Below are 55,942 nucleotides of genomic sequence, written 5' to 3'. Positions count from 1 at the left end.
AACTGGCGGCACGGAGCCGGCGAGCGGAAACTCGGTGGTATGATATGCCCTGTTGTTGGGCAGCCTGGGGCTGATTTGAAAGAGTTTGACAGTTATGGGGAAAAAACAATCAGTGTTCAAGTCCGCGGCAGCCGCCGAGTCCGTGGAACGAAAGAATCGCGAACTACTCCGCCACTGGCCGGTGGAGAAAGAAGAGCGGCAGGTGGAAACCCGGCACGGCACCACCCAGGTGATTATCTCGGGAAGCCCGGAGAACCCTCCCCTCCTCCTGCTGCATCCGGCCTGCGCTACCTCTGTTTACTGGCTTCGCCAGGTCCAGACCTACATGAAAAGCCATCGGGTGTACGCGATTGACATCGTTGGCGAGGCGGGGGGCAGCGAACCCACTCGCTTGCCCGCCAAGGGACCGGCCTATGTGGAATGGATGGAGGACCTGCTCGCGCAGCTGAAGCTGGACCGGGTCTCAGTGGCCGGTGCTTCCCTGGGTGCCTGGATCGGGCTGAAGTTCGCCTGTGCCCAACCCGAGCGCGTTGACCGCCTGGCCCTGATCTCCCCGCCCGGGCTGGTGCCCGCGCGCCGCTCTGCTTCAATTGTGGTGTCCTTCCTTAGCCTGCTGCTGGGGCCGATCGGGCGCCGCATGATCTTTCGCTCGCAATTGAAAAAGAGCGACATGGACCCGCACCTCGCGGAGTTGATTGCACTGGTGCAGCGCTCCACGAAGCGCCGCTCCCTGCAACTACCCCGCTTTTCGGACAAGGAGTTGGGCCAGCTCTATTGCCCGCTGTTTCTGCTGGTGGGAGCAAAGGATGCCTGGTTCGATGCCGAAGCGCAGGTTCTCAGAATGGTGAAGGCGGTCCCGCAACTGGAGGTAAGCTACCGCCCCCGGGACGGTCACTACCTGAGCGAGTTTGCGCGCGAGCTGGATCGTTTTCTGGTGAGCAACTACGCCCCGGACTGAGGGCCGGCTGCCGCAAGCGCCCCCACGGCGATCTGCGCGTTGCGATACTCCCGGCACTTGCGCTCGCCCTCGGCCGGAAAAAGAATTTCGCACAACTCCGCAAATCCGGGATGTTCAACAATTTCTTCCGCGCGTAGGACCTGTGCGACCTTGCTGCGTCGCCGCAGGAAATCATCAACAGTGGTGATCATTTCCGTGCGCGCCATCAGGGCAAGCTCACATCGACTGTAGTCGATTGTGTCAATGGGCTTGTGAAGCGCCTCCTCGGGGTTCTCGGCTATTTCATCGAGCAGTTCAAAAGCCAGCTCACCATAACGGCGCCAGAGGCGCTGGGAAAGGCCCTCGCCGGACAGAGTTTGAAACTTGTGGTTGATGTCCAGAGCTGCGGCCCTGTCCATGAACCGATCCTGCTGTCTGGTATCCGGCTCGCCATACCATCCTCGCCATGGATGAGGCGGGTGCAACCCAAAGCCCTTTACCAGATCGACCACCTCCTCGCCCACGTTGAGGCAGTCCGTAAGCTTGCCGCCGAAGATACTGATGAAGTTTTTCACCTCATCGGTGTCGATGGCGTGGCGACGGGACAGTTTCAGCCAATCCCTGCTTTCGTCCTGATCAATTCTTTTCACCGCCAGTGGCCGCACCCCGCAGCGCTCGGCGATGATGTCCTTTGTCGTCAGCGGGCGCGGCAGGTTGAGAAGCATGTTGGCGTTGTCCAGAACGAACTGCCGGTCCTCCTCGGTCACCTGCACATAAGGATCTTCTACCGGTGTATCGGTGGTGCCGATGCAGGTTTTCAAGCCCATGGGTATCACAAAAAACAGGCGACCGTCGCTGGCAAAAAAAGTGAGTACCCGGTCGTGGGGGGTGATCTGGTCGACGATGAGGTGGATGCCCTTCGAGAAAAGATGGTGATGCGCGGTTTCCTGGGCGATGCGGCGATTGTACTCGTCCACGTACGGACCGCAGGCGTTAATCAGAACCCGCGAGCGAATCTCGAACGATTCGCCTTTCATCAGATCCCTCGCCCGGGTTCGCCAGCTGCCATCGGAAAACTCCGAGCCCATGGCCTCCACGTAATTGGCAGCGGCGCACCCCGAGGCCAGGCCGCTGCGCACAAAGCGAAAGACAAAGCGGGCATCGTTGTCGGGCAGGTAACAATCGGAATATTCAAAACCACCCACCACGTCCTTCATGGACACGACCGGCTCCTCCCGCACGATGGTGCGGCGGCGCAGATAACGAGGTGGCCGGGTGCGGAACGCGCCGATAAACCAATAGAACAGCGCGCCCAGATAGACCAGAAAAACCGGCAGGCGAAAGCCTTTGCGGATGGTGGTAAAGAAGCGGATTTCCCTGACGCTGGCCGGATAGTGGCGCATGAGGTGGTTGCGACTGCGACACAGTTTGCTGACCAGCAGCAACTCGCCGCTTTCGAGATACTTGATGCCACCCCAGGCCAGGTTGGAAGAGTTGGAACTGCAGGCTCCGGCGAAATCGCCGCGATCGATGAGTGCAACGCGCAAACCCTTGGCGGACAGGGCCGCGGCGGAGACCGCACCGTTGATGCCGCCCCCAAGGATGAGCACATCGAATTGCTCGTGCTGTAACCGTTCGAGATTCTCGCTGCGTAAGCTCATTCCACCTCTGAACGATGAAGGCGTACGAACCAGGGTTCCATCCTGTTGGGTTACGGCCTGCGGCCTAACCCAACCTACACGGAATGTGACATACGCGAAATAAATGCGACCGGGTAGGTTGGGTTAGCGAAGCGTAACCCAACAGGAACGTTCCGTTCGTCAGTCCAGCGCCCGAACGGTTATCACATGATCCACACCGCGGATCGCGTTCAGAACTGCCTCGGACGGCTCCTGCTCCACATCGATGATGTTGTAGGCCACTTCGCCGCGGCTTTTGTTCATCATGTCGATTACGTTCACATCGTTATCGGCGAGGACACCCAGCACGTGGCCCAGTACGCCGGAAACGTTTTCGTTGGCCAGGGTGATCCGATAGCCACCGGAACGCGCCATGTTGACCATGGGGAAGTTCACGGAGTTCAGGATGTTGCCGTTCTCCAGAAAATCCATCAGCTGGTTGGCGGCCATCACGGCGCAGTTTTCTTCCGCTTCCGCGGTGCTGGCGCCGATATGCGGCATGGCGATCACGTCCTTGCGTCCAATCAGGCAAGGCTCGGGGAAGTCGCACACATAGCGCGCCAGGTCTCCGCTCTCCAGGCTCCCTACAATCGCTTCCGCGTCGACGATGGCATCCCGGGCGAAGTTGAGAAGCACGGAGCCCTTCTTCACGGATTTGAGGGTCTCCGCGTTGATCAGGTTCCGGGTCGCTTCCAGGGCGGGCACGTGCAGGGTCACGTAATCGGCGTGGGACAACAGCGATTGCAGGTTTTCCTTGCGGATCACCTGGGAGGGCAGCCGCCAGGCCGCCTCCACTGACAGCGCCGGGTCGTAGCCCGCCACATCCATACCCAGGGCCAGGCCCATTTCGGCGACCATCGACCCGATGGCACCAAGGCCGACCACACCGAGCTTTTTGCCGTACAGCTCGTTGCCGGCAAAACGTTTTTTCTCCGCTTCCAGCAGCTTGCTCATTTCGCCCGCGTCGGTCATGTCACCGAGACCGGCGACGAAGTCGAGGCCCTCGAGAATCCCGCGTGAACTCAATAGCAGCCCCGCCAGCACCAGCTCCTTCACCGCGTTGGCATTTGCGCCGGGGGTATTGAAGACAACGATGCCCTTTTTGGTGTATTCCTCAACCGGGATGTTATTCACCCCCGCCCCAGCGCGGGCCACTGCTTTTACCGTTGCCGGCACTTCTTCCCCGTGCAGCTTGTGACTGCGCAGCATGTAGCCATCCGGGTGGCCGAGCTCACTGGCGACTTCGTACTTCTCGCGGCTGAAACGATCCAGCCCCTTGGTTGAAATTGCGTTGTAGGTCTTGATCTTGTACATAGCTGCCGTTCCCAAAAATTAAGAATTTTTTACCGATTCGTACGCCCAGGTCAGCCAGGGGCACAGCTTGCGCAGGTCTTCCGCCTCCACGGTTGCCCCGCACCAGATGCGCAGCCCGGGAGGGGCATCGCGGTAAGCGCCAATGTCGTACGCCACGCCTTCCTGATCCAGGAGCGAGGCCATCTTCTTGATCTGCTCGGGACTTGCGTCCACCTTCAGGCAAACGCTGGTATTGGACAGGGTCGCCGGATCTTCAGCGAGAAAGTCGACCCACTGATTCTGGGCAACGAAGTCCTTGAGTACAGCCAGGTTCTCTTCGGACTTCCTGATGCTGCCCGCGAGGCCGCCAAGGCTCTTCACCCAGGCCAGCGCATCGAGGTAGTCCACAACACAGAGCATGGAGGGCGTGTTGATGGTGGAGCCAACGAAAACATCTTCCATCAGCTTGCCGCCTTTGGTGAGGCGGAAAATCTTGGGCAAGGGCCATGCTGGGGTGTAGCTTTCAAGGCGCTCGACGGCGCGCGGGCTCAGGATGAGCATGCCGTGGGCGCCTTCACCACCCATCACCTTCTGCCAGGAGAAGGTCACCACGTCCAGTTTTTCCCAGGGCATGTCCATGGCGAAAACCGCCGAGGTGGCGTCGCAGATCGTCAGTCCCGCGCGGTCTGACTTGATCCAGTCCCCATTGGGAACCTTGACTCCCGAGGTGGTGCCATTCCAGGTAAAAACCACGTCGCGATCGAAATTCACAGCGTTCAGATCCGGCAATTTGCCGTAGTCCGCCTCCATCACCCGCGCGTCCAGTTTCAATTGTTTGGTGATGTCGGTGACCCAGCCCTTGCCGAATGACTCCCAGGCCAGCACGTCCACACCACGCTCCCCGAGAAGGGACCAGAGCGCCATCTCGACGGCACCGGTGTCGGAAGCCGGTACCACCCCGACCTTGTAGCCTTCGGGCAAGCCCAGGACTTCAGCGGTTTCCTCGCACACCTGACGCAGGAGCTTTTTCCCCAGGGAGGAGCGATGGGAGCGCCCCAGGCTGCTGGTATCCAGTTTGCTGAGGTCGTAGCCCGGACGCTTGGCGCAGGGGCCGGAGGAAAAATTGGGACAATTGGGCTTAACCGATGGTTGCATAGCTATCCTCAAAGGCTGAGTGACGGGTTGCGAAAGGCAGTTCAAACCCCAGGGAAGGCGCAGCTCGCGCGCGCCGTCAGAAGAGTGGCATTGGCAGCCAGCCGATTGCAGGGCTATTCGACCGCGCCGGTGGGACGAGTCGTTTGAGTTTCGGCAACTTTTGGTCACCTGGAACCAGGATGAGCCCGGATCGTGAAATATCTGCTCGCTTTCCCACCTTGCTCACTGCGGACACCCGGTCCGAAGGGGCTGCTGGGGCGCGCTATTATGCCAGCAAATTCGCCGCGAACCCAGCGAGCCCGGGAAATTTGTCAAGGTCGACGGTCACGCTCCAGCTGAGCAAATGACGCTGCTGGCGCAAAGTCGTATGATGGCCCGCTCCGATCTTTCACATCCACGGGTAGTCAATTGGCCCATTCTCAACCCTTGCCCGGCAACAACGGCGGCAATGATGGCGGCATCGATGACGGCGGCGGCCCTGTCCGCCAGTTCCTGGGCGTATTCCGCTACAGCCGCCGAGCCCTGGAGCTGGTCTGGAGCACGTCCCGCGGGCTGACGATCGGGCTGGCCGTATTCACCGTGGCGGCCGGCGCCCTTCCGGCTCTGGCCGCCTACCTGGGGCAACTCATTGTGGATGGGGTGGTCCAGGCCATCGCCGTTTACCAGGACACGCAACAGGTCGAAGCCGCCGGGGTAATGCGGTTCGTGGTGTACGAGGCTCTGGTCATCACTTTGCTGGCCGCAAGCCAGCGCGGGATTTCCGTCATACAGTCGCTGCTGCGGGCTCAACTGGGGCAGCGGGTCAACGTGATGATTCTGGAAAAGGCCCTGCAACTGCAGATGGCCCACTTCGAGGATTCGGAGTTCTACGACAAGCTCACCCGGGCCCGGCGCGAGGCCTCGTCACGGCCCCTCAGTCTCGTGAACCGTACCTTCGGGCTGATTCAAAACGGCATTTCCCTGTTCAGCTACGGGGTTCTGCTGGTTCAGTTCTCCCCCTGGGTCCTGCTGATCCTGGTGGTCGGCGCCCTTCCGGTATTTCTGGCGGAAACCAAATTCTCCGGCGACGCCTTCCGCCTGTTCCGCTGGCGCTCTCCCGAGCGTCGCATGCAGATCTATCTCGAAACCGTTCTGGCCCGGGAAGACAGCGCCAAAGAGGTGAAGCTGTTCCAGCTTGGTCCCCTCCTGCTGCAGCGTTACCGGGACATCTTCGCCCAGCTCTACAGCGCCGACCGGGATCTGACCCTGCGCCGGGATATCTGGGGTTTTGTTCTGGGGCTTCTGGGTACGGCGGCTTTTTATGCGGCCTATGGGTGGATCGTTCTGGCCACGATCTCCACCCGGATCACGCTCGGCCAGATGACCATGTATCTGGCGGTCTTCAAGCAGGCGCAGACAGCGGTCAGCGCCAGCCTCACTGCCATCAGCGGCATGTACGAGGACAATCTCTACCTCTCCAACCTCTACGAGTACCTGGAACAGGAAACGCCGCCCGATCTGGGAACGGCGACCAGGGGCCCCCTCCCCCAGGACGGAATCCGCTTCGAGGGCGTCTGGTTCATGTACCCCGGCGCGGACGAACCGGCACTGAAAAACATCAACCTGCATCTGCGCCCCGGCAGCAGCCTGGCTCTGGTGGGAGAAAACGGTTCCGGCAAGACCACACTCATCAAATTGCTGGCCCGGCTCTATGAGCCGAGCCGGGGCCGGGTTCTGCTGGACGGACTGGATCTGCGCGAGTGGGATGCCGAAGCTCTGCGCCGCCGTATCGGTGTCATATTTCAGGATTTCATGCGCTATCAGATGCTGCTGGGCGAAAACGTGGGGGCCGGCGACGTGGAACATTTCACCGACGAGGACCGATGGCGGCGTGCAGCGAGCAAGGGTATGGCCGACGGGTTTATCGAAACGCTGCCGGCCAATTACAACACGCAACTGGGACGCTGGTTCAAGGGTGGCCGGGAACTGTCGGGCGGGCAGTGGCAGAAGATCGCCCTTTCACGTGCCTTCATGCGTGAAAGCGCCGACATTCTCGTTCTGGATGAACCCACAGCAGCCATGGACGCTCAGGCGGAAGCTGACATTTTCGAACACTTTCGCCAGCACGCGTCCGACAAGATCAGCATCCTTATCTCCCACCGATTCTCCACGGTACGCATGGCCGACACCATTGTGGTGATGGAGAAAGGAGAAATCATCGAACAGGGCAGCCACGATCAACTGTTACGCCTGGCCGGGCGCTATGCCCATCTGTTTAATTTGCAGGCCATGGGGTATCGCTGAGCGGGCCAGTGACCGAAGTGAAGCGACGGAACTGAACGGGATGCCTGTCAGGTGACCAGTTCAAAGCAGGGCTGGTAGTCCTCTTCCTTCAACTTCATTCGGCCCTGCTGGACGAATTCTTTCAGCAGGCAATCCAGCTCTCCCATGATCCGGTGCTCACCGCGAAGCTGGTAGGGCCCCCGTTCCCGGACTTGCTGAATCCCAAAGGCCTTCACGTTGCCAGCCACAATGCCCGAGAACGCACGGCGCAGTTGCGCGGCCAATACGTGCGTGGGCAGGCTGGAATCCAGTTGCAGGGCCGCCATGTTCTCGTGGGTGGGATGGAAGGGGTACTGCATCTCCTCCGGCACGAAACAGTTCCAGTTGAACGCATAGGACTCCTGGGTTTGGCGCCGGTGGCGAACGACTCTTTCGATGCTCGCCCTGGCAAGCCGTGCAACCCGTTCAGGATCTCCGATGACGATCTGGTAGTAGTCTGCAGCACGTTCGCCAAGAGTGCTGCGAATGAACTGGTCGAGGGTCTGGAAGTATTCTTCGCGCCCTTCCGGAGCAGCAAAGATGACCGGCAGCGGAATGTCCTGATTGTCCGGATGCATCAGAATGCCGAGCAGGTACAGGACCTCCTCCGCCGTGCCCGCGCCACCGGGAAAAACAATGATGCAGTGGGCGAGTCGCACGAACGCTTCCAGACGCTTTTCGATGTCCGGCAGGATAACCAGCTCGTTCACAGTTGGATTGGGCGATTCTGACGCGATAATCCCCGGTTCCGTGAGGCCCACGTACCGACCGTCGCGAATCTGCTGCTTGGAATGGCCGATGAGCGCGCCCTTCATCGGCCCCTTCATGGCACCGATGCCACAGCCAGTCGCCACGTCCAGGGCGCGCAGCCCCAATTGATAACCTACTTCTTTTGAGTAGTCGTATTCCAGGCGATCAATGGAGTGGCCGCCCCAGCACACAACAAGATTGGGAGACCGATTGGCCTGGACCACACCGGCGTTGCGCAGAATACGAAAGACCGCATCCGTGAGACCGCCGCTGGTAGAGAAGTCGAAGCGCCCTCCCCGGTTGATCTTGTGCTCGGTGTACACAATGTCGCGCAAGGCGGCGAACAGGTGCTCCTGGATTCCGCGGATCATTCGGCCGTCGACAAAAGCGCTCGCCGGGGCATTGTAGACTTCGAGCTTGATGCCTCGGGACTCAGAAACCACACGGACTTCGAAGTCCGCATACTCTTCGAGGATCTGGGCCACCTCGTCGCTTTCGCTGCCCGTATTGAGAACCGCCAGCGCACAGTCGCGGAAGATTCGAAACACGGATTCGTCCGTTTCCATCACTCCCGCCACCTCTCGGTGCGACAGCAGATTCAGACTGCGGGTGGGACGAACGGTGGCTTTGGTGATCTTCTTCATAAATTCACGGAATCAGGAGCGGACGCAAAAAGATTTGCGCCACGTAATAAGGCAGGGAACGGCGGCGCACGAAAGAGATGACAGGAGCGAACCCAAATTGCCGACCTCAATACAGCAGCGTATAGACCTTGCGCTGATACTCCACCGCCAAGGGATCGCCCTTGCCGAGGCTGGCGATCATATCCATCATGGATTTCTTTGCGGCGCCGTCCTGAAAATTCAGGTTCTTTTGCAAAATGGCGTAGAGTAGTTCCAGGGCCTCCCTGTGGTGGCCGTCCTGATTGTAAAGCACAGCCAACTGATACGCCGCGTCCAGATTCTCGGGCTCCGCCTGGAGCTTTTTCTCCAGCGCTTCCAGTTCCGGACTTTTTGCAGCCTGACGCTTGAGCTCGAGTTGGGCTTTCACCTGCTCGTAGGCTGCATCCTGGTCGACCATGGGGATCTTCCCGATGATGGCCTCGGCCTCATTGGTGCGATTCAGCTCCAGATAGACCTGGGCGAGCAGGATGCCGATGTCGCTGCGCTCACCGGACTGCTGATGGGCCTGGCGCAGCACTCCCAACGCTTCGGTGTGATTCCCCTCGGCAAGCAGTGCGCGGCCCTGCTCCAGCATGGAGTCCCAGGGCTTGGGCAGGTGTTTTTCGAGGAATTCGCGCACGGCGGTTTCAGGTTGAGCGCCCATGAAGCCGTCGACGGGCTGTCCATCCTTCATGAGGACCACTGTAGGCAGGCTGCGCACGCCGAACTGGGAGGCGATCATCTGCTGCTCATCCGCATTCACACGCGCCAGAAGAAATTGACCGGCATACTCCTGGGCCAGTTTTTCGAGCACGGGCATCAGTGACTTGCAGGGGCCACACCAGTCCGCCCAGAAGTCCACCAGCACGGGGCGCTGCTGAGACTCCTCGATGAGCATCTGCTGGGCATTACTCTGATCAATGTCGACGATGCTGTCACTCATCCTGCTGCTCCCTTCCTGTATTTCAGTGCGGACCGCGAGTATACCGCCGCGGACTGCCAGTGCCCAGACAAGCGGGAGACCGGCTGCTCCGAAGGGGAAGCCATGCGCCATAGTGGCGGTACTGATTAGCCGGTATACTGAGCTGAACCCTGTTTGGCCGCCCGTTCACAACCTCATGATTCGACCGACCACCATCCCGCTGAAGCTCACAACCGGCTGTCATCACGCCGCCTGTCGATTCGACATCCAGCGCTTTGACGAAGACCAGTGGCAGGGCCTGGGCATTGCCCTGCCCGCGCGTCTGGCCACGGCCGTCACCAAGCGCAAGGCGGAGTTTCTGGCGGGGCGCTACTGTGCTCATATTGCGCTGCAGGAAATGGGCTGGAGGGAGCCCCCGGAGATCGATATCGGCGCGGACAGGGCCCCTGCGTGGCCCCCCGGTGTAGTCGGATCCATCACCCACTCAAAGGGGTTTGCCGCCGCCGCGCTGGCGACGGAGGATACCCTGCGTGGAATCGGAATCGACAGCGAAGCCTTGATCGCGGAGAAGACAGCTCGCAATGTTTATTCGCACATTCTGGTTCCGTCGGAACGGTTCGAGGACAATCGGGCCCAGGTGGACAGCCAACGCCAGTATCTCACCCTGGTGTTCTCAGCGAAGGAAAGTATCTTTAAATGCCTGCACCCCCAGGTGAAACAGTACTTCGATTTCAGGGATGCGGAGGTGAGCCTTGACCCCGGGGCGCCGGGGCGTTTTTACTACCGTTTACTGAAGGATCTGAACGACGAATTCCGCAGGGGTTATTCTGGAGCGGGCGAGTTCGTGATTGAAGGCGATTTCGTGCACACGGCAGTACTTCTGGGTGGAGCGACTGCACCCTGAGCTCACAATCCGAACCAACCCCCCGGTAATGGACCATCCCCCAACTTTGAGGTAAACATGCCCGTATACCGAAAAGCCCTGTTCTGGGTCAGCGCTGCGTGGCTTTGTGCGGCCCTGGTTTCTCCCGCTTACAGCGGCGACACACTCAACACTGCCGAGCCCGGCGCGGCCATGGCCGCGAGCAAAAAAGCCATGCAGGCCGAGGAGTACATCAAGGCGGCCAACATTCTCGAACAGGCGGTCCTTGCCAGCCCGCAGGAGCCGGCACTCCATCGACAACTGGGAATCGCGTATCACAAGACGGGGCGCAACAGGCAGGCCATTGCACGGCTGGAAAAAACCGTGGAGCTGAGCCCCAACGACGTGGAAGCCCACTATGCCCTGGGCGTAGTCCATCTGGCGCGGGCATCGGAATTGAGCCTGATGAAGGTGCGTGGCGCTCTCAAACGTTCGATCAACTACCTGCAAGCGACCATCGAGTTGGACCGGCAACACACCGCCGCTCACTATTATCTTATTCAGGTTCTGATCAATGCGCCCGCGATTGTCGGCGGCGACCTCGACAAGGCCCGCAGCCTGAGCGCACATCTGGCCGAATTGTCGCCCATGCACTACCAGGTGGTTCGCAGTGCGCTGGCCGCCAGGGAGGGTCGTCACGACGAAGCCGAAGAGTTGCTGCTCGAAAGCTACGCGGATTACGAGCAAACGCCATTGCTGAACTTTTCCCTGCTCGCACACTATCACGCGCGCGACCAGCATTCCGATGCGATCGAGTATGGCGAACGTTACCTGCGTCTGCCGAAGAGTTGGGATGATACGGACATCGCCAGCGCCCACTACCTGCTGGCCCAGTCCTACCGGGCACTGGGCCAGCAGCAGAAAAGTCTGCAGCACTATGGCTTGACCCTGGCCAGCACCGAGAACAAGAAACTGCAAAAAAAAGTTCGGGAGGAAATTGGGGAACTGCAACCCGAGCCAGCGGACTCCTGATTGCTCTCGCCGGCGGGCCGGCTAGCGGCCCGCGTATATCGCCGCCTGCTCCCTGGCCATTCGTGCGTTCACATCACGCCACTTGTCGAGTCGCTTCTGGCTCGGCACATCCAGCGCTTGGTCCGGATTTCCCGCGAGCCACAAGTTCTCTTCATTGAAACTGTAGACAGCTTCCAGGTCGGGGCGCTCGTTGCGGGGAAGGACCTGCGGATTCAGGTTGTCCAGCACCAGCGGCTCGCCACCCTGTTCAGGTAAATAGGTCAGCACCATGTGGGCCTCCTTCTCCGCGCCCTGCCAGTGCCACACATAGGTGAGGCGCAGGCGCTCCGGATCGATGCCGATGTCCCGCAAGGTGAAGTACTTGGCGATTGCGAAATCCTCGCAGTCTCCACCTTCGGTGGTCAAGGTCTCCATGGGGGTCGCCCAGTAGTCTTCCTGCTCCCAGTGATCCTCATCGGCACGATACGCAATGGTGTTAACGAAATCGTTGGTGCGGACGACCTTTTCCAATTCGGACAGAGCTTGCGCTTGCTCCATTTGCCGGCGGAAGAAGAACCATTCATCGACCCGCTGGTGAACCTGGGAAGCGACACCGGACAGCTCAGGCTCAGGCGATGAACTCAGATGACTGCAGCCGGCCGACATGGAAATCAACGCGACGACGATACAACTGACGCGCGAGACCACGCCAAACGACTTCTGCATACCAACCTCTTACTCGTTATTGGCAGCAAGTATAGTCAAGCTCCGGATAAGTGCCGGGAGATTGGGGGGATTTTTTCGGCTGCGGTGTTTTTCCGGTACAATGCGCGGCGGCAGCGCAGGCGATGCTCAACAGCAGGAGAGGACTTTGACAGAGCAGCAGTTCACGCCCGGACAGCGATGGATCAGCAATACCGAGCCCGAGCTGGGGCTTGGAATTATTTCCGACAACGAAAATCGCCGGGTCACCATCAGTTTTCCCGCTGCGGCAGAGCGTCGCACCTATGCGCTCGATAATGCCCCGATCAGCCGGGTGCAGTATCAGGTCGGGGACGAAGTCAAACACGTGGACGGCAAACATTTCACCGTCACGGCTGTGGATGAGTCCGGCAATTGTCTGATGTATACGGGGGTCGACAGCGAGGGCGCGGAAGTGACCTTCGCCGAACTGGAGCTGGACAGTTTCGTACAGTTCAGCCGCCCGCAGGATCGGCTCTTTTCCGGCCAGGTGGACAAGCTCAGCCATTATCGGCTGCGGTATCAGACTCTGCGCCACCGGGAAGCACAGAATCACAGCGCAGTACGCGGCTTGCTCGGTGCACGGGTTCAGCTCCTCCCCCATCAGTTGCACATCGCCAATGAGGTGGCCCGGCGCCATGCGCCAAGAGTTCTGCTCGCCGACGAGGTGGGGCTGGGCAAGACCATCGAGGCGGGCCTGATCATCCATCAGCAGCTTTTTACCGGCAAGGCGCAGCGGGTTCTGATTGCGCCACCGGAAAGCCTCGTCCACCAGTGGCTGGTGGAAATGCTGCGCCGCTTCAACCTGCAGTTCACTGTGCTGGACGAGGAACGCTGCCAGGCTCTGGAGGCCAGCGCCGACAATCCCTTTGAAAGCACTCAGCTGGTGCTCTGCAGTATCGATTTTCTCACGGGCAGCGAGCAACGTCTCGAGCAGGCCCGCAGTGCCGGCTGGGATCTGCTGGTGGTGGATGAAGCCCACCACCTGGAATGGACCTTCGACGCGGAATCCCTGGCGGGTCAGCGTTACCGAAGCGTGGAGGCCCTCGCCCGGCACACCCGCGGCCTCCTGCTGCTGACGGCCACTCCCGAGCAACTGGGCGTGGAAAGTCATTTCGCCCGTCTGCGTCTGCTGGACCCGGACCGCTATTTCGACCTCGACAAATATCGCGAGGAGGAACAGGGTTATCAGCCGGCCAACGATCTGGTTCAGGCCCTCCTGGCAGACGACGCCGCACAGCGGCTGAGCCAGGATCCGGCGATTGGGAAGCGCCTGAGCACCTACCTGCCGGCGGACAAGACCGACCATCTGCTGCGGGCTGCCAAAGCGGGCGACCAGGCCGCGCTCGAAGCGGCCATTGCCGAGGCCACCCAGCACCTGCTGGATCATCACGGTACCGGGCGGGTGCTGTTCCGCAACACCCGGGCCGCTGTGCGCGGCTTTCCTGCCCGGCATTTGCAGGCCCACCCCCTTCCCGCCCCCGAAAACTTCGGCGAGCTCATTCGCGACCGTTCTCTGGACGAACAGCTGAAGGTAGAAAACTGCCTGGGCAGTAACTGGCTGAACGAAGATCCGCGGGTGGCCTGGCTGGTGGACTGGTTGAAGCAGAACCGGCGCGAGAAAGTGCTGCTCATTTGCAATCAGCAGGACACCACCATCGCCCTGGAAGAATTCCTGCGCTTGCGCAAGGGCGTGCCCTCCACCGCCTTTCACGAGGAGATGACTCTGCTGGAGCGGGACCGGGCCGCAGCCTACTTCGCCGACGACATCGACGGAGCGCAGCTAATGGTGTGCTCGGAGATTGGCAGCGAGGGACGAAATTTTCAGTTTGCCCGCAACCTGGTGCTGTTTGACCTGCCCCTCAACCCGGACCTGCTTGAACAGCGAATTGGCCGGCTCGCCCGCATCGGGCAGCAGAGCGATGTACAGATTCACGTGCCGCACTACACCACCGGAAACGGCAAGACTGTGCAGGAAAAACTTCTGGAGTGGTACCACCAGGGCCTCAACGCGATTGAAATGTCCTGCTCGGCCGCGCCCCAGGTGTTCCGTGAATTCCGGGAGCGGCTGCATGATGAGCTGATGCGCCAGGACGAAACCGCCTGGAGCAAACTGCTGAGCGAAACCCGACAACGCACCGGCGAGCTGATCGAAGCACTGGCGCAGGGTCGCGACCGCTTGCTGGAACTGAATTCCTGCAACCCGGCCAAAGCCGAAGCACTCATCAGCGCCATCACGGAGCAGGACCAGAGCCCCGTGATCGCCAACTACATGCGCGAAGTGTTCGAAGTCTATGGGGTGGACGAGGACCATCACAGTACCGGCGCCATTGTGCTCCACCCGACCGACCACATGCCTCAGCACCACTTCCCCGGTCTGCCCGATAGCGGCCTGACCGCCACCTACAACCGCGACATCGCTCTCAGCCGGGAGGACATGGAGTTTTTCACCTGGGAGCATCCCCTGGTGCGTGGCGCCATGGACATGATCCTCAGTAATGAGAACGGCAACACGGCGCTGGGCACCATCAAGCTGCCTCCGTTGAAGCCGGGCACCCTGCTGCTGGAAGCCATTTTTGCGGTTCACTGTCCGGCGCCGCGCGAGCTGCAACTGGAAAGTTATTTCCCCGACAACATCAGTCGCATTCTGATCGACAGCAAGGGCACCGATCTGAGTGGCGCAGTGGGATTCGAGCAACTGAACAAGCTGCACACCCCGGTGCCCAACCGCAAAACCGCCAGCGGCCTGATCCGGCACGCGAAGGCGGACATCACGCGCCTGATCGGCGTCTGCCAGGACAAGGCAGAGGTGCGTCGCGACCAGCTCATCGAAAGTGCGCTGACGACCATGTCCGGGCAACTCGGCGCCGAACTCGAACGACTGCGCACCCTCGCCAAGGTCAATCCCAACATCCGTCAGGAAGAGATCGAACACCTGGAGCAAACCATCGACGAGCGCGAGCACCATATCCGCCTCGCTCAGATCGGTCTTGATGCGGTGCGCGTGATCGTCTGCACCTGACAGGCTCCGGCAAGTCCCTTCCCCGAGCGGCCCAACGCCTTTACAAAACTTACGGCCTGGCGGTTGACTCACTTTTGCAAGCTCGCTTGAATGCCTGAGCACCAGAGGACCTGCGAGTCGCGTCCGCCCTGCCCCGGCAAGGTCATACCGATTGCCTGAAGACTCCATCGAATCGTCGCATGGGAGTTCGATGGCACAGGTTTGCGGGCGCTCTCAAGAAAGAATTTCAGATCAGGAGTCACTCAATGTTCAAACGCCGCTTTACTCTCGCCATTGCCAGCGCCTGTCTGGCCGGCAGCGCCCTGGCTCAGGACGCCGGCAAGGCTGCCTACGATCAATTTTGCGCGGCTTGCCACAACAACCCTTCGGAAACCAGAGCGCCCTCAATCGACAACCTGAAACAGATGAGCGCCCAGAGTCTGCGCTTCGCATTGACCGAAGGGGTGATGCGGGCCCAGGGCAGCGCCGTGCCGGCGGAGAAGCTTAACGAGCTGATTGACTGGCTCGCGGTCCCTGTGTCCGAAGACGACTGGGTGGCCGGCATGATGTGCGGCCCTGACAACCGTGAGGTAAACCTGAACTCCGAGCCGTCCCTCACCCAGTTTGGGGTTGATCTGGAAAGCAGCCGGTTCATGAGTGCCGGGCGAGCGGGGCTCTCGAGCCCTGACCTGAAGAACCTCGAGCTGGCCTGGGCAGTGGCCTTCCCCAATGTGAGCTCACTGCGCGGCATTGCGCCCATCGTGGGCACCACCATGTTCTACGGCGCCAACGCCACCGGCAAACTGCTGGCCCTGGACACCCAAAGCGCCTGCGTGAAGTGGGCGTACGACGCCGGTACGGAAATCAGCAACTCCGTGGCCTATGGCGAGTTGGGAGACAGCGGCAAAAAAGCCTTGATCTTTGCCGTGGGGCGCGGCCTGGTGCAGGCGGTGGACGCGAAGACCGGTAAAAAACTGTGGGAGAGCCAGGCCGGCCACTCACCCCGGGCGGGAATTACCGGCGCTCCGGTTCTCTACAAGGACCGGGTCATTGTTCCGCTGTCTGCCTCCGGGGTGGGCACCGGTGCGAACCCCAAGTTCGAGTGCTGTGATGAACATGGAGCGGTGGCGGCACTGGACGCGGAGACCGGTGAGAAGCTGTGGACCTACCACACCATGAAGAATGCCGAGTACACCGGCCGGGTGAGCAGCACCGGCGTGAAGCAGCGCGGCCCTTCCGGTGCCCCCATCTGGTCCACGCCCTCCATCGACGTGGAGCGTGGGCTGGTGTATGCCACCACGGGGCAGAACACCTCCCTGCCCGCGACCAAGACCAGCGATGCGGTATTGGCGATCGATATCCGCACCGGCAAACTCAAATGGGGTTTCCAGGCGCTGGAAAACGATGTCTGGCATATCGGTTGCCGAGTGCCCTGGGAGAAATCCAACCCCAACTGCCCCTCGCCGGAAGAGAGCGTCCTGAAGGATTATGACTTCGGCGGCGCTGCCATTATCGCCAAGACGAAGGACGGCAAGGACATCATCCTGGCCGGCCAGAAATCCGGTGATGTGTGGGCTCTCGACCCGGAAAAGGATGGCAAGCTCGTGTGGCACAACCGCTTCGGCCAGGGCACAGCCCTGGGCGGGGTACATTGGGGCATGGCCATGGACGGAGAGCGTTTGTACGTTCCCATCAGCGACCCCCACATCAACACCAGTGAAGAGGGATGGGTGCCGGAGCCGGGCATGAATGCCGTGGACATTACCACCGGCAAGGTGCTCTGGCGCACCCCGGTGGAAGCCGACTGCGACAATGGGCGCAAGGAACGCTACCAGCTCTGCGAAGGCCGTTACGGGCTCTCCGCGACGCCTCTGGCCATCGATCAGTCCGTGGTGGCAGGCTCGCTCGACGGCAAGCTCTACGTCTTTGATGGCAAAAGCGGCGAGATCGTCTGGGAGTACGACACCCTGCGCGACTTTGAAACCCTGAACGGCATCGAAGGCAAGGGCGGCAGCATCGACAGCCACTCCATTTTTGCCGGAAACGGCATGGTCTTTGTCAGCTCAGGTTATGGGCGCTTCGGTCAGCCGGCCGGGAACGTGCTTCTGGCCTTCCGGCCCAGGAAGTGAAGAAGACCCGCGATTTGAAAGGGCCTTCGCGGGCCCTTTTTTGTGTCGCGCATTCACCCATCGCACTTTGAAACAGTGTGGCCCGTCCCAATATTCAGGTCGGCCGGATCGAGGCCTTTTCGCAGCATCGGACCGACCGCAAGACCGAGGGGCCAACCAGACATCGGGCTCCAGCCGGACCGTGATGACACGGCCCGAACAAGTGCTTTACGCTTCAGGAGAGGCACATGGCAAAGCTCTTCATCATTCTGGGAGCCACTTTGCTCGGGCTCGGCGTGCTCCTCTACTACTTCCCAAAAGCACTGAGCTGGTTCGGCCGCCTGCCGGGAGACATCCGCGTCGAGGGAGAGCATGGCGGCTTCTACTTCCCCATCACCAGCATGATCATTATCAGCATTATTCTGAGCTTGATCAGCTTCCTTTTTCGCCGCTGAAATTTTCAAAAAACCCCCAGTAAATCATCAACTTATGTGGCCTTATTACAGATACAAAGGAAAATAAAAATTAACCTAAATTAACAGCCTTAAAAACTAGACTAGCCGTTCCAAAGCGGGACCGGTCCCATGACCTCATGAAACGACGGCCCGTCTAGCCGACCCAGCCCGGTTCGTGTGTACTCACGTCGGGAAAGGTCCGCAGCGTCCGTTTGCGCGGCGCAATTCATCTGAGGGAGTTCACCCCTCGACCAAAGGAGATTGTATGAAGCACCTGAACACCTGGCTGCGCAGCGCCGTGCTCGGACTCGCCCTGATCGTCGCCGGCACGGGCGCAGCCGAGGCCAAGGACTATGAGCCTCCGAGAATGCCCGACGGCACGCCGGACCTGCAAGGCGTGTGGTCCAATGCCTCCCTGACCACCATGACCCGCTCCAACGAGTTCGAGGACCTGGTGATCCCCCAGGAAAAGATCGACGAGATTACCTACAACTCCTACTACAACCGCCGCCTGCGGGAAGACAACAAGCCCACGGACCCCAACGAGGGCGCACCCAGTGATGGCAACACCCAGAAGGGCTACAACAACTTCTGGATTGATCCCGGCAGCACCTACGCGAAAATCAAGGGCGAATACCGCTCCTCCTGGATCATCGAACCCTCGGATGGCCGCATTCCCTATACCAAGGAAGGTCGCATGGTTCGCGCCCGCGCCTTCCGTCAGGGGGGCGACGAAGCCAGCGGCCGCGCGGGCATGTACGACGGCCCGGAGGTGCGGCCTGTGGGTGATCGCTGCCTGATCAGCTTCGGAAGTTCCGCAGGGCCGCCCATGAACAACGTGATGTACAACAATCACTATCAGTTCGTGCAGACGCCTGCAAATGTGATGATCAATGTGGAAATGAACCACGATGTACGCATCATCGATATCAACGGCAAACACGACCATTCCAACATCCGCGAATGGTTCGGAAGCTCCATCGGTCACTGGGACGGCGACACGCTGGTGGTGGAAACCCGCAACGTGCATCCAATCCAGGAAAGCCGCGGCGCCTTCCCGCTGTCCACCCAGGGTCGCGTGATCGAGCGGTTCACCCGCGTGTCCGATGAGGAGATGCTTTACGAGTTCACGGTTGAAGATGAGCTCTACTACGAAGAGCCCTGGAAAGGAGAAATGCTCTTCACCAAGGACGACGAGCAGATTTTTGAATACGCATGCCACGAAGGCAACTATGCACTGCCCGGTATCCTGGCGGGAGCTCGCGCAGAGGAGCGTGAGAACGCCAAAACCAAAAACTGATCCGAAATCAGTATTCGTTTGAAGAAAAAGGGCGCTGCATAGGCAGCGCCCTTTTTGTTGGCGGAGATCACAGGCTCCTTTCGTTGTCTGACTGGCAAAGCTCAATTACGATACCAGACTCATTCACACGGCATTCACCCTGAGGGAACCCTGACAAAAGGAGGTCTTATGATTTCGATGAGCGAGTGGTTGGGCGGAGCCCTGCTCGCGCTGGGAGTGATCGTCAGCACTCCGGGCGTCGCCGCACAAGCGGACTACGAACCGCCCCGAAGGCCCGACGGCACGCCGGACCTGCAAGGAGTCTGGACCAACGCTTCCCTGACCCGAATGACCCGTCCGCCCGAATTCGATGATTTGATCATCCCCCAGGAGAAGATCGACGAGATAACCTACAACTCCTACTACAACCGCCGTCTTCGGGAAGACAACAAGCCCACGGATCCGACCGAAGGGGCACCCACGGACGGCAACACCCGCAAAGGCTACAACAACTTTTGGATTGACCCGGGTAGCGCCTACGGCAAGATCGATGGCGAGTACCGCTCCTCCTGGATCATCGAGCCGGAAGACGGACAAGTTCCACTGTCCTCAGAGGGTCGGCTGCTTCGCGCCCGGGCTTTCCGCCAGGGCGGTGGCGATGAAGGAAGTGGCGGCCGCGGCGGGATGTACGACCACGTGGAAATGCGTCCCCTGGGCGAGCGCTGCCTGATCAGCTTTGGCAGCTCGGCGGGGCCACCCATGAACAACGTGATGTACAACAATCACTACCAGTTCGTGCAGACTCCGGACCACGTCATGATCAATGTGGAGATGAATCACGATGTGCGTATCATTGACCTGAACGGCAAACACGATCACGACAACATTCGCGAATGGTTTGGCAGCTCGGTAGGACACTGGGAAGGCGACACGCTGGTGGTGGAAACCCGTAACGTACACCCCTTGCAGGAAACCCGGGGTCGCTTCCCTCTCTCACCCGAAGGGAAAGTGATCGAGCGCTTCACCCGTGTTTCCGATACGGAGATGCTCTACGAATTCACCGTAAACGACCCGCTCTATTACACCCAGACCTGGAAGGGCGAGATGATCTTTACCAGGGACGACGAACGCATCTTCGAATACGCCTGTCACGAAGGCAATTATGCGCTTCCCGGCATCCTCGCGGGAGCGCGCGCGGAAGAGCGGGAAAAGGGCAAATCCAGGTAATAGAGACCCTCGACGCTCAACCCCGGGGAGCCTTTCCCCGGGCGCCATGCGTGTGCAGTTCCCTCGCAGCTGATCAACCCGTCAGGCTATCGTCACCGGCGCCAGCTCTCGTCGCGGTCCGGAAAGGGAGCGACCGATACCAATGGCGGGGGCTTCAACACCTCGGTACACAAGCCAGGCCAGCGGAAACGTCAGTGCAGCACTCAGGGCAATGTAGACCCCGAGTGGCCGCCCTGCCAGAAACGTCCCCCAGCCATGCTCAATCAGCCACCCCAGAAAACCGATAACGACCGGATGAAACAGGTACAGGGAATAGCTGACTGTCCCCAGCAATATCAAAAAGGCCGGCGGCTGCCGTCCAATTCGTAAAACTGCAACGAATACAGCCAGTGCGATGATATGGGCAGCACCGAACCTAACGGGGTCGCTTCCGATGTCAATCGACACAACATGCAACACCAGAACGGTCAAAGGTAGAGAGAAGACGCCCCCAACCGCCAATAGGGCATACACAAAACCCCGATCTCTCTCGTAGCAATAACGAATGAGAGCACCGCAGAACATCACTGCTATGCAGTAGGGCATATAGCTGACAGTCGGCGACACGTCGCCCAGCGCCGGGAAAACTCTGCCAATCAACTGCCATCCCACAAAAGCGCCCAATCCCGACCAGGCGATCAGCAACAGGGCCAATGGTCGTTCCAGCATCCCGCACGAGAAGACCAGGGCGCACAGAACATAGAACACGAGTTCCACCGTCAGCGTCCAGTACAGCCCCTGGATGCTGGTAAACCCCAGCAGGTCCTGCACCATCGTGACATTGGCAGCCATGGTGCCGATCGAAAAATCGGGGCCACCGAATGCAATGGTTCCGAGCAGCGCTGCCAGCAGCGACACCCAGTAAGCGGGATAGAGGCGGAAGAATCTTCGAATCGCAAACCGCCTGATCCCCGCCCCGGTCCCGGACAAGCTGTACGGTATAACAAAGCCGGAAATCAGAAAAAAGCAGATGACCCCGATGCGCCCAAAGTCTACCGTGTTCGCCATGTCCGCCAGGAACGTCCCATGGCGGGCAATCTCCGGGTTGCGAACGAATATTTCCGAGCTGTGCTGCCAAACGACCAACAATGCTGCAACACCTCTGAGCGCGTCGAGGCTCCCCAGGCGTGTTGATGTACGGGCTCTCATTGGTTTTCCTTTTCCATGATCTTTGGTGAGTTCAGTGATATACGAGCTGCCTGCTAGATTCTGCCGCTTCGCTTCAGGGTCCAGTACTCCTTCACCAGTTGCGTGTGCAGGGACTGGGGCGTTGCATCGGTGACCAGAACACCCTGATTGCGCAAGGTTCGCAGCAGGCTTTGGCGAGCGGCCAGGATGGCGGTGGACCCGCAATAAACGAGGGCGCTTTCCAGATTCGGGAGCGGGTCGTCCAGCGCCTGATCCAGAAAGTTTTCCCTGAGGCTGGCAACCAGGACCAGATGCTTGTGAGCGAGCAGTTGAGTTGCGGCCAGGACCTCATCCCGGTCTTCGTCACGGAGGTTGCTCAGCAGGATCACCAGGGACCGTTTGCGGTGGCGACCCATGAGCTCGCTGGCGGCCTCGAGGAGATCGCTGGTTTCGGTGCTTGAATGCAGGTCGTAAACCGTATTCAGGACGGTGTTGATGTTGTTCTTGCCCTTGATCGGCGCAAGCCAGCGCTGCTCCCCCGCGAAGCTGAGCAGCCCCACCCGGTCGCCCTGCCGAAGCGCCACGTAGGAGAGCAGTAGCAGGCTGTTGAGGCAGTGGTCGAAGTGGCTGAGAGCATCGTCCCTGGTTCGCATGCGTCGGCCGCAATCCAGCAGAAAGATGATCTCCTGGTCCCGCTCGTCCTGATAGTCCCTGGAGATCAGTTTGTGGCGGCGCGAGCTGGCCTTCCAGTCGATCTGCCGGGAAACGTCGCCGTCCCGATACTCGCGAAGTTGCTGGAAGTCCATGCCCTGCCCACGCCGCTGCAGAACATGCAGACCCAGGTGCGACATCTGTTGTTCGTGGCCCAACTGATCAAAGTGAGCCACAGCCATGAAATTGGGATAGACCTTGACCACCGCCGGCTGAGCAAAACGATGGCGATACTGCCAGAGCCCCAGCGGGGAATTGACTCGAACATCCACGTCGCCGAAATGAGCATCGCCCCGTTTCACAGGCCGGGCCCGGTAGACCAGGTCAGCCGCTTCTCCCGCGGGAAGTGGCACAGCGAAGGGCAGGGATTGTGCTTCAATGCCGGTTGGGCAGTGGTCACTGACTACAAGCTGCAAGTCGCGAGGGCTGACGTTTTCGAGTCGAATCGCGACCTTGTTGTCCACTCCCACGGCGAAGCTGCCCGGCAGAGTTCGGCTAACAGTCAACACAGGGCGACGAAAGCCCACAGCATCACCCGCGCAGATCAGCAGGAACAGCCCCAGGGCACTCCACCAGCCGAGTTCGATGGCAGGGTCAAACGCGGTCACCCGGAGTCGCGCGAGCGCCAGCATCAGCGCCGCGAATCCGAAAACGCCGAGTATCTTCAGGGTTAGTGAGCTGGGCCTCATTGGCGGGGAGCTTCCACCGTTTCCAGGAGGTGACGAAGAACGGTGTCTGGCTTCTGGCCGTCGATCTCCACGTCTGCGGACAAAATGATGCGGTGGCGCATCACCGGAGTCGCCATGGTTTTCACATCGTCCGGCAGGACGTAATCCGCACCGCGCAGCAGCGCTTTTGCCCGCGCAGCACGTACCAGGGCAATACTCGCCCGGGGGCCGGCCCCTTTAAGAATGGCAGTGCTTTCCCGCGTCGCACGCACCAGACGAACCGCATAATCCAAAACCTGTTCGTCCACCGCGATGGAGCTGGCAATCTTCTGGAGTTTGAGCACGTCCTCGGCAGCAAGAATCGGTGAACTCTCATCGCCTGCCAGGAGATCGTCGCCCGGCGCTTTGCTCACGGCGCGCGTCAGACTCAACTCGTCTTCGTGACTCGGATAGTCGATCAGAACCTTGAGCATGAAGCGATCCAGCTCCGCCTCGGGCAAGGGATAAGTTCCTTCCTGCTCGATGGGGTTCTGGGTTGCAAGCACCATGAACGGCGCAGCCAGCTTCAGGGCCTCCCCTTCAATGGTGATCTGTTTTTCCTGCATGGCTTCCAGAAGGGCTGCCTGGGTTTTGGCGGGCGAGCGATTGATCTCATCGGCCAGCAGCAGGTTGGTAAAGACCGGTCCGCGACGAATGCGGAATTTTCCGTCCGCCATGTTGTACATGGCATGGCCGGTGATGTCGGCAGGCATCAGGTCCGGTGTGAATTGAATGCGTTTGAACTGCCCGCCAAAGCAGTTGGCCAGTGCCCGGACCAGCAGCGTTTTACCCAGACCGGGAATACCCTCCAGGAGGACATGGCCGCTGGAGAGCAGAGCGACCAACACCTGTTCCACCACCTCTTCCTGCCCCACCAGCACACTGTTGATCCGCGAGCGGATCCGGGACAACTTTGCGCTGGCAACTGCCACGGCATCGGTCTGACCGCCAGCATCGCTCTGCGCGGTTCCGCTCTGTTCGTCAATATCGATCATAGGGCCTTCCTGATTCTTTGTAGTCGTTTTACGGTCTCGATGAACTGAATTTCGTCGGCCGGCGCCGGCGCCTGCATGAGTTGGCGAATCGTTGCCGGTTCCATGCCGGTCAACGACGCCAGCTTTTGGAGCCGTCCGTGGTCGCCGGGTCCGGCACCAGGCAGGTGACGCTGCAATGCCGCCCAAATCTGTTCGCGAAGGGGTTCCAGAAGCAACTCCCCCTCGCCCTGCCGCCAGAGAAAGCTGCCCGTTGCCTGAACGTGCTCCTGGAAGGACCGGCGGCTCGAATCTTCGCTGGCCACAAGCGGGCCGAAGCGACGCAGGCGATGCATCATCCAGGCTGCGCACAACAGCGCGATAATCACCACGAACTCTCGAAAATGACGCCAGACAATCTCCACGAGATTGGGAACCAGCGCACCGTATAAGAAGATTACCTTGTCCGATCCGGCGGTCAGCAGGTCCAGCAGGTAGGCATGATCGAAAAGGCTGATACGGTCGGACGTCCAGATGTCGATATCCGTCATCACCGTCAGCAACCCGTCGCCCACGTCGAATTGCATGAACTCCACCGCGTACTCATTGCCTGTCCAGTAGAATGGCTGGGGGCCGGAGTAGATTTCCTCTTCATCCAGATACAGGACCGGGTGACTGAGGCTTGCGTCACTGCCAAAGTGGACGCGCGGTGAGTGATCAACCGCTTCGAACTTCATCTGGACGACCTCATCCTGTTCTGCCCGGGCTTCACGGGCTCGGACCCGGGCGGGGATATCGGATTGCAATGGAGTCGAAGTCTGATTCTCAGCCCCCGATGGCTCGACAGGTGATGCATCAGCCTCGGTCGTATCGTCGACCTCATCCATGATCTCGCCGATAATCCCTCCCGCCTCTTCCTCGTCCTCGGATTCAAATTCGTCCAGAGGATGTTTGCTCACCTGGAAGCGGGACAGGAGAACATCCGGTCGGTCTTCATCATGGAGTTGCGCCCCCACGATCACGTGTCCGCCCTGTTCCAGCCAGGCCAGCAAATCGTTCGCCCGCTGCTCGTTAAGCACGTGGTTGGCGTTGCGGATAAGCAGCGTGCTGCCGACCGTGAGCTCGTCAAGTGCGTCCAGGCGATCGCTGCTTTCGCTGCCGCGACCCATCGCCGCGAGATATTGCTCAGCGGCCAGAAACGGGTTGCGCAACGCCTCGAGACTCCAGCCCTGGTTCACGACTTCTTCGTAACGCTCGAGTTGAGAGACCAGCAGGTAAATGAGAGCACAGGTCAGGAGCACCAGAGCGATGTGCCAGACCTGCACTCGCCCGGACATGGCGGCGGCGTTTTGCAGCGACCTATGCTTCATGACCCTGCTCCCCGAACAGTTGCGTCCATTCATCGCACAACCTGCGCACCTGGCGCCCATCGGGAACCCGATGGGCGTAGGCCAGTTGCTGCCAAAGCACGGTGAGTCGCCCGAGGTATGAGCTCAGAGTGTGGTCCTCTGTCCGGGCCACAATGGCGACGCACTCCTGCTCGGTATGGCCGGGCCGGAAGTTGCAGGAACACTGATGGATCAGGTGGGACAAGGTCGCGCGGTACAGCAGCCCGAGTGCCTCCCGATGGCGCCCCAGGTTCCAGTGTTCAAGCACCTGCTCGCAGACGTTCTTTGGCAGACTTTCCTTGCGCACGTCCAGTCCGAACAACACCTCCGGCATCTGCCGGTTTTTTGCAGAACTCCGGCCCCTCCCCAGCGCCGCCATCAGTCCTCGACGGTAACGATAGACCAACCACCCGACGATCGCCGCCAGGAGGACCCAAACGAGCCATTCAAAACCCGTCGCGAAAGTGTTGCGCGCGGTGGAGGAAACTTCCAGAAAATCTGCCAGTGCCTCGATCCAGTCCGGAGCTTCCGCCTGCTCTTCGGGTTCCCGATCTCTGAAGCGCCAGCCGCTCTCTGTTTCAAAGTTGTGAAAATCCCTGCCGCCATAGATCTCGAGAATCTGCTGCTTTGATTCCTGCGCCTGCGACGAGCTCTCAAGCTCGTCATAATAGACCTCCATGGGATCGGCAGAGGCGGCCGATGCATGCTGAATGTCGCCAACACTCATCAGACCGAAGACCAGTGGCAGTACCGCCGCAGCCTTGTACCCGCTGGAAGAAGGGGGCCTCCGGTAGCGTTCCGCCAGATGTCGGAAGCGGAGCTCAATGTCCCAACCTTCGAGCGCGACGCGACGGCAGATGTACAGCGCGAATCCGCCGATGGCATAGAACGGCGCCACCAGGGACATGGCAAAAATTGTGATGGCGTTCGACAAGTGCGTCGCCAGTGCGCCCTCCCCCAGCATCAATGCGAGCCAGTCCACCGCGAACTGTTCGGGGATCAGGAGGGCAAGGGCGGCCCAGAGCCCAAAGGCAAGAAAGAACTCCACATGCACCAGCAACAGCGTCAGCCAGAATGCCGCATTGCCGTAGCGCTGGTGGAGCACGGTCAGGCGCCTGGAGCGCGTCTCTCCCCTCAATCCCTCCAATACCGTGACGGGCAGATCGAAGGAACGACTGGGACTGAATCGTCGCCAGGTCAGTGCCGGCAGCCAGTCCGTCTTGAACAGGCCGAACAGGCGTCGCCAGGCACTCCGCGCCTGGGGCTCTTCGCCGAACAGGGCTCGACTCGCGATAAACAGCGGCAGACGATCCAGCAAAGGTTTGAGCCACCATACTGCGAAGATGCAGATCCAGGGGCGCTCCGGCACCACCGGAACGAGCAGTAGATAAAGGACCAGTGCGGGGAGCGCCCAACTGAGGAAGGCGGGCCACCACCAGCGTCGCGCCATGGCGAACCCCAGGTCGATCGCTTGCCAACCGTTGCGGGGGCGCGGCTCGAAGCTGAGCTTAGCGAGATCCACGGAGTTCCCCCTTTGCCGCCCGTCCGAGCGCTCTGGCAGGCAGCACCAGATAGAGCATCACCAGCAACCAGAGCAGCGCGCCAACGCCCACCTTTAAGGAAATGGGAAGACTCGCCTTCGACGACCAGAACGCTTCGATGAAGGCGGCAATCAACAGCATTGCGCCGGCGCCCATGACAATTTGAATGGCTTCCCGGCTCGCATTGCGCAGTGCCTTGATTCGGGGAAGCTGACCCGGGTCGATCAGCGCCATACCGATCTTCAGTCCGGCCGCGCCGCTCAGCACGATGGCGGTCAGCTCAAAAGCACCGTGGCCGATTACGAACGGATAGAAAGTGGATCCGTAACCGAGCTGAGTGAGATGGCCCGATACAGCCCCCAAGATAACGCCATTGAAAACCAGCACGACGACCGTCATCACACCGAAGAAAATACCGCCTGCAAACTCCCGGAACGCAATGCCGATATTGTTGCGAATGTAGTAACCGAACATGAACAGGTCCGTGTCCGCTTCCCGCTCACGGCCCAGCACGCGGGCGGCGGGATCGTACATGGACTCCATCTCCCGCACCTGCTCCCAACTCATCACTGCATAAATGAATTCGGGGTCGAAATAGCACAACAGCGCCAACGCGAAAAACGGAAGCACGAACAGCAAGGTGGCCGTTCCGATAAAGCCGCGATTGTCGTAGAGCACACGGGGATAATCGAGAAACAGAAACCGGAGCCACTGATAGCGAAAGCGTGCCCGCTGGGCGTAAATCAGGTTGTGACAGGCGAGGACCAGCGCGTTGAGCCGGTCGATTAGATACGGGCTGTAACGCCGGTGTTTAGCCAGCGCCAGGTGGTGACAGAGGCGTCGGTAACTGGCCGGAAGATCGGACCAGCCATCGACCTCAGCGCGCTTGCGGTTGTCGGCAGACAAGGCTGCTTCCATCCGCGCCCAGAAGGGCTGGTGAAATTGTTCAAAGTCCTGTTGCTTCACTGCACTGTCTCGATAAGGTTCGTCCCTGTGCTGCTATCGCGGTCATGCTAGCGATCGCCGAGGAGCCAGCGCCCTACCCCTTGCAGATAGCCGACGCGCTGGCCAGCTTCCACAGGCAGAACGGGCGCGAGAATGTCCGCTAGCTCCCGGCGTCGGTCGGGGCTCAATTGCCTTTGCGCGTAGCCAATAACGGCGATCTGGTCTTCCCGCTCCAGAGGTACGGGAGGGGGCCGGGAGGGAGCCTCGACCGCATGGGTCCCTTCCGGTGGCGCCTCCTGGTAGATCACCAGGGTCCCGGCCGCAAGGTCGCCCAGACGCTGAAACCGCGCACTCGCTGCCATGCTCACCATTCCGGCGGTGTACAGGAAGGGGAAAAAATCGGCCCAGCGCAGCAGGTTGCGTATCATCGAAGTCCCCCAACCGATGGGTGTTAGATCTTCGTTGACAACGGCAATACCCATGCGCCGCTTGCCCGGAGTCTGACCCCGCCCGTAGATTTCGAATAGAACCGGGTAGAACCACTCCAGCAGGAACCAGAGGATCAGCAGCAGGCCGGCGCCCGCGGCGCCGCTGAAAAAGAGGAAAAAACCGAGTACCAGGAGGACCACGGCACGGATCAGGAAATCGATGGCGAAGGCAAGGCCGCGAACAACAAGCCCTGCAGGCTCCGCTTGCAGGTCAATGCTCTCGGGAGTTTCCACCAGAATGTCAGTTGAGATTCTTCCCGCAGACAAAAATCACGATCCCCATGGTGCCCGGAGCCGCTTCCGTCTGGAGCGGCTTCATTCTTGTTGTGCTTGCCCGTCCCCGGACCCGAATTCAGAAAGGAATGTCGTCGTCGAAGCTGTCCATGCCCTGCTGGGGCTGGGGCGCGCTCTGGGGTGCGGGCTGGCTTTGCTGGCGAGGAGCCTGCCCCTGGCTCTGATTGTAGTTGCTGTTCTGATTGTAATTTCCGCCCTGGTTGGACATCGAGGAATCACCGCGGCTGTCGAGCATTTGCATCTCATTGGCAACAATTTCCGTGGTGTAGCGGTCCTGGCCGCTCTGGTCCTGCCATTTGCGGGTGCGCAGGGAGCCTTCCACGTACACCTTGCTGCCCTTGCGCAGGTACTCCCCGGCGATTTCAGCCAGGCGGTTGAAGAACACCACCCGGTGCCATTCAGTGCGCTCCTGTTGCTCGCCAGTCTGCTTGTCCTTCCAGCTCTCGCTGGTGGCCAGGCTGACGTTGGTCACGGCATTGCCACTCGGCATGTACTTGGTTTCCGGGTCCACACCCAGATTGCCGATTAGGATTACTTTGTTGATACCCCGGGCCATAGTGATCTCCTGAATCTTCTCTGTCTGGGAGGGCTTGGCAGTCCAACTGCCCCTCAAAGTGATTTAGCTTAACACGCTTGTCGCGGTTTTGCGGGCAAGCAGTTCTTTTGTACAGAAGCCGTTGATGCGCTGGTTTCCAGGCCCAGTGGGACGCGCGGAGAACCAGAATTCAACAGGCCGGCAACCTTACTCCAGCCCCAGTTCCGCAATGCGCTCCCGGCGGAACACCCGGCGGTCCACAGTCAGGCGCGCGGCGCTTTCCTGCTCGAGCCAATCCACCTGATCCACGCCCGGAAGGGCCAGCAGCTGACCGAGCACCCGATCGCGGTCGGGCTCCCGAAGGGGAACCAGAATGCTGGATACCGGCCGCGGCACCGTCATGAACAGCGCCACGAGCCACCACAGCGCGGCGGCCAGCGCGCACAACCAGAATACGGCCTGCACCCCGCCCCAGCTCAGAACGGCGCCGCCCATGGCGCCGCCCAGGAAGGCGCCGGCAAACTGGCTGGTGGAGTAGATGCCATTGGCGGTGCCGCGCATGTCTCCCGGCACGGTCTTGCTGACCAGAGACGGCAGGTTTGCCTCCAGCAGATTGAAGGCCATGAAGAACAGAAACAGCCACGCCAGCAGGAAGGGCCCGCTCTGGTGGCCCAACGCCAGCGCAACCTGCATCGCCGCCAGCAGGCCCACAGCGCCCAGGAAGACTCCTTTGACCCGGCCTTTCTTCTCGGCCAGCACCATGAACGGCAGCATCGCCACAAAGGCACCCCCAAGCAGGGGCAGATAGATGGTCCAGTGACGTGTGCCATCGAGCAGCAACACATCACTGAGCACCCGTGGCAGCACGACGAAGTTGGCCATCAGCACGAAATGCAGAACCAGAATACCCCAGTCCAGGCGAAGCAGGTCCCGGTTGCCCAGCACGGTCCTGATCAGGGCGGCCTTGGGCGTTGCCTCGCCGCTTGAGCGTGCCTGGGGGCTGGGCAATACGAAGACCAGGATGGCGAGGCCAACCAGCGCAAAGCCGGCGGTGAGCCAGAAAATGCCATCCAGACCGGCGAAACGGCTGACCACGGGCCCCAGGACCAGCGCCACTGAGAACGACAGGCCGATGGCGGCTCCGATGGCGGCCATGGCTTTGGTACGGTTCTCGTCACGGGTGAGGTCCGCCACCATGGCCATCAGGGCGCTGGCAATAGCGCCGGCTCCCTGCAGGAAACGGCCAAGAATGAGCCCTTCAATAGACTCTGACACGGCCGCGATCACGCTTCCCGCAGCAAAGATCAGCAGACCTGCCGCAATGACCGGTTTGCGCCCCCAGCGATCGGACCACATCCCGAACGGAATCTGCAGCAGGGCCTGACTGAAACCATAGGCTCCCAGCGCCAACCCCATCAGGAAGGGGCTGCTGCCCCGGTAGTCGTCCGCATAGAGGACCAGCACGGGAAGCACCATGAACAGGCCGAGCATGCGGAACGCATACAGCAGAGCCAGCGCGGAAACGTTGCGGCCCTGGTGGGCAAAGACGGGATCAGTCACTCAGTTGCTCTTCGTTATAGCTTCATAGCTTCAAGGCGTGCCCGCGCGTGAGCGCGCCCCATCGGCGAGTCGCGCGGGAAACATGGCATTTTAGCGCACCCGGCGAAGCAATAACCACTTGCTTCCGCCGCGGAATCGCGGGTCCGGCTCCAGCGGGAACTCCGAACCGCGTGGGCGCACGGGGGTGTGGTCGCGCTCGCCGACCTGTTGCAGCGCTGTTCCGGGTGCCGTGGAGCGGTGTTCACTCGCCACATTCGGGTAAAAATGGGAGCAGAGTAGCGTAGCGCGCCAATGCTGGTTGCAGTCGTGCTGCAGTGCATTTATTCTCGCAACCTCCAGCCCATCCATTAGGCTGGATTCCACGGATCAGGCAGTTGACTGTTTACAGGTCACGATCCGACGGTTTTCCGCACTACGGAATGTTAGCAGCCCCGCTCCGGGGCGGGTCGGTGCAACCCAAGCCGCGCTAATTCTGCAAAGGACTGAACAACGATGACTGTCGAAAGCTCTAGCATTGCTTCCCATCTGAAGCCCATCGCAATTTTCTCTAGCCAGGCTCCGAACCGGCTTGCAGAATCCCTGACCCGATCACTTGCCCGCCCTTGCGTGACCCGCTCGTTGGGTGACGATGAAGTCGTCGAGCACAGACCCCTCATTCTTATTGATTGTGCCTGCTATACGCCGAACCGGATTCAGACCTGGCTCAATGTGAAAAATGCCGCTTCGGTTCCCCCGGTCGCACTCTACAACACGCAGCCCGCGAGTCTGCATGAATCGCTATTGGAGTGGCCCTGTGTGCGCGGCTTCTTTTACTGCAACATGAATCAGTCCCAGTTTGTTGAAGGGCTGAAAATGCTGCTGGATGGTGACTACTGGGTGCCCCGCCGACTTCTCCACGGCTTCCTGGAGCGCAACCGCCGCCCCCCGAAGCACAACATCAAAGCGCCTGAACTGCTGACACGAAGAGAGCGGGAAATCCTTGCCTTGCTGGAAAACGGCGCCACCAACGCAGCCATGGCCCGGGCCATGTCGGTCAGCGAACATACGATCAAGACCCACCTTTACAATATCTACAAGAAAATCGACGTGGGGAACCGGGTGGAAGCCATCAACTGGTCTCGTCAGAATCTCACCGCGAATCTGTCGATCTAGCAGGCGTTGTTCTGGAGGCGTTGTTCTGGAGGCGTTGCTCTGGAGGCTCGCCGCATGCGGCGCTTGCTCCCGGCCGGGAGGAACCTGAGCCGCAGGCTGGTGAAGTAATGGCTCAGCGCTCTGGCTGAGTTCCGCTTTCATCCGCGGGAAGGGAGATGACCGGCTGCCCGCCAGTATCTTTCTGGAACCTGTTCTCGTCGTTCTTCAATTTTGCATCTGAACTCGCGACGGTGATGGGCACGGTCGCAAACTCGGTAAAGCTCCCTGAGTCGGTTTCCACTTCCACCAGAACGTTGACCAGATGGCGTCCGCCCCGGTGAGGAATCACCCGGAAGCGGTCCTGTCCCGCGCGCCCTCGTCCTGAAGGCCGGAGGGCAATGCCGTGCATTGCGCCGGAGCCATCGGCAAAACTGAGCGCGGAGGAGTCCACCGGACGATAGGTGGCTTGAATGCCGCGGACCGGCTCGGAACTGGTGAACTCCAGTTCCACCTCAACGGTCTTCCCCACGGCGGGTCCTTCCGCGACCCGGTAATCCACACGCACCGGTGCCGACGGTTTGCCACTGTGCTCCGAAACCGGTAGAGCTGGGCCGCGTGCGGGCACCGCGCTGGAGTCCGGCACCCGAGGATCCAGCGGCCGGTTGCGATCGGGGTCACAGGCCGAGACAACCATACAGGCAGTCAGTGCTGTCAGCAGCGAAAGAATAGAACCTGGTGATGCAGAGCTCATAAAATTCCGTCCCGGTTAGGGTGAAGGACTGATTGTTACATCGAAGCAACTCCGGTCGGGAAAGTCGTCCGCAGTATTCCCATCCGCGAAGCGGAATTCCGACAGGTCGATCAGGTACTCGCCCGCGGCGAGCTGAACAAGGCGCTGCTCCCGGTTCGTTGTACAGGATTTTGCGACCGTTATGATTCGACCTCGCTCCACCAGGTAAAAATCCGGATCACTTTGGCGGTAGCGCTCTGGATCTCCCTCGTTGCAACCAAAGTAGGCGGGAGGCGCTGAATCCGGGTTCGCGGTGGTAACGGTGATATCGTAGGTGCCTGACGCGTCGACACTCAGGCGCAGGTAGCGATGTTCGGACAGCTTGTTACCGGTACGCCCCCTGTCGAACTGACTGTTGCTGCACACACTCACCGGCGCTGCGTTGGCAAGTATATCCGCGTAGACCGGCAGCACATCCGGCCTGCTGCCCGCGGCATTCTGTTCGCCGGTGCCGTAGGGGTCCAGGACAGTGATGTTATGGCGGCCGAGAAGACTGTCGATGTACCCGGCCTGGCCGGGGTTGCGCGCCTTGAGAGCTGACATGAAACTGAACACACTGGTAAAGGCCGGGCTCGTCCGCTGCTCGCCGGCGAACACCTCATAGAGGCTGGAAAACCCGAGGCTCCCCCCATCGTCATCCGCCGGGCGCTCATCCCAAAGGTCATACATGATGGACACAATCGACAGTTCGTTAAACCAGCCCGACCGGTACACCGAGGGGTGCTCCAGATCGATGCCGAACCCGGTGCCCTGACCGATCCCGCCGGTGTCGCAATAGTGCGGGCTGTCCAGGGCCATTCCCGCCAGCGCCGTCGCCCACCCCTCGCTGAAGGCCAACCGCATGTCCAGCGCTTCCCCGATGCTGTGAGGTCCCCCGGGGCTGTCGGAGCGGGAGAACCGGGTTTCGAAGTAGTGCCCCCATTCATGAGCGATTACGTGGCTGTCAAACTCTTCCGTATCATCGTCTTCCTTGCCCAGCAGGAATAGATGTGCCTTGCTCGGAAGATAGAAGGATGTTCCCACCTCCCCGCGGGCAATCTGCTCCTCCCGTGTGCCGCCAGTCCGTGCTGTGGTGTTGTGGGTGCTCCAGAACACCTCGAGGGGCGGAAAGGAGGCTGATGGATCGGCAGAACGCACCAGGTCCATGGCCGAGTAGATGGTATCCAGAATTGCGAATGGCGCAGCGGCGCGCGGCTTGGTATAGGCTGTTCCGTCCCAACCACTGCGCGCCGTCAGGTGGAGTTCGCGATCCTCCTGCCCGCTATCGAACGGACGGCTGTCCAGAACATACAGGGGGCGCCAGGAAAGAGCTTGCTCCGTGTTGCTGGTATTGTCCCGAACCTCCACATCCCAAGACGGGGGCTCGACCTGTTTGAGCTCAGCCCTTGCCCGGACAAACACCTGCCGCTGTTCAGGGACATGGACGCCGTAATAACCGTCCGGGTCGGATACGCCCCGGGTCAGGACCTCTCCACTTTCCGCATCGACGACTTCCACCGTCACTCCGCGAATGGGGCGCAGCCGGACATTGCTGTAGTCGAGCCCCTCGCAGTTGGCTCGAGGAGGAACCGACTCGTAGAGCAGGCGACCGCTGATCAGAACGCGGGGGCCATCGGCGGAGCTGGCAGGCGGCTCATCGCTGCCACTGCCGCCGCCACTGCTCCCGCAGCCCAGCAAGGCGAAGCTCAAAGACAGCCAACAGACAACATAATGCATTCGCACAGCACGCCATCTGGGACGCAACCCGACACTTGCCATTTTGGGCATCGTTGAGACCTGGTTAGAGTTCGGACATTGAAGGCCAGTCTAGCAGGGTGCCCACAGAGCGCTCCCCGGACGGTGACCGCGTACGCGCCACCGACGTGAACTGTACGGCGGATCGCACCCCAAGTGTGGAATTATCCACAGAAACACAAGCGGAACCCACAGGATGTGGCCATTGTGCAGCCTGGCTGTTACTGGTCAGTTTCCAAAGTCGCGTAGAAGTTCAGCGCATCTTCAACGCTTGTGACTTCCACCCCAATCTCTGCCACAACCGCATTGACCCACGGCGCCCGCTCACTGGCGCACACGGTAATGGGACGGGAACAGTTGGAGAATTCGGCGGCAAGGCGGACGAACTCGCTGATGTAATCGGGAGGGCGGACATCGGTGGCGAGTTCCACGATCGCGAAAGGGTCGGGCGGAGTAATCTGGGTGGGCTCGGGAAAGCCGATATAAGGCGAGGACCCGGGAGCTCCACCCGCCAGACCGGGACCGTCCCGGAGAATGGCCCCTCGCACCAGTTCCGGCCGGCCGCCGGCAATGAGCACCGCAACATAAGCGCCCAGCCCGCGGCCCACGATAGTGGCCGGCCCGCAATGGGCCAGGGCGACGTCCACGTCCGCCTGCAGCAATTCCGCCGTATACCCACCGCCACGGGGCACCGTGGAATGGCCGTGACCGGTGAAATCCAGAGCCTGAATCGGACCGGGCCAGCGTTCGTATTCCCGGGGCAGGACCGATGGTGAGTGTTCACCCAGCCCGTGCAGCAGCAGAAGCCGGGGGCCCTCACCGGACCGCAGGGTATGCAGGGCAAGGTTGATGCGGCCGTGTGTCAGGTAAACGGTCTCATTCATTTTTCAGGAACTCCAGAACCAGCTCAGCCGTTTGCCGGGGCTGTTCGATATGGATGAAATGCCCCACTCCCTTGAACACCTCGGTACGGGCCGTTCGCGGCAGGTAGCGGCTGATTTCCTCCGGGTTGACCCCCCAATCCAGCGGTTCCCGCTCTGTGCCGAACATGGCCAGCATGGGTATGGGAAAACCCGGCAGCCGATCGGTGACCCACCGGGAGCGCCAGGGACCAAAGCCGCCCATCCGCAAGGATGGGTCCAGCTTCCAGCGCCAGCCATCCTCCGCTTCGCGGGCGCCGGCATAGACGATGTACTCGAGCCATTCGCGGCTCAATCGCGGGTTCATCTTTGAACGGCGCGCCGCCAGTTCTTCGGGTGTTCCGGGGCGCCGCGCCATCCCATGCGCGCGGCGCCGCTCGTCCAGCCATTTCACCACCTCGGTCCGCAATTTGGCGGTTTGCTCGCGGTTTGCCACGTCCGGCGGGTTGACCCTGAACGGCAGACCATCAACGGACACGTAGCGGCTGAATCGGTGCGGAAGGGCCTGGATGATGTGGGCCAGCAATGAACCGCCCTTGGAGTGCCCAATGGCCGGGAAAGGGCCCGGGCTCACGGAATTCGCCACCGCCAGCAGATCCCGCTCGTCCGCATCCCAGCTGTACAGTTCGGCATGCTCGGAGTTGCCGTGGCCGCGCTGATCCCAGCTCACCACGCGGAACCCGGCATCAGCAATCAGCGGGGCAAATACGTCGAAAGTCCGGGCGAAATCAAAACCACCGTGGGCCAGAAGTACCGGCGGGGCGTCCGCCGCTCCCCATTCGTAGACCGCCAGGCGAATACCCTGGGACTCTACGCTGCGCTGGCGGTCGGGGGGGCGGGCACCTGGGAAGGGAACGGGTGCTTTGTCGATAACGCTCACAATGAGTTCCTGCAAAACGGGGCGCCGGAGGCGCGAATTCATGGCAGCGCGAAGCTGAGTCAGAGCGCATAAGGATAAACGATCCCGGGACCGGAATCGTGATATCCAAATATTTCCGTCGCGTGGTATATTGACCGGTTTCCTTCCCGCCCTTCCGCGACCGGATTGCCCTCACTCGAGGCGACACGGCCGAGAACCGGGCGCATCAGGCAAGAGGTTATTTCACGCGGTGGATACCATTCTCGTCCGGGGTGCACGCACCCACAACCTCAAGAACATCAATCTCGATATTCCGCGCGACAAACTGGTGGTTGTCACTGGCCTGTCTGGCTCAGGGAAGTCGTCCCTGGCCTTCGACACCCTGTACGCAGAAGGCCAGCGACGCTATGTGGAATCCCTGTCCACCTATGCGCGGCAGTTCCTGTCCATGATGGACAAGCCGGACGTGGACCATGTGGAAGGCCTGAGTCCGGCCATTTCCATCGAGCAGAAATCCACGTCCCACAACCCCCGGTCCACCGTGGGCACCATCACGGAGATCTACGACTATCTGCGCCTGCTGTTTGCCCGGGTCGGTGAACCGCGTTGTCCCACCCACGGCCAGCCGCTGTCAGCCCAGACCGTGAGCGAAATGGTGGACCAGGTGCTCGCACTGCCGGAGGGCACCAAGCTGATGCTGCTGGCCCCCGTGGTCCGGGAACGCAAAGGTGAACACTTGCACACCTTCGATCAACTGCGGCGGGACGGGTTTATCCGTGCGCGCATTGATGGGATCGTGGTCGATCTGGACGATGCACCCAGGTTGGACAAGAAAAAAAAACATACCATCGAAGTTGTGGTGGACCGGTTCAAGGTGCGCGAGGACATTCAGCTGCGGTTGGCGGAATCCTTCGAGACTGCCCTGCAATTGACCGACGGCCTGGTGGCCGTCAGCTTCATGGATGGCGAGGAGGACGACCGCCTGTTCTCCGCCAAACATGCCTGCCCCTTGTGCGATTACAGCCTTGGCGATCTTGAGCCGCGACTGTTTTCGTTCAACAACCCGGCCGGCGCCTGCCCCAGTTGCGACGGCCTGGGGGTCAAACAGTTTTTCGATGTGGACCTCATCATCCAGGACCCGGACGCATCCCTGGCCGAAGGTGCGATCCGGGGCTGGGACCGCCGCAACATTTACTACTTCCACATGCTGTCCTCGCTCGCCGACCATTACGGCTTCGACATCGACACCCCCTGGAAAAACCTGCGCAAGAAGGACCGGCAGGTGGTGCTCCACGGCTCCGGCGACGTGCAGATCAACTTCAGCTACGTGAACGATCGCGGGGACGTTTATAGCCGTACCCACCGATTCGAGGGCGTCATTCCCAATATGGAGCGACGCTACCGCGACACGGAGTCCATGACCGTACGGGAAGAGCTTGCCCGCTTTCTCTCCTCCCAGAGCTGTCCCGAATGTCACGGAGCGCGATTGAAGGAAGCGGCACGACATGTGTTCGTGGACAACCGCACTCTGCCGGAAATCACCGCCCTCCCGGTGGGTGATGCATTCAGTTACTTCAACGATCTGAGCTTTGTGGGTGCCCGAGCCAGCATCGCCGACAAGGTGCTCAAGGAGCTGCGCGAGCGGCTCCGCTTCCTGGTGGATGTAGGGCTCAACTATCTGACCCTCAGCCGGAGCGCGGACACCTTGTCAGGTGGTGAAGCCCAGCGCATTCGCCTGGCCAGCCAGATCGGCGCCGGACTCGTGGGCGTCATGTACATCCTGGACGAACCCTCGATCGGCCTTCACCAGCGGGACAACGATCGACTGTTGCGAACACTCACTCACTTGCGCGACCTGGGCAACACGGTGATCGTGGTGGAGCATGATGAAGATGCGATCCGCACTGCCGACCATGTCATCGACATCGGCCCGGGGGCCGGCGTGCACGGGGGCGAAGTTGTGGCCCAGGGTACGGTGCAGGACATCATGACGACCGCAGGGTCCATAACCGGCGAGTACCTGTCCGGCGCTCGGGAGATCGCCGTGCCCGCCACCCGGAAGGCTTTCGATCCCAAAAAGCAGCTGATGATCGAAGGAGCCACCGGAAACAACCTGAAGGACGTCAATCTGTGGATCCCCGTGGGCCTGATGACCTGCGTTACGGGGGTGAGCGGCTCGGGCAAATCCACCCTGATCAACAACACGCTCTACCCGGTAGCGGCGACAGTGCTGAACAAGGCCTCGACACTGAAACCCGCGCCCTACCGCAGCGTCCATGGCCTCGATCACTTTGACAAGTGTGTCGACATTGACCAGAGCCCCATCGGCCGTACGCCCCGCTCCAATCCGGCGACCTACGCCGGCATTTTCACCCCGGTGCGGGAGTTGTTCGCGGGCACTCAGGAAGCGCGCTCACGGGGCTATAAACCGGGACGCTTCAGTTTCAATGTGAAGGGCGGTCGCTGCGAGGCCTGCCAGGGCGACGGGGTAGTGAAGGTGGAGATGCACTTTCTGCCGGACGTCTATGTGCCCTGCGACATCTGCAAGGGCAAGCGTTACAACCGGGAAACCCTGGAGATCAGGTACAAGGGCAAAAACATCCATGAAGTACTGGAACTCACCGTGGAAGACGCCCGTGAGTTTTTCGATCCCATTCCGTCAGTTGCCAACAAGCTGCAGACGCTCATGGATGTGGGTCTCAGCTACATTCGTCTCGGCCAGGCTGCGACCACCCTCTCCGGCGGCGAGGCCCAACGCGTCAAGCTGGCTCGCGAGCTCTCAAAGCGCGACACCGGCAACACACTTTACATCCTGGACGAACCGACCACGGGGCTGCACTTCTACGACATTCAGCAATTACTTAACGTGTTGCATCGCCTCCGTGATCACGGCAACACCATCGTGGTCATCGAGCATAACCTGGACGTCATCAAGACCGCGGACTGGCTCGTGGACCTCGGACCGGAAGGGGGTAGCGGCGGTGGGGAAATCATTGCCACCGGCACGCCTGAAGATGTGGCCAAGTTGAAGCATTCTCATACGGGGCGCTTTTTGAAACCCTTGCTGGCCCGACACAAGTCGGCCACCAAGGCGAAACGGAACGGGAAAAAAGCGGCAACAGGCTGAAGCACGACAGCATCCCTGGTTAGGCGCAGTCCTCGCCTCATCCTCGCGACGGTTCGGAGTTGCCGGGCCGGCATCTTCTGTGCCCATAGCGGAATGGACGCAACACTGAACCGCCGGGCGCCATCACAAACCGATTACAATGGGTACGCCCACCATCAGACCTGAACGCGAGATCTCGTTCCATATGCCCTTTGATGTCCAAACCAGCGAAACCCCCAAGCAGCATCGAGCCTCCGCACGCCTGTTCGACGCGCTGTTCACGACTATGTCCTGGCTGCCGCTGCCGGTGGCCCGGAGCATTGGCCGGCGCCTGGGCATGATCTACTACAAACTGGGCAAGAAGCGGGTCCACATCGCCCGGGTGAACATGGACATCTGCTTCCCCGAGCTGTCGCCAAGGGAAAAGGAAGAACGGGTCAAAGAAAGCTTCCGGCAAATCGGTTCATGGTTCATGGAGACGGGCGCAATCTGGACCTGGCCGACGGAAAAGATTCTGGGCTACGTCGAGGTGAAAAATCCGGAGCTGTACGAGCAGGCCGTGGCCGATGAGCGCGGGGTAATTCTCGCTATACCGCACCTGGGCAACTGGGAAGTGATGGGGCCGTTCGTCACCCGGGACCGGGAGTTTGCCTGCTTTTACAAACCCGACGAAAAGAACCCGGGCTTCAGCGAGTTTCTCCGGCGTCAGCGCTCGCGCAATGGCACAGTCATGGCCTCCACGGACGCGCGGGGCATTCGTCTTCTGTACAAGCAACTCAAAGCGGGCAAGGTCGTGGGCCTCTTGCCGGATCACAATCCCACCGAGGAGATGGGTGTGTTCGCACCGTTCTTCGGCAGACCGGCCCTCACAGGCACCTTGATTTCTTCGCTGGCGCGAAAGAACCGGGCGCGTGTTCTGACGGCTGCTGTCATACGCACCCGAACAGGCTTTGAAGTTCACTTCGGCAACGTCGAGAACCAGCACGGCGGCGACCCCGAACTCGCAGCACGCTCGCTGAACGAGGCCATTGAAGCCTGCATTGCCCTGGCTCCCGCCCAGTTCCACTGGGTTTATCCCCGTTTCAGAAAACGTCCCGATCCCTCCCAGCCATCCCCATACCGCTAACGGCTTTCTGGATTCTCACGCCCGCCAAACCGCAGGCAAAAAAATACCGGCACAAAGGCCGGTATTCTCATTTCGATCGCAGCAGTGTGGGCTTACTCGGAAGCTTCCTGATCCGCTGCCAGTTCTTCCGCAGTGCCCCGCTCGGTGCGTCCGACCAGTTCCACGTAGGCCATGGGCGCTTTGTCGCCGGGCCGCAGGCCGCATTTCAGTACCCGCAGATAGCCTCCGGGGCGACCCTCGAACCGGGGACCGAGGTCTGCGAACAACTTGCCCACAGCGTCCTTGTTACGCAGGCGGGAGAACGCCAGCCGGCGGTTGGCCACGCTGTCTTCCTTCGCCAGAGTAATCAAGGGCTCCGCGTAGCGACGCAGTTCCTTGGCTTTCGGCAAGGTGGTTTTAATCAGCTCGTGTTCTACCAGAGACGCAGTCATGTTGCGGAACATGGCCTTGCGATGGGAGCTGTTGCGATTCAGTTTTCGTCCGCTGTGACGATGTCGCATGATCTTTTACCTTCTAATACCTTCTAAACCACGGCGCCGAGCCGCGACGGCTGTTATTACGAAGCTGACTTAATGGGCCAGCTTCTCGTCATTTTTCAGGCTGGCCGGTGGCCAGTTTTCCAGGCGCATTCCCAGGGACAGGCCGCGGGACGCCAGGATGTCCTTGATCTCGGTCAGAGACTTCTTGCCAAGGTTCGGGGTCTTGAGCAACTCTACTTCAGTACGCTGGATCAGGTCACCGATGTAGTAGATATTCTCCGCCTTCAGGCAGTTGGCGGAGCGAACCGTAAGCTCCAGATCGTCGACCGGACGCAGCAGGACCGGATCGATCTCCTCTTCCTTCTGCTCGGGTTCGGATTCCTTTTCGCCTTCCAGGTCCACAAACACAGCCAGCTGCTGCTGCAGGATGGTGGCAGCGCGACGAATTGCCTCCTCGGGATCAATCGTACCGTTGGTCTCCAGATCGAGGACGAGCTTGTCGAGGTCGGTGCGCTGTTCAACACGCGCGCTCTCCACGTTGTAGGCGAGACGCTTGACCGGGCTGTAGGACGCGTCGAGCTGCAGACGTCCCACAGCGCGGGTCTCATCTTCTTCGCTGCGACGAGCATCGGCCGGCTGATAGCCACGTCCGCGCGCAACGGTAAGAGTCATGTTCAGCTCAACATTACCCGTGATGTTGGCGATGACGTGTTCCGGGTTTTTCACTTCCACATCGTTGTCCAGCTGAATGTCGGCAGCGGTTACAACACCCGGGCCTTTTTTCTTCAGGGAAAGCGTTGCGCGATCTTTGCCATGGAGGACAATGGCAACACCCTTCAGATTGAGCAGGATCTCGATTACGTCTTCCTGTACGCCCTCGATACTTGCGTACTCGTGCAAAACGCCCTCGATCTCCGCCTCGATAATGGCGCAGCCAGGCATGGAAGAAAGCAGGATGCGTCGCAGTGCATTGCCCAGTGTGTGTCCAAAACCGCGCTCCAGCGGCTCCAACACGACCTTCGCACGGGTCGGGCTGGTCTCGGTCACATCAATATGACGAGGAGTAAGAAATTCGTTTACAGCAGTCTGCATAGCCACACCTGTTAGCGATTTATCCCTTTGTTGAGCATGTTCTCGTTGGTAAGGTCCCAGTCAGGGCTTACTTCGAGTAAAGCTCAACGATGAGGTTCTCATTGATTTCTGCAGGCAAATCACTGCGATCAGGTACCCGCTTGAACGTGCCCTCGAGCTTGCTCGTGTCCACGTCAATCCACTCGACCTCGCCACGCTGGGAGGCAACAGCTATGGAATTCTGAATGCGCAGCTGCTTCTTTGCTTTTTCACGAACGGTGATCACATCGCCGGTCTGAACCTGGTAGGACGGGATGTTGACAGCCCGACCATTGACCAGCAGTGCTTTATGGTTAACCAACTGCCGCGCTTCGGCCCGAGTGGCGCCAAAGCCCATGCGATAGGCAACGTTATCCAGACGGGATTCCAGCAGTTTCAACAGGTTCTCACCCGTGGCGCCCTTGAGGCGTACCGCTTGCTTATAATAGCTGCGGAACTGCTTTTCCAGAATGCCGTACAGACGTCGCACCTTCTGCTTCTCGCGCAGCTGAACGCCGTAATCGGACAATCGTCCCCGGCGCTGGCCGTGCTGGCCGGGCGCGGCTTCGATCTTGCATTTGGAGTCGATGGGACGCACACCACTGGTCAGGTACAAATCAGTCCCTTCCCGGCGGGAAAGCTTACATCTCGGTCCTCTGTATCGTGCCATTACTCGATGTCCTCTTATACGCGACGTTTTTTCGGCGGACGACAACCGTTGTGCGGAATAGGCGTCACGTCAACGATGTTGGTTATCTTGTAACCAACGTTATTCAGAGCGCGCACTGCAGATTCACGACCCGGTCCGGGCCCCTTCACCTCTACGTCGAGGTTCTTCAGTCCGTAATCCTTGGCAGCCTCCCCGGCGCGTTCTGCTGCCACCTGGGCCGCAAACGGAGTACTCTTTCGCGAGCCCCGGAACCCTGAACCGCCAGAGGTCGCCCAGCTGAGGGTATTACCTTGACGGTCAGTGATGGTGACGATGGTATTGTTGAACGAGGCGTGGATGTGCGCCACACCGTCGACAACCGTCTTCTTCACCTTTTTTCGGGGTGCTTGTTTACTCGGCTTTGCCATTGCAATACGTTCCTAAATCGGGCGCTCAACAATCGGCCACCCATAGCGGCCGACATTCGAATGGAAATTTACTTCTTGATCGGCTTGCGCGGACCTTTTCGGGTGCGTGCATTAGTCTTGGTGCGCTGACCGCGAACCGGCAGGTTGCGGCGATGCCGAATGCCTCGGAAGCAGCCCAGATCCATCAAACGCTTGATGTTCATGGACACTTCACGGCGCAGATCACCTTCTACGGTAATCTTGGCAATCTCGCCCCGGATCGCTTCCAAATCGGCTTCGGAAAGATCGGCGATTTTGGCGGTTTCGCTCACGCCGCTGCCGGCACAGATCTTTTTGGCCGTAGGGCGACCGATGCCATAGACATACGTCAAGGCGATTACGGCGTGTTTGTTATCGGGTACATTGACACCGGCGATACGGGCCATTCAACTTCTCCAGACTCTATTCAAATAGGTTGCTTTTTGATCAAACCCAGCCAATCTGCGTTACCGGGCAGCCCAGAACCGGGCCCCGGTGGAAAAGGCGCGAAAGGATAGCGATATTGGCATGATAAATCAAGCACGGGCCGCAGGGGCCCAGCGCTTTGCGTTTCGCACCCGCTTCAGCGGCTCGGGTCAACAAGGCTTATCCCTGGCGCTGCTTGTGCCGGGGCTCGGCGCTGCAAATTACACGCAGAACGCCCTTGCGACGAACCATCTTGCAGTTGCGACACATTTTTTTGACAGAAGCTCGGACTTTCATTTCTTACATCCCAAAAATATTCAACAAAGTCATTAACCAGTCGCGGCGTCAATCAGCGCGCAACACCACTGCCGTAGTTCTTGAGGTTCGCCTTCTTCATGAGTGACTCGTACTGCGACGACATCATGTGCGATTGTACTTGCGAGAACGTGTCCATCACGACCACAACCACGATCAGCAGCGAGGTACCTCCCAGGTAAAACGGGAGGTTCATGCCTGTTATCAGAAACTGAGGCAACAAACAGATGGCCGCAATGTAAATGGAGCCGACCACGGTCAGGCGCGTCAGCACGCCATCAATGTAGCGAGCGGTCTGCTCCCCTGGCCGGATGCCCGGCACGTAAGCGCCGGATTTCTTCAGGTTGTCCGCCACTTCCTTGGGGTTAAACATCAAGGCCGTATAGAAGAAGCAGAAGAAAATAATGAAACCCGAGAACAACAGCAGGTACAGCGGAGATCCGGGCGACATAGCCAGGGATATGTCCTGCAACAGGTTACTCACGAAACCTTCCCCGCCCTGCCCGAACCATTGGGTCAAGGTAGCAGGAAACAGTACGATACTGCTGGCGAAAATCGCCGGAATAACCCCGGCCATGTTGACCTTGAGCGGCAAATGGCTGCTCTGGGCCGCCGCGAACTGCTGCCGGCCTTGCTGGCGCTTCGCATAGTTCACAGTGATTCTGCGCTGACCGCGCTCTACCCTGACCACGAACCAGACAATGGCGATGGCCAGGATCGCAATGCCGAGAACAAGCAGGATGTGCGTGTCACCGTCCCGGGCGCTCTGAAACATCTGGCCCACCGCGACCGGGAAGCCGGCCACGATGCCTGCGAAGATAAGCAGGGATATCCCGTTTCCTACCCCGCGTTCGGTGATTTGTTCCCCGAGCCACATCATGAAGACCGCGCCGGTCACCAGGGATACAGTGGCTACGAAATAGAAGGCGAAGGTTGGCGTTCCGCCAAAGGCCTGCCCCGAGAACGCCACCGACATGGCGAAACCCTGTACGGTCGCCAGTAGCACCGTAAAGTAACGGGTGTACTGGGTGATCTTGCGCCGCCCCTGCTCGCCTTCCTTTTTCAATTGCTCCAGCGAAGGCGTCACCGCCGTCATGATCTGCATGATGATGGAGGCAGAGATATACGGCATGATCCCGAGCGCCAGGATACTCATGCGCTCAGCCGCACCACCCGAGAACATGTTGAACATGCCCAGAATGGTGCCCTGATTCTGATTGAACAGCGCCGCAATCTGTTCCGGATCGATGCCAGGAACCGGAATGTGAGTGCCAATGCGATAAACCAGAATGGCCAGAAACACAAAACGCAGGCGAGCCCAGAGCTCGCTCAAGCCTTTCGGAGTGCTGCCCGGCAGTTTGCCCGGTTTTGCCATGTCGACCTCTTACTGAGCACCGCCGCAGCGGACGCTCTTACTCTTCGCTTGCGATAACTTTGCCACCAGCAGCTTCGATCGCTGCTTTCGCACCCTTCGTTACACCCAGACCCTGGATAGTCACGGCCTTGGTGATCTCCCCGGAGAGGAAGACCTTCGCACGGGTGGCGCTCTCGCGGATGATGTCGGCCGCCTTCAGGGCCGCCAGATCGATCACTTCCGCGTCAACCTTATTGAGCTCCGCCAGGCGAACCTCTTCCATTGTACGGCCAACACGTGAGCTGAAGCCGTACTTGGGAAGACGTTTGCGCAGGGGCATCTGGCCGCCTTCGAAACCGGGCTTAACCGTACCGCCGGATCGGCTCTTCAGACCCTTGTGGCCGCGGCCACCGGTCTTGCCCAGACCGCTACCAATGCCACGGCCAACGCGCTTCTTGCTGTGCTTGTGACCGGGCGCCGGGCTGATTGTATTGAGTTCCATTGCTGTGTGTCCTCAATCGAGAATTTGTTACGCTCTGCACCAACGCAGAGTATGAGCAGCGGGTGCCGACTGGGCTGCCCTGGCTGCTGTTAGGCGTCCACCTTCACCATGTAGGTGATCTTGTTGATCATTCCCCTGACCGAAGGAGTGTCTTCCACTTCCACGGTGTGGCCAATGCGGCGCAGGCCAAGGCCTGCAACGCAGGCACGGTGGGATTTCAGGCGACCTGCCGTGCTTTTTACTTGAGTCACTGTGATGGTTTTCTTAGCCATAGCGCATTCTTTGTACAGTAGATTAAGACCACGCGGGCCGGTTCGCGGACCGCCCCCGACGATTTATGCGGCCGGGCCAAACCCGTACGCTGTCAGTTTCTAGCCTACGATATCCTCCACGGCCTTGCCGCGTTTGGCGGCCACGGATTCCGGAGAAGCCATCTCGGTGAGTGCGTTGAATGTCGCACGCACCACGTTCACTGGGTTCGTTGAGCCATAGCATTTGGCCAGTACGTTCTGAACGCCGGCAATTTCGAGCACAGCACGCATGGCACCCCCCGCAATGACCCCGGTACCTGGCAGTGCTGGCTGCATGAAGATCTTCGATGCTCCGTGGCGTCCTTTGGTTGGATACTGAATGGTGTCGCCCTTCAGTTCCACCTGGATCATATTCCGGCGCGCAGCTTCCATGGCCTTCTGGATCGCCAGCGGCACTTCGCGCGCCTTGCCACGTCCAAAGCCGACCTTGCCATTGCCGTCGCCGACAACGGTCAAAGCGGTGAAGGCGAAAATGCGACCGCCCTTCACTGTCTTCGCCACGCGGTTGACCTCAACCAGCTTCTCCTGGAGGCCCTCGGTGTTCGAGTCTTCTTTCTTAAATGCCATAGCGTCTATTCAACCTTTAGAATTCCAAACCTGCTTCGCGTGCAGCGTCTGCAAGCGCCTTAACCCGACCGTGGTAGCGGAATCCGCTGCGGTCGAAAGAAACCTGGCTTACACCCGCCGCTTTCGCGCGCTCTGCAATGAGAGTACCGACGGCCTTGGCCGCGTCGGAGTTGCCGGTTTTACCTTCCCGCAAGGACTTGTCCAGGGTGGAGGCGCTGGTCAGAACTTTGCCGCCATCTGCGGAGATGATCTGAGCGTAAATGTGGCGCGGAGTGCGATGGACTGTCAGCCGAGTCGCACCCAGCTCACGAATCTTCGCACGGGCTCTGCGCGCGCGGCGTAAACGAGACTGTTTTTTATCGATCATTTCGCGACCCTACCTACTTCTTCTTGGCTTCTTTGCGGCGTACTTGCTCATCAGCGTACCGCACACCCTTGCCCTTGTACGGCTCCGGCGGCCTGAACGCACGCACTTCCGCAGCCACCTGTCCCAACAATTGTTTGTTGGCGCTCTTCAATACGATTTCAGTCTGGCTGGGCGTTTCAACGCTCACACCTTCCGGGATCTCGTAATCAATGGGGTGCGAGAAGCCCAGTGTCAGGTTCAGCGTACGCCCTGCAGCCTTGGCCCGATAGCCCACACCGTTCAGTTGCAGCTTTCGCTCGAAGCCTTCCGAAACACCTGTCACCAGATTGCTCAGCAATGCACGCATGGTGCCCGCCATCGCTGTTGACTTCTGAGCGTTGTCGCGGCCGGAACAGCGAAGCTCGCCATCTTCCTGCACGACCTGCACGCTTTCGTGGACGGTCATGCTCAAGGCGCCGTTTTTACCCTTGGCAGCAACTTCCTGCCCGTTCAGAGTAATTTCCACGCCCGACGGCAAGCGGACTGGACTGTTTGCAATACGTGACATGATTTGATTCCCAAAAACCCAATTACGAGAGCCTATCGAGAGCCACCTTGACGGCCCATGGATGATTGATCCCGCTCAAACCTTAGAAAACTGTGCAGAGCACCTCGCCACCTACGCCTGCGGCACGCGCAGCGCGGTCGGTCATGACGCCCTTACTGGTGGTCACAATGGCCACACCCAGGCCGCCGCGAACTGAGGGCAGTCCATTTTTCCCAGCATAAGCACGAAGTCCGGGGCGGCTGGCACGTGACAGTTCCGCGATAACCGGCTTGCCCTGGAAATACTTCAGCTCAACCGAAAGCTCGGGTTTGGCGGCTTCACTGACGCTGAAATCAACAACGTAACCTTCTTCTTTCAAAACGCGCGCGATGTTCACCTTCAGGGTTGAAGACGGCATTGTTACGGTCGCTTTGCCTACTTGCTGCGCATTGCGAATGCGGGTAAGCATGTCGGCTACTGGATCTTGCATACTCATTTTCTTTGCTCTCCTTCAGGGCCGATGGCTTACCAGCTGGATTTCACGAGGCCCGGCACATCACCACGCATCGCCGCTTCGCGCAGCTTGTTGCGCGCCAGACCAAACTTGCGATAGACAGCGTGGGGCCGGCCAGTCAGGCGGCAGCGACGCTGGCGCCGCGAAGGGCTTGAGTCCCGAGGCAACTTCTGCAACTGCATGTTGGCTTCCCAAACCTGCTCGTCATTGGATTCGGGATTCGCAATGATAGCTTTCAGCTCAGCCCGCTTGGCCGCGTACCGCGTTACCAGTTTTGCGCGTTTAACTTCGCGGGCAATCATTGATTTTTTAGCCATATCTTTACCTTGATCTCTTATGTGCTGCGATTAGGTGCGAAGCGGAAAGTTAAACGCCCGCAGTAGAGCCCGGCCTTCGTCGTCATTGCGAGCTGTCGTCGAAATACAGATATCCATGCCGCGGAGCTTGTCGATTTTGTCGTACTCAATTTCCGGGAAGATGATCTGCTCGTTGACACCCATGGTGAAATTGCCACGTCCGTCGAACTGCTTCGGGCTGATGCCGCGAAAGTCCCGGACCCGGGGGATGGCGATGCTGACCAGGCGATCCAGAAATTCATACATCCGTTCACTGCGAAGCGTCACCTTGGCTCCGATCGGCCATCCGTCACGGATTTTGAAGCCCGCGATGGATTTGCGCGCCTTTGTGATGATCGGCTTCTGGCCAGAGATCTTCTGCAGATCGCCGACGGCGTTCTCCAGGATCTTTTTATCACCCACCGCTTCGCCGACACCCATGTTCAAGGTGATTTTGGTGATGCGGGGCACTTCCATCACGTTCTTGATGTTCAGCTCTTCTTGGAGCTTCGGCATCAACTCTTTGAAATACAATTCTTTTAACCTAGCCATGAGTTCTCATCCGACCACTGCGTTTGTCCAACGATATCGCTTCAATTGCACCTATTACTAGGCGAGCTGTTCGCCTGTGGACTTGTAGATGCGCACCTTCTTTCCGTCTTCGACCTTGAAACCAACGCGATCAGCTTTCTTGGTGCTCGGATTGAAAATCGCAACGTTGGAAACCTGAATCGGGGCCTCCTTCTCGATAATGCCGCCAGGCACGCCGAGTTGGGGGTTCGGTCGCTGGTGCTTTTTGACAATGTTGATGCCGCCAACAATCACACGATTATCTGCGAGCACCTTGGTTACCTTACCGCGCTTGCCCTTGTCACGGCCGGCGATAACGATCACTTCATCTTCACGTTTAATCTTGCGCATATCCCACTTATTCCTCGAAGAGCTTCTTCTTCGTCGCAGGCCCTTCTTCGGTTGCTACAGAACTTCAGGGGCCAATGAAATGATTTTCATGAACTTGTCGCCACGCAGTTCGCGAGTGACAGGTCCAAAAATTCGAGTACCAACCGGCGCTTCCTGTTGATTCAGCAGCACTGCCGCGTTGTCGTCGAACTTGATCAGGGATCCGTCCTTGCGGCGAATACCCTTGCGCGTGCGAACCACGACCGCCTTCATCACCTGACCTTTCTTAACCTTGCCGCGCGGAATCGCTTCCTTCACGGTGACCTTGATAACGTCACCCACGGAGGCATAGCGGCGATGAGAACCGCCCAATACCTTGATACACATAACGCGGCGGGCCCCGCTGTTATCTGCAACATCTAGGTAACTCTCTGTCTGAATCATCGTCGCTCTCCGAAAACTCCAGCACGTGCCCGACGGGCACTTTCAATTCTTCTAAAACCTATACCCGAGCAGGCCGCTCTTCGATCCGCACCAGCCGCCAGGTTTTGCTCTTGGAGATCGGGCGGGATTCGGAAATGGTCACCAGGTCGCCGGTGCGGCATTCGTTCTCGGCGTCGTGCGCCTTGACCTTGGATGACTTGCTCACGTACTTGCCGTAGAGCGGGTGCTTCACTCGACGCTCGATCAGGACCGTAACAGTCTTGTCCATCTTGTCGCTAACTACGCGGCCGGTCAGTGTGCGGGCCTTTGCGCCATTATCAAGCGGTGTTTCAACGGGTGCATCAGCCATTATTTACCTGCCTTTTCTCTCAATACGGTTTTGATGCGCGCAATGTCCCGACGCGTCTCTTTCAATAAATGCGACTGATTGAGCTGGCCCGTGTTTTTCTGCATACGCAGCTTGAACTGGGACTCCAACTGCGCCAGCAAGTCCTTGTTGAGATCCTCAACTGATTTTTCGCGAAGCTCTGTAGCTTTCATTACATCACCGACCGTTTCACGAAAGTTGTAGTCAATGGCAGCTTCGCCGCTGCCAGCTCAAATGCCTCCCGTGCCAGCTCTTCCGACACGCCTTCCATCTCGTAAAGGACGCGTCCGGGCTGAATCTGGGCAACCCAATACTCCACGTTACCCTTACCCTTACCCTGACGAACTTCCAGAGGCTTACTGGTAATTGGCTTGTCCGGAAAAATACGAATCCAGATTTTGCCACCGCGCTTAACGTGGCGGGTCATTGCTCGTCGAGCCGCCTCGATCTGCCGGGCGGTGATTCGGCCACGCCCCGTTGCTTTCAGAGCGAATTCGCCGAAGCTAACCTTGGAACCGCGTTCGGCCAGACCGCGATTCCGACCCTTCATTTGCTTACGGAATTTGGTACGTTTAGGTTGCAGCATTGTTTAGCCTTTAATACCCGTGCCCTTCCAGGGGAACTCCACCTGGAAAAGTGTTATCAATGAATGCTATTCGGCGGCAGCTCGCTTGCTTCCACGCTTTTTGGGCGCGGCCTCGACGGGCTCGATTCCGCCAATGATCTCGCCTTTGAAGATCCAGACCTTCACGCCGATGATGCCGTAGGTAGTAGACGCTTCGGCAGTTGCGTAGTCGATGTCGGCCCGCAAGGTATGCAGCGGAACCCGCCCTTCACGATACCATTCGGTCCGCGCGATTTCCGCGCCACCAAGGCGGCCACTTACCTGGATCTTGATACCCTCGGCGCCCTGCCGGATCGCGTTCTGAACCGCGCGTTTCATGGCACGACGGAACATCACGCGGCGCTCCAACTGCGATGCAACACTTTGCGCCACGAGCGACGCATCCAGATCCGGCTTGCGAATCTCTTCGATGTTGATGTGAACCGGTACACCCATCTGCCGGCTCACTTCACCGCGAAGCGCTTCGACGTCCTCGCCTCGCTTTCCAATCACAATACCGGGGCGGGCAGTGTGGATGGTGATGCGCGCAGTGTTAGCGGGCCGTTCAATCTCAACGCGGCTTACTGAGGCATGAGCCAGCTTCTTCTGAATGTATTCGCGGACCTTGAGATCGGTGTACAGCTTGTCTGCGTATTCGTCGCGATCGGCATACCAGGTTGAGGTATGCTTCTTGACGATGCCTAGTCGAATACCGGTTGGATGAACTTTTTGACCCATAATGCCCGCTCTCTTACTGGTCGGCTACTTTAACTGTAATGTGACAGGAGCGTTTCAGAATACGATCCGCTCGACCTTTTGCTCGCGGCCTGATCCGCTTCATTGTCAGGCCTTCATCCACGAAAATGGTGGATACTTTCAATTCGTCCACGTCGGCACCTTCGTTGTGCTCGGCGTTGGCGATGGCGGATTCCAGCACCTTCTTCACGATCGCTGCACCCTTCTTGGCGCTGAAGGTCAGCAGATCCAGCGCTTCTTCAACGCTTTTACCGCGGATCTGATCGGCAACCAACCGCGCCTTCTGGGCGGAGATCTGTGCACCACGTAATCTTGCTGCTACTTCCATCTTGATTTCACCTTTTTGGGCCCATTGAAGAACGGCACCCGATTACACTCTGTTAGCGCTTCGCTTTCTTGTCAGCCGCGTGTCCGCGATAAGTGCGGGTTGCAGCGAATTCGCCGAGCTTGTGCCCAACCATTTCCTCATTGATCAGAACCGGTACGTGCTGGCGACCGTTATGAACGGCAATGGTCAGACCTACCATTTCCGGCATCACCATGGAACGACGCGACCAGGTCTTGATCGGACGACGATCATTTGCAGCTGCTGCGGCTTCCACCTTTTTGAACAGATGCAGGTCGATAAACGGACCTTTCTTTAACGATCTTGGCACTGAGCTATCCTCTCAAATCAGTTCTTGGGCTTACTTCTTGCCTCGACGACGAACGATCATGTTGTTGGTACGTTTGTTTTTGCGAGTCTTGTGGCCTTTGGTCGGAGTACCCCAGGGGCTGACCGGATGACGACCACCCGAGGTACGCCCTTCACCACCACCATGCGGGTGGTCAACCGGGTTCATCGCAACACCGCGAACCGTGGGACGAACGCCTCTCCAGCGCGCTGCACCCGCTTTACCGAGGGATCGCAGGCTGTGCTCACTGTTGGACACCTCACCAATGGTTGCACGGCACTCGGACAGAACCTTGCGCATTTCGCCGCTGCGCAGACGCAGCGTTACGTAGGCGCCTTCCCGCGCCACCAACTGTGCGGAGGTGCCGGCGGATCGTGCCATCTGCGCACCTTTGCCCGGCTTCATTTCGATGCAGTGAACGGTGCTACCCACCGGGATGTTGCGCATGGGCAGCGTGTTGCCGACCTTGATCGCCGACTGCTCGCCGGACTCGATCTTGTCGCCAGCGCTCAAACCTTTCGGCGCGATGATGTAGCGGCGCTCGCCGTCGCTGTAACACACCAGTGCGATGTTTGCGCTTCGGTTCGGGTCGTACTCAAGACGCTCGACCTTTGCGGGAATACCATCTTTGTTGCGCTTGAAATCGATCAGTCGGTAGTGCTGCTTGTGGCCGCCACCAACGTGTCGGGTGGTAATTCGGCCCGCATTGTTGCGGCCGCCGGTTTTGCTTTTCTTCTCCACCAGGGGGGCGTGAGGCGCACCCTTGTGCAAGTCAGGGTTGACGACACTGACTACGAAACGTCGGCCTGCCGAGGTGGGTTTACGTTTTACGATTGCCATTGCAACAATACCTATCGCACTAATTCGGTGAATTCATGAGCCGGAAAGCGGCGGACGCCCTATGCGCCCAGGGACTCAAAATTGATATCCTGCCCTTCCGCCAAGCGCACGTATGCTTTCTTCGTGGCGTTCTGCCGGCCGAGACCGTACCGGGTTCGCTTGGTCTTACCCTTTTTGTTCAGCACCCGCACTTGCTCAACGGATACTTTGAACAGGGTCTCAACCGCCGCCTTGATCTCACGCTTGTCTGCGTCCCGGGCAACTCGAAAAACCACCTGGTTGCCTTGCTCGGCGGCAATCGAAGCCTTCTCGGATACGACCGGCCCAATCAATACTTTGTAAAGCTTTTCCTGGTTCATCCCAACAACTCCTCAACCTTCTTGAGGGCAGACACAGTGATCAGCACCTTGTCAAAGCGAACCAGACTGACTGGATCGATGCCATGTACGTCGCGCACATCAACCTTGGGCAGGTTGCGCGCGGCCAGGTACAAATTCTTGCTGACCTCTTCTGTCAGGATCAGCACATCGGACAGATCAAACTGCGCGAGCTTCTGCATCAGACCTTTGGTTTTGGGCTCATCGACCGCAAAGTCTTCGACCACCACCAGGCGCTCCAAACGGTTCAGCTCGGAAAGAATGCAGCGCAGCGCGGCGCGATACATCTTCTTGTTCAGCTTCTGGGTGTGATCCCGCGGAGTCGCGGCAAAGGTCACACCGCCCCCACGCCAGATCGGGCTGCGGATGGTACCAGCGCGCGCACGGCCGGTCCCTTTCTGACGCCAGGGCTTCTTGCCGCCGCCGGACACCTCAGAACGGGTCTTCTGCTTTTTTGTACCCTGGCGCTGACCAGCCAAGTAGGCCGTGATCGCCTGGTGCACCAGATCTTGATTGAATTCTCTGCCGAACGCAGCCTCGGAAACACTAACGGTTCCCTTCGTGCCCTCAGGCGTCGCTATATTCAGTTCCATAGTCGATTCCCCTCGGATACTTAGGCTTGAGCTGCTGTGGCTTTGTTGCGAGCTTTCACAGCCGGACGGACAATCACATGCCCACCGGGAGCTCCGGGAACCGCGCCTTTGACGAGCAGCAGATTACGCTCGGCGTCGACTCGAACCACTTCCAGATTCTGAACCGTGACTCGCTCGGCACCCAGATGACCAGCCATCTTCTTGCCTTTGAAAACCCGACCAGGGGTCTGACACTGACCAATAGATCCGGGAGCGCGATGAGACAGCGAGTTACCGTGGGTGGCGTCCTGAGTGCGGAAATTCCAACGCTTCACGGCGCCAGCAAAACCCTTACCTTTGGAGGAACCCGTGATGTCCACCATCTGACCAGCGGAAAAACCGTCTACCGTCAGCTCGGCGCCAACACTGAACTCATCGCCGGCGTCGTTACGCAGCTCATACAGCTTGGCGCCAGCTTCGGTGTTCGCTTTTGCAAAATGACCAGCAGCGGGCTTGACCACCCGGGAGGCGCGACGGCCACCCACTGTAATCTGCACAGCGTTGTAGCCATCGGTTTCAGTATTCTTGACCTGGGTGATGCGATTGGGAGAAACCTCAATCACAGTTACAGGAATGGAGTCACCGTCGTCGGTGAAAACGCGGGTCATGCCGCTCTTACGACCGACTATACCAATCGTCATTGTTGTTAACCTCTCAGTGTACGGGGCTCTTACCCGCTATGGCCGCCCATTTCAGAGCGTTACACAATCACCTCAAAATCGCTTGAGGCACTTGTTCGACTCCCGCCAACCGGCGGGAAAATCGATTAACCCAAACTGATCTGGACTTCGACGCCTGCCGCCAGATCCAGCTTCATCAGTGCGTCTACCGTTTTTTCCGTGGGCTCGATAATGTCCATCATTCGCTTGTGAGTGCGAATCTCGTACTGGTCGCGCGCATCCTTGTTAACGTGGGGCGAGATCAATACGGTAAAGCGTTCTTTTCGCGTGGGGAGCGGAATGGGGCCGCGAACCTGGGCACCAGTGCGCTTGGCAGTCTCAACGATCTCCTCAGTCGACGCATCAATGAGTTTGTGATCGAAGGCCTTTAGCCGGATCCTGATTCGCTGACTCTGCATTTATACCCAACTCCACACTAAATTTTTAATAAATTCGGGATCATAGCCACCCGTTCCGCCTGGGGGGCCGGCGAAAGGAGGCGAGATTTTATAGACCCACCCTGGGACTGTCAAGCGTCGCCTGGATATTATTTAGCGACTCATGCAGCCTGAAAACGGTTTATTTTCAAACTTTTGCGGTTGCGCCGACCCTGCTTACGCAGACTCGTCGTCGACAGGCGACTCCGCCTTCGCGGAACCCTCTCCCTTCGAGGACGACCCCGAAGACGATGAGCTGGCCGCGGCTCGAGCCACCCCCTGGACCACAATATCCCTGGGCGGCGGTGCAAACGGGAAGGGCTTTTCGTCGGTCCGGTAGGTCACGTAGGAGAAAGCCTGCGCCACGTAGGCAACCAATGTGTCAGCGAACGCACTCAGGTTGTCATTGGTTCGACCAGCAAAAACGGAAAACAGAAACTGCCCAGCCGCCACCAGCCAAATCAACCACGTTGCTACGGTTGCGAAGAAACCAAAAACGAGGATAAACAGCAACCTCAGCCAGGTCTCCCCGGAAGAAAGTCTGCCCTTGATCTCGTCGTCCATTAGTCTCTCCTTATTCTACCCGCAGCAGCCGCTTCGAAAGCCGCCAGAGCGAAACGCTGCTGGCGGCCCCCAATGGCTCGGACTGTGTCTTACTCGATTACTTTGGATACCACGCCGGCGCCGACGGTGCGACCACCTTCGCGGATTGCGAAGCGCAGGCCTTCTTCCATCGCAATCGGGGCGATCAGGGTGACAGTCATGGCCACGTTGTCGCCGGGCATTACCATCTCGGTACCTTCCGGCAGTTCACACGCACCGGTCACATCCGTGGTACGGAAGTAGAACTGGGGACGATAGCCCTTGAAGAACGGGGTGTGACGACCACCTTCTTCCTTGGACAGAACGTACACTTCACACTCGAACTTGGTGTGCGGGGTGATTGAGCCCGGTACGGCCAGGACCTGACCACGCTCGACGTCTTCGCGCTTGGT

Annotated in this window: 61 protein-coding genes; 12 read left to right on the top strand and 49 right to left on the bottom strand. The window is 59.4% G+C overall.

Translation table 11 applies throughout. The features are described from left to right. Nucleotides 1-94 precede the first annotated feature (94 nt). The gene (locus tag ACURWW_RS09545; RefSeq protein ID WP_445617030.1) at nt 95-958 is read left to right on the top strand and encodes an alpha/beta fold hydrolase; all 864 of its coding nucleotides are present in this window, start codon (nt 95-97) and stop codon (nt 956-958) included. Here the strand turns inward: ACURWW_RS09545 and ACURWW_RS09540 are convergent. The 3 genes from ACURWW_RS09540 to ACURWW_RS09530 form a co-directional block, all read right to left on the bottom strand. Further along, nucleotides 943-2,598, bottom strand: a complete 1,656-nt coding sequence (locus tag ACURWW_RS09540; RefSeq protein WP_445617029.1) for an FAD-dependent oxidoreductase — start codon at nt 2,596-2,598, stop codon at nt 943-945. The two genes, ACURWW_RS09545 and ACURWW_RS09540, sit on opposite strands and share 16 nt — an antisense overlap. A gap of 159 nt (nt 2,599-2,757) precedes the next feature. Then, nucleotides 2,758-3,930, bottom strand: a complete 1,173-nt coding sequence (locus ACURWW_RS09535; RefSeq protein ID WP_445617028.1) for a phosphoglycerate dehydrogenase — start codon at nt 3,928-3,930, stop codon at nt 2,758-2,760. Between the two features lie 18 nt (nt 3,931-3,948). Beyond that, nucleotides 3,949-5,064, bottom strand: a complete 1,116-nt coding sequence (locus ACURWW_RS09530) for a phosphoserine transaminase (RefSeq protein ID WP_445617027.1) — start codon at nt 5,062-5,064, stop codon at nt 3,949-3,951. Between the two features lie 408 nt (nt 5,065-5,472). On the opposite strand from ACURWW_RS09530, the gene ACURWW_RS09525 reads away from it, so the two are divergent. Next, nucleotides 5,473-7,347, top strand: a complete 1,875-nt coding sequence (locus ACURWW_RS09525) for an ABC transporter ATP-binding protein (protein ID WP_445617026.1) — start codon at nt 5,473-5,475, stop codon at nt 7,345-7,347. Between the two features lie 47 nt (nt 7,348-7,394). Here the strand turns inward: ACURWW_RS09525 and ppnN are convergent, their stop codons facing one another. Next, complete coding sequence (gene ppnN, locus ACURWW_RS09520) at nt 7,395-8,759, bottom strand: nucleotide 5'-monophosphate nucleosidase PpnN (protein WP_445617025.1); 1,365 nt, start codon at nt 8,757-8,759, stop codon at nt 7,395-7,397. A gap of 106 nt (nt 8,760-8,865) precedes the next feature. Beyond that, nucleotides 8,866-9,741 (bottom strand): thioredoxin, encoded by an 876-nt coding sequence (gene trxA, locus ACURWW_RS09515; RefSeq protein ID WP_445617170.1) that lies wholly within the window; start codon nt 9,739-9,741, stop codon nt 8,866-8,868. A 154-nt stretch (nt 9,742-9,895) separates the two neighbouring features. Here trxA and ACURWW_RS09510 point away from each other — a divergent pair, with 154 nt between their 5' ends. Together ACURWW_RS09510 and ACURWW_RS09505 are read left to right on the top strand one after the other, a co-directional pair. Next, a complete protein-coding gene (locus ACURWW_RS09510) occupies nt 9,896-10,603 on the top strand; it encodes a 4'-phosphopantetheinyl transferase family protein (protein WP_445617024.1) in 708 nt (235 codons plus the stop codon). Nucleotides 10,604-10,660: 57 nt separating this feature from the next. Beyond that, the gene (locus ACURWW_RS09505; RefSeq protein ID WP_445617023.1) at nt 10,661-11,593 is read left to right on the top strand and encodes a tetratricopeptide repeat protein; all 933 of its coding nucleotides are present in this window, start codon (nt 10,661-10,663) and stop codon (nt 11,591-11,593) included. A gap of 21 nt (nt 11,594-11,614) precedes the next feature. Here ACURWW_RS09505 and ACURWW_RS09500 read toward each other — a convergent pair whose 3' ends face one another. Next, entirely contained in the window at nt 11,615-12,298 is a 684-nt protein-coding gene (locus ACURWW_RS09500) for a transglutaminase-like cysteine peptidase (protein ID WP_445617022.1), read from the bottom strand. Nucleotides 12,299-12,443: 145 nt separating this feature from the next. Here ACURWW_RS09500 and rapA point away from each other — a divergent pair, with 145 nt between their 5' ends. The 5 genes from rapA (at nt 12,444) to ACURWW_RS09475 (ending at nt 20,383) form a co-directional block, all read left to right on the top strand. After that, nucleotides 12,444-15,335: an RNA polymerase-associated protein RapA gene (rapA, locus tag ACURWW_RS09495; RefSeq protein WP_445617021.1), complete on the top strand. Its 2,892-nt coding sequence runs from the start codon at nt 12,444-12,446 to the stop codon at nt 15,333-15,335. Nucleotides 15,336-15,580: 245 nt separating this feature from the next. Next, the gene (locus ACURWW_RS09490) at nt 15,581-17,443 is read left to right on the top strand and encodes an outer membrane protein assembly factor BamB family protein (protein ID WP_445617020.1); all 1,863 of its coding nucleotides are present in this window, start codon (nt 15,581-15,583) and stop codon (nt 17,441-17,443) included. Between the two features lie 227 nt (nt 17,444-17,670). Then, on the top strand, nt 17,671-17,877 hold the full coding sequence (locus ACURWW_RS09485) for a DUF2905 domain-containing protein (protein WP_445617019.1): 207 nt from the start codon (nt 17,671-17,673) through the stop codon (nt 17,875-17,877). Nucleotides 17,878-18,142: 265 nt separating this feature from the next. Next, the gene (locus tag ACURWW_RS09480) at nt 18,143-19,177 is read left to right on the top strand and encodes a hypothetical protein (protein WP_445617018.1); all 1,035 of its coding nucleotides are present in this window, start codon (nt 18,143-18,145) and stop codon (nt 19,175-19,177) included. A 168-nt stretch (nt 19,178-19,345) separates the two neighbouring features. Then, nucleotides 19,346-20,383: a hypothetical protein gene (locus tag ACURWW_RS09475; protein WP_445617017.1), complete on the top strand. Its 1,038-nt coding sequence runs from the start codon at nt 19,346-19,348 to the stop codon at nt 20,381-20,383. An 81-nt stretch (nt 20,384-20,464) separates the two neighbouring features. Here the strand turns inward: ACURWW_RS09475 and ACURWW_RS09470 are convergent, their stop codons facing one another. From ACURWW_RS09470 to ACURWW_RS09430, 9 genes are all read right to left on the bottom strand, one after another. Continuing rightward, nucleotides 20,465-21,571, bottom strand: a complete 1,107-nt coding sequence (locus ACURWW_RS09470; protein WP_445617016.1) for an acyltransferase family protein — start codon at nt 21,569-21,571, stop codon at nt 20,465-20,467. A gap of 53 nt (nt 21,572-21,624) precedes the next feature. Beyond that, entirely contained in the window at nt 21,625-22,950 is a 1,326-nt protein-coding gene (locus tag ACURWW_RS09465; protein WP_445617015.1) for a DUF58 domain-containing protein, read from the bottom strand. After that, a complete protein-coding gene (locus ACURWW_RS09460; RefSeq protein ID WP_445617014.1) occupies nt 22,947-23,963 on the bottom strand; it encodes an AAA family ATPase in 1,017 nt (338 codons plus the stop codon). Before ACURWW_RS09460 ends, ACURWW_RS09465 begins: the two co-directional genes overlap by 4 nt. After that, nucleotides 23,960-25,309, bottom strand: coding sequence for a DUF4350 domain-containing protein (locus ACURWW_RS09455; protein WP_445617013.1), 1,350 nt, complete (start codon nt 25,307-25,309; stop codon nt 23,960-23,962). The genes ACURWW_RS09460 and ACURWW_RS09455 overlap by 4 nt, the downstream gene beginning before the upstream one ends. Further along, the gene (locus tag ACURWW_RS09450; protein ID WP_445617012.1) at nt 25,299-26,849 is read right to left on the bottom strand and encodes a DUF4129 domain-containing protein; all 1,551 of its coding nucleotides are present in this window, start codon (nt 26,847-26,849) and stop codon (nt 25,299-25,301) included. The genes ACURWW_RS09455 and ACURWW_RS09450 overlap by 11 nt, the downstream gene beginning before the upstream one ends. Continuing rightward, nucleotides 26,836-27,834, bottom strand: coding sequence for a stage II sporulation protein M (locus ACURWW_RS09445; protein WP_445617011.1), 999 nt, complete (start codon nt 27,832-27,834; stop codon nt 26,836-26,838). Before ACURWW_RS09445 ends, ACURWW_RS09450 begins: the two co-directional genes overlap by 14 nt. Nucleotides 27,835-27,881: 47 nt before the next feature. Next, nucleotides 27,882-28,568, bottom strand: coding sequence for an RDD family protein (locus ACURWW_RS09440; RefSeq protein WP_445617010.1), 687 nt, complete (start codon nt 28,566-28,568; stop codon nt 27,882-27,884). Nucleotides 28,569-28,653: 85 nt separating this feature from the next. Beyond that, complete coding sequence (gene ssb, locus ACURWW_RS09435) at nt 28,654-29,151, bottom strand: single-stranded DNA-binding protein (protein WP_445617009.1); 498 nt, start codon at nt 29,149-29,151, stop codon at nt 28,654-28,656. Nucleotides 29,152-29,337: 186 nt separating this feature from the next. Continuing rightward, nucleotides 29,338-30,690 carry an MFS transporter gene (locus ACURWW_RS09430; protein ID WP_445617008.1) on the bottom strand — a complete coding sequence of 451 codons (1,353 nt, stop codon included), beginning with the start codon at nt 30,688-30,690 and terminating at the stop codon, nt 29,338-29,340. A 492-nt stretch (nt 30,691-31,182) separates the two neighbouring features. On the opposite strand from ACURWW_RS09430, the gene ACURWW_RS09425 reads away from it, so the two are divergent. Further along, the gene (locus ACURWW_RS09425) at nt 31,183-31,842 is read left to right on the top strand and encodes a LuxR C-terminal-related transcriptional regulator (RefSeq protein WP_445617007.1); all 660 of its coding nucleotides are present in this window, start codon (nt 31,183-31,185) and stop codon (nt 31,840-31,842) included. 112 nt (nt 31,843-31,954) lie between these two features. Here the strand turns inward: ACURWW_RS09425 and ACURWW_RS09420 are convergent, their stop codons facing one another. From ACURWW_RS09420 to ACURWW_RS09405, 4 genes are all read right to left on the bottom strand, one after another. After that, nucleotides 31,955-32,572: a hypothetical protein gene (locus ACURWW_RS09420; RefSeq protein ID WP_445617006.1), complete on the bottom strand. Its 618-nt coding sequence runs from the start codon at nt 32,570-32,572 to the stop codon at nt 31,955-31,957. 15 nt (nt 32,573-32,587) lie between these two features. Then, the gene (locus ACURWW_RS09415) at nt 32,588-34,327 is read right to left on the bottom strand and encodes a hypothetical protein (RefSeq protein ID WP_445617005.1); all 1,740 of its coding nucleotides are present in this window, start codon (nt 34,325-34,327) and stop codon (nt 32,588-32,590) included. Nucleotides 34,328-34,566: 239 nt separating this feature from the next. Further along, entirely contained in the window at nt 34,567-35,229 is a 663-nt protein-coding gene (locus ACURWW_RS09410) for an alpha/beta fold hydrolase (protein WP_445617004.1), read from the bottom strand. Further along, on the bottom strand, nt 35,222-36,145 hold the full coding sequence (locus ACURWW_RS09405) for an alpha/beta fold hydrolase (RefSeq protein ID WP_445617003.1): 924 nt from the start codon (nt 36,143-36,145) through the stop codon (nt 35,222-35,224). Before ACURWW_RS09405 ends, ACURWW_RS09410 begins: the two co-directional genes overlap by 8 nt. Nucleotides 36,146-36,374: 229 nt before the next feature. On the opposite strand from ACURWW_RS09405, the gene uvrA reads away from it, so the two are divergent. Both uvrA and ACURWW_RS09395 read left to right on the top strand, forming a co-directional pair. Continuing rightward, nucleotides 36,375-39,251: an excinuclease ABC subunit UvrA gene (gene uvrA / locus ACURWW_RS09400; protein WP_445617002.1), complete on the top strand. Its 2,877-nt coding sequence runs from the start codon at nt 36,375-36,377 to the stop codon at nt 39,249-39,251. Between the two features lie 184 nt (nt 39,252-39,435). Next, entirely contained in the window at nt 39,436-40,356 is a 921-nt protein-coding gene (locus ACURWW_RS09395; RefSeq protein WP_445617001.1) for a lysophospholipid acyltransferase family protein, read from the top strand. 92 nt (nt 40,357-40,448) lie between these two features. Here ACURWW_RS09395 and rplQ read toward each other — a convergent pair whose 3' ends face one another. The 30 genes from rplQ to ACURWW_RS09245 form a co-directional block, all read right to left on the bottom strand. Continuing rightward, on the bottom strand, nt 40,449-40,856 hold the full coding sequence (gene rplQ, locus ACURWW_RS09390; RefSeq protein WP_445617000.1) for a 50S ribosomal protein L17: 408 nt from the start codon (nt 40,854-40,856) through the stop codon (nt 40,449-40,451). A gap of 69 nt (nt 40,857-40,925) precedes the next feature. Then, nucleotides 40,926-41,927 (bottom strand): DNA-directed RNA polymerase subunit alpha, encoded by a 1,002-nt coding sequence (locus ACURWW_RS09385; RefSeq protein WP_445616999.1) that lies wholly within the window; start codon nt 41,925-41,927, stop codon nt 40,926-40,928. Between the two features lie 67 nt (nt 41,928-41,994). Then, nucleotides 41,995-42,615 carry a 30S ribosomal protein S4 gene (gene rpsD, locus ACURWW_RS09380; protein WP_445616998.1) on the bottom strand — a complete coding sequence of 207 codons (621 nt, stop codon included), beginning with the start codon at nt 42,613-42,615 and terminating at the stop codon, nt 41,995-41,997. A gap of 14 nt (nt 42,616-42,629) precedes the next feature. Continuing rightward, nucleotides 42,630-43,022, bottom strand: a complete 393-nt coding sequence (rpsK, locus tag ACURWW_RS09375) for a 30S ribosomal protein S11 (RefSeq protein ID WP_445616997.1) — start codon at nt 43,020-43,022, stop codon at nt 42,630-42,632. Nucleotides 43,023-43,090: 68 nt separating this feature from the next. Then, on the bottom strand, nt 43,091-43,447 hold the full coding sequence (rpsM, locus tag ACURWW_RS09370; protein WP_445616996.1) for a 30S ribosomal protein S13: 357 nt from the start codon (nt 43,445-43,447) through the stop codon (nt 43,091-43,093). 199 nt (nt 43,448-43,646) lie between these two features. Further along, entirely contained in the window at nt 43,647-43,763 is a 117-nt protein-coding gene (gene rpmJ, locus ACURWW_RS09365) for a 50S ribosomal protein L36 (protein ID WP_445616995.1), read from the bottom strand. A gap of 52 nt (nt 43,764-43,815) precedes the next feature. After that, a complete protein-coding gene (secY, locus tag ACURWW_RS09360; RefSeq protein WP_445616994.1) occupies nt 43,816-45,156 on the bottom strand; it encodes a preprotein translocase subunit SecY in 1,341 nt (446 codons plus the stop codon). Nucleotides 45,157-45,193: 37 nt separating this feature from the next. Next, a complete protein-coding gene (rplO, locus tag ACURWW_RS09355) occupies nt 45,194-45,637 on the bottom strand; it encodes a 50S ribosomal protein L15 (protein ID WP_445616993.1) in 444 nt (147 codons plus the stop codon). An 89-nt stretch (nt 45,638-45,726) separates the two neighbouring features. Further along, nucleotides 45,727-45,909: a 50S ribosomal protein L30 gene (rpmD, locus tag ACURWW_RS09350; RefSeq protein WP_445616992.1), complete on the bottom strand. Its 183-nt coding sequence runs from the start codon at nt 45,907-45,909 to the stop codon at nt 45,727-45,729. A gap of 99 nt (nt 45,910-46,008) precedes the next feature. Further along, nucleotides 46,009-46,515 carry a 30S ribosomal protein S5 gene (rpsE, locus tag ACURWW_RS09345; protein WP_445616991.1) on the bottom strand — a complete coding sequence of 169 codons (507 nt, stop codon included), beginning with the start codon at nt 46,513-46,515 and terminating at the stop codon, nt 46,009-46,011. 16 nt (nt 46,516-46,531) lie between these two features. Next, entirely contained in the window at nt 46,532-46,882 is a 351-nt protein-coding gene (gene rplR, locus ACURWW_RS09340) for a 50S ribosomal protein L18 (RefSeq protein ID WP_445616990.1), read from the bottom strand. A 13-nt stretch (nt 46,883-46,895) separates the two neighbouring features. Next, complete coding sequence (rplF, locus tag ACURWW_RS09335; protein ID WP_445616989.1) at nt 46,896-47,429, bottom strand: 50S ribosomal protein L6; 534 nt, start codon at nt 47,427-47,429, stop codon at nt 46,896-46,898. An 82-nt stretch (nt 47,430-47,511) separates the two neighbouring features. After that, nucleotides 47,512-47,904, bottom strand: coding sequence for a 30S ribosomal protein S8 (gene rpsH / locus ACURWW_RS09330; protein WP_445616988.1), 393 nt, complete (start codon nt 47,902-47,904; stop codon nt 47,512-47,514). 29 nt (nt 47,905-47,933) lie between these two features. Next, nucleotides 47,934-48,239 carry a 30S ribosomal protein S14 gene (rpsN, locus tag ACURWW_RS09325; protein WP_445616987.1) on the bottom strand — a complete coding sequence of 102 codons (306 nt, stop codon included), beginning with the start codon at nt 48,237-48,239 and terminating at the stop codon, nt 47,934-47,936. A gap of 30 nt (nt 48,240-48,269) precedes the next feature. Further along, nucleotides 48,270-48,809 (bottom strand): 50S ribosomal protein L5, encoded by a 540-nt coding sequence (rplE, locus tag ACURWW_RS09320; protein WP_445616986.1) that lies wholly within the window; start codon nt 48,807-48,809, stop codon nt 48,270-48,272. A gap of 57 nt (nt 48,810-48,866) precedes the next feature. Next, entirely contained in the window at nt 48,867-49,178 is a 312-nt protein-coding gene (rplX, locus tag ACURWW_RS09315) for a 50S ribosomal protein L24 (RefSeq protein ID WP_445616985.1), read from the bottom strand. Nucleotides 49,179-49,232: 54 nt separating this feature from the next. Continuing rightward, nucleotides 49,233-49,601 (bottom strand): 50S ribosomal protein L14, encoded by a 369-nt coding sequence (rplN, locus tag ACURWW_RS09310; RefSeq protein ID WP_445616984.1) that lies wholly within the window; start codon nt 49,599-49,601, stop codon nt 49,233-49,235. 58 nt (nt 49,602-49,659) lie between these two features. Then, nucleotides 49,660-49,950, bottom strand: coding sequence for a 30S ribosomal protein S17 (rpsQ, locus tag ACURWW_RS09305; protein ID WP_445616983.1), 291 nt, complete (start codon nt 49,948-49,950; stop codon nt 49,660-49,662). After that, nucleotides 49,950-50,141 (bottom strand): 50S ribosomal protein L29, encoded by a 192-nt coding sequence (rpmC, locus tag ACURWW_RS09300; protein WP_445616982.1) that lies wholly within the window; start codon nt 50,139-50,141, stop codon nt 49,950-49,952. Before rpmC ends, rpsQ begins: the two co-directional genes overlap by 1 nt. Continuing rightward, nucleotides 50,141-50,554, bottom strand: coding sequence for a 50S ribosomal protein L16 (gene rplP, locus ACURWW_RS09295; protein ID WP_445616981.1), 414 nt, complete (start codon nt 50,552-50,554; stop codon nt 50,141-50,143). The genes rpmC and rplP overlap by 1 nt, the downstream gene beginning before the upstream one ends. A gap of 66 nt (nt 50,555-50,620) precedes the next feature. Then, complete coding sequence (gene rpsC, locus ACURWW_RS09290) at nt 50,621-51,310, bottom strand: 30S ribosomal protein S3 (RefSeq protein ID WP_445616980.1); 690 nt, start codon at nt 51,308-51,310, stop codon at nt 50,621-50,623. 13 nt (nt 51,311-51,323) lie between these two features. Further along, nucleotides 51,324-51,656 carry a 50S ribosomal protein L22 gene (rplV, locus tag ACURWW_RS09285; protein WP_445616979.1) on the bottom strand — a complete coding sequence of 111 codons (333 nt, stop codon included), beginning with the start codon at nt 51,654-51,656 and terminating at the stop codon, nt 51,324-51,326. Nucleotides 51,657-51,708: 52 nt separating this feature from the next. Beyond that, on the bottom strand, nt 51,709-51,984 hold the full coding sequence (gene rpsS, locus ACURWW_RS09280; RefSeq protein ID WP_445616978.1) for a 30S ribosomal protein S19: 276 nt from the start codon (nt 51,982-51,984) through the stop codon (nt 51,709-51,711). Between the two features lie 30 nt (nt 51,985-52,014). Continuing rightward, nucleotides 52,015-52,842 (bottom strand): 50S ribosomal protein L2, encoded by an 828-nt coding sequence (gene rplB / locus ACURWW_RS09275; RefSeq protein ID WP_445616977.1) that lies wholly within the window; start codon nt 52,840-52,842, stop codon nt 52,015-52,017. 59 nt (nt 52,843-52,901) lie between these two features. Further along, the gene (rplW, locus tag ACURWW_RS09270) at nt 52,902-53,201 is read right to left on the bottom strand and encodes a 50S ribosomal protein L23 (protein WP_445616976.1); all 300 of its coding nucleotides are present in this window, start codon (nt 53,199-53,201) and stop codon (nt 52,902-52,904) included. Beyond that, on the bottom strand, nt 53,198-53,812 hold the full coding sequence (gene rplD, locus ACURWW_RS09265; RefSeq protein ID WP_445616975.1) for a 50S ribosomal protein L4: 615 nt from the start codon (nt 53,810-53,812) through the stop codon (nt 53,198-53,200). Before rplD ends, rplW begins: the two co-directional genes overlap by 4 nt. A 20-nt stretch (nt 53,813-53,832) precedes the next feature. Further along, nucleotides 53,833-54,492, bottom strand: a complete 660-nt coding sequence (rplC, locus tag ACURWW_RS09260) for a 50S ribosomal protein L3 (protein ID WP_445616974.1) — start codon at nt 54,490-54,492, stop codon at nt 53,833-53,835. A gap of 125 nt (nt 54,493-54,617) precedes the next feature. After that, complete coding sequence (gene rpsJ / locus ACURWW_RS09255) at nt 54,618-54,929, bottom strand: 30S ribosomal protein S10 (RefSeq protein ID WP_445616973.1); 312 nt, start codon at nt 54,927-54,929, stop codon at nt 54,618-54,620. Between the two features lie 195 nt (nt 54,930-55,124). Next, nucleotides 55,125-55,511: a DUF4389 domain-containing protein gene (locus ACURWW_RS09250; RefSeq protein ID WP_445616972.1), complete on the bottom strand. Its 387-nt coding sequence runs from the start codon at nt 55,509-55,511 to the stop codon at nt 55,125-55,127. A gap of 89 nt (nt 55,512-55,600) precedes the next feature. Further along, on the bottom strand, nt 55,601-55,942 hold a 342-nt coding region (locus tag ACURWW_RS09245; protein ID WP_445616971.1), incomplete at its 5' end, for an EF-Tu C-terminal domain-related protein.

Source organism: Gilvimarinus sp. F26214L (assembly GCF_054401055.1).
Note: the sequence above shows the minus strand (reverse complement) of the source record. Positions and strands in the feature narration are given on the sequence as shown.

Bases quoted from the DNA above. Each gene is read 5' to 3' on its own strand.
- ACURWW_RS09530 (WP_445617027.1), bottom strand. From the start codon at position 5,064: ATGCAACCATCGGTTAAGCCCAATTGTCCCAATTTTTCCTCCGGCCCC.
- ACURWW_RS09480 (WP_445617018.1), top strand. From the start codon at position 18,143: ATGAAGCACCTGAACACCTGGCTGCGCAGCGCCGTGCTCGGACTCGCC.
- ACURWW_RS09535 (WP_445617028.1), bottom strand. From the start codon at position 3,930: ATGTACAAGATCAAGACCTACAACGCAATTTCAACCAAGGGGCTGGAT.
- ACURWW_RS09410 (WP_445617004.1), bottom strand. From the start codon at position 35,229: ATGAATGAGACCGTTTACCTGACACACGGCCGCATCAACCTTGCCCTG.
- ACURWW_RS09545 (WP_445617030.1), top strand. From the start codon at position 95: ATGGGGAAAAAACAATCAGTGTTCAAGTCCGCGGCAGCCGCCGAGTCC.
- rplD (WP_445616975.1), bottom strand. From the start codon at position 53,812: ATGGAACTGAATATAGCGACGCCTGAGGGCACGAAGGGAACCGTTAGT.
- rplO (WP_445616993.1), bottom strand. From the start codon at position 45,637: ATGGAACTCAATACAATCAGCCCGGCGCCCGGTCACAAGCACAGCAAG.
- rplV (WP_445616979.1), bottom strand. From the start codon at position 51,656: ATGGAAGTAGCAGCAAGATTACGTGGTGCACAGATCTCCGCCCAGAAG.
- rplR (WP_445616990.1), bottom strand. From the start codon at position 46,882: ATGATCGATAAAAAACAGTCTCGTTTACGCCGCGCGCGCAGAGCCCGT.
- rplP (WP_445616981.1), bottom strand. From the start codon at position 50,554: ATGCTGCAACCTAAACGTACCAAATTCCGTAAGCAAATGAAGGGTCGG.
- rpmJ (WP_445616995.1), bottom strand. From the start codon at position 43,763: ATGAAAGTCCGAGCTTCTGTCAAAAAAATGTGTCGCAACTGCAAGATG.
- rplW (WP_445616976.1), bottom strand. From the start codon at position 53,201: ATGAACCAGGAAAAGCTTTACAAAGTATTGATTGGGCCGGTCGTATCC.
- ACURWW_RS09475 (WP_445617017.1), top strand. From the start codon at position 19,346: ATGATTTCGATGAGCGAGTGGTTGGGCGGAGCCCTGCTCGCGCTGGGA.
- rpsC (WP_445616980.1), bottom strand. From the start codon at position 51,310: ATGGGTCAAAAAGTTCATCCAACCGGTATTCGACTAGGCATCGTCAAG.
- ACURWW_RS09385 (WP_445616999.1), bottom strand. From the start codon at position 41,927: ATGCAGACTGCTGTAAACGAATTTCTTACTCCTCGTCATATTGATGTG.
- rplX (WP_445616985.1), bottom strand. From the start codon at position 49,178: ATGCGCAAGATTAAACGTGAAGATGAAGTGATCGTTATCGCCGGCCGT.
- ACURWW_RS09485 (WP_445617019.1), top strand. From the start codon at position 17,671: ATGGCAAAGCTCTTCATCATTCTGGGAGCCACTTTGCTCGGGCTCGGC.
- ACURWW_RS09490 (WP_445617020.1), top strand. From the start codon at position 15,581: ATGTTCAAACGCCGCTTTACTCTCGCCATTGCCAGCGCCTGTCTGGCC.
- ACURWW_RS09505 (WP_445617023.1), top strand. From the start codon at position 10,661: ATGCCCGTATACCGAAAAGCCCTGTTCTGGGTCAGCGCTGCGTGGCTT.
- ACURWW_RS09420 (WP_445617006.1), bottom strand. From the start codon at position 32,572: ATGAGCTCTGCATCACCAGGTTCTATTCTTTCGCTGCTGACAGCACTG.
- rplC (WP_445616974.1), bottom strand. From the start codon at position 54,492: ATGACGATTGGTATAGTCGGTCGTAAGAGCGGCATGACCCGCGTTTTC.
- rplN (WP_445616984.1), bottom strand. From the start codon at position 49,601: ATGATTCAGACAGAGAGTTACCTAGATGTTGCAGATAACAGCGGGGCC.
- ppnN (WP_445617025.1), bottom strand. From the start codon at position 8,759: ATGAAGAAGATCACCAAAGCCACCGTTCGTCCCACCCGCAGTCTGAAT.
- ACURWW_RS09510 (WP_445617024.1), top strand. From the start codon at position 9,896: ATGATTCGACCGACCACCATCCCGCTGAAGCTCACAACCGGCTGTCAT.
- rpsN (WP_445616987.1), bottom strand. From the start codon at position 48,239: ATGGCTAAAAAATCAATGATTGCCCGCGAAGTTAAACGCGCAAAACTG.
- rpmD (WP_445616992.1), bottom strand. From the start codon at position 45,909: ATGGCTAAGAAAACCATCACAGTGACTCAAGTAAAAAGCACGGCAGGT.
- rpsH (WP_445616988.1), bottom strand. From the start codon at position 47,904: ATGAGTATGCAAGATCCAGTAGCCGACATGCTTACCCGCATTCGCAAT.
- rpsD (WP_445616998.1), bottom strand. From the start codon at position 42,615: ATGGCACGATACAGAGGACCGAGATGTAAGCTTTCCCGCCGGGAAGGG.
- ACURWW_RS09415 (WP_445617005.1), bottom strand. From the start codon at position 34,327: ATGCATTATGTTGTCTGTTGGCTGTCTTTGAGCTTCGCCTTGCTGGGC.
- rpsJ (WP_445616973.1), bottom strand. From the start codon at position 54,929: ATGCAGAGTCAGCGAATCAGGATCCGGCTAAAGGCCTTCGATCACAAA.
- rplQ (WP_445617000.1), bottom strand. From the start codon at position 40,856: ATGCGACATCGTCACAGCGGACGAAAACTGAATCGCAACAGCTCCCAT.
- rplF (WP_445616989.1), bottom strand. From the start codon at position 47,429: ATGTCACGTATTGCAAACAGTCCAGTCCGCTTGCCGTCGGGCGTGGAA.
- rpmC (WP_445616982.1), bottom strand. From the start codon at position 50,141: ATGAAAGCTACAGAGCTTCGCGAAAAATCAGTTGAGGATCTCAACAAG.
- rpsK (WP_445616997.1), bottom strand. From the start codon at position 43,022: ATGGCAAAGCCGAGTAAACAAGCACCCCGAAAAAAGGTGAAGAAGACG.
- ACURWW_RS09500 (WP_445617022.1), bottom strand. From the start codon at position 12,298: ATGCAGAAGTCGTTTGGCGTGGTCTCGCGCGTCAGTTGTATCGTCGTC.
- ACURWW_RS09460 (WP_445617014.1), bottom strand. From the start codon at position 23,963: ATGATCGATATTGACGAACAGAGCGGAACCGCGCAGAGCGATGCTGGC.
- secY (WP_445616994.1), bottom strand. From the start codon at position 45,156: ATGGCAAAACCGGGCAAACTGCCGGGCAGCACTCCGAAAGGCTTGAGC.
- rpsQ (WP_445616983.1), bottom strand. From the start codon at position 49,950: ATGGCTGATGCACCCGTTGAAACACCGCTTGATAATGGCGCAAAGGCC.
- rpsE (WP_445616991.1), bottom strand. From the start codon at position 46,515: ATGGCATTTAAGAAAGAAGACTCGAACACCGAGGGCCTCCAGGAGAAG.
- ACURWW_RS09395 (WP_445617001.1), top strand. From the start codon at position 39,436: ATGCCCTTTGATGTCCAAACCAGCGAAACCCCCAAGCAGCATCGAGCC.
- ACURWW_RS09455 (WP_445617013.1), bottom strand. From the start codon at position 25,309: ATGAAGCATAGGTCGCTGCAAAACGCCGCCGCCATGTCCGGGCGAGTG.
- ACURWW_RS09425 (WP_445617007.1), top strand. From the start codon at position 31,183: ATGACTGTCGAAAGCTCTAGCATTGCTTCCCATCTGAAGCCCATCGCA.
- ACURWW_RS09540 (WP_445617029.1), bottom strand. From the start codon at position 2,598: ATGAGCTTACGCAGCGAGAATCTCGAACGGTTACAGCACGAGCAATTC.
- ssb (WP_445617009.1), bottom strand. From the start codon at position 29,151: ATGGCCCGGGGTATCAACAAAGTAATCCTAATCGGCAATCTGGGTGTG.
- rpsM (WP_445616996.1), bottom strand. From the start codon at position 43,447: ATGGCCCGTATCGCCGGTGTCAATGTACCCGATAACAAACACGCCGTA.
- ACURWW_RS09465 (WP_445617015.1), bottom strand. From the start codon at position 22,950: ATGAGGCCCAGCTCACTAACCCTGAAGATACTCGGCGTTTTCGGATTC.
- rplE (WP_445616986.1), bottom strand. From the start codon at position 48,809: ATGGCTAGGTTAAAAGAATTGTATTTCAAAGAGTTGATGCCGAAGCTC.
- ACURWW_RS09470 (WP_445617016.1), bottom strand. From the start codon at position 21,571: ATGAGAGCCCGTACATCAACACGCCTGGGGAGCCTCGACGCGCTCAGA.
- rplB (WP_445616977.1), bottom strand. From the start codon at position 52,842: ATGGCAATCGTAAAACGTAAACCCACCTCGGCAGGCCGACGTTTCGTA.
- ACURWW_RS09250 (WP_445616972.1), bottom strand. From the start codon at position 55,511: ATGGACGACGAGATCAAGGGCAGACTTTCTTCCGGGGAGACCTGGCTG.